The 57,671-nt window shown below is 34.0% G+C and carries 50 protein-coding genes and 2 pseudogenes (2 of these 52 cut by a window edge); 31 read left to right on the plus strand and 21 right to left on the minus strand.

All coding sequences use genetic code 11. The annotated features are described in order from the left end of the window. The 6 genes in view from nadB to NCC77_RS22535 are tightly spaced (at most 30 nt apart) and all read left to right on the plus strand, a layout consistent with a single transcriptional unit that may run on beyond the window. Positions 1-1,168 carry the 3' portion of an L-aspartate oxidase gene (gene nadB, locus NCC77_RS22510; protein ID WP_250837565.1) on the plus strand. The gene continues 347 nt to the left of window position 1, outside the view, so 1,168 of the gene's 1,515 nt are visible here — the last part of the coding sequence; the start codon falls outside the window, past its left edge; the stop codon is at positions 1,166-1,168. Positions 1,169-1,198: 30 nt separating this feature from the next. After that, positions 1,199-1,930 (plus strand): iron-sulfur cluster repair di-iron protein, encoded by a 732-nt coding sequence (gene ric / locus NCC77_RS22515; protein ID WP_250837566.1) that lies wholly within the window; start codon positions 1,199-1,201, stop codon positions 1,928-1,930. Positions 1,931-1,944: 14 nt separating this feature from the next. Next, positions 1,945-4,068 carry a ribonucleoside triphosphate reductase gene (locus tag NCC77_RS22520; RefSeq protein WP_250837567.1) on the plus strand — a complete coding sequence of 708 codons (2,124 nt, stop codon included), beginning with the start codon at positions 1,945-1,947 and terminating at the stop codon, positions 4,066-4,068. Then, positions 4,049-4,216 carry an anaerobic ribonucleoside-triphosphate reductase gene (gene nrdD / locus NCC77_RS22525; protein WP_172426906.1) on the plus strand — a complete coding sequence of 56 codons (168 nt, stop codon included), beginning with the start codon at positions 4,049-4,051 and terminating at the stop codon, positions 4,214-4,216. The genes NCC77_RS22520 and nrdD overlap by 20 nt, the downstream gene beginning before the upstream one ends. Continuing rightward, complete coding sequence (locus NCC77_RS22530; protein WP_250837568.1) at positions 4,170-4,886, plus strand: anaerobic ribonucleoside-triphosphate reductase activating protein; 717 nt, start codon at positions 4,170-4,172, stop codon at positions 4,884-4,886. The genes nrdD and NCC77_RS22530 overlap by 47 nt, the downstream gene beginning before the upstream one ends. A 20-nt stretch (positions 4,887-4,906) precedes the next feature. Continuing rightward, on the plus strand, positions 4,907-5,353 hold the full coding sequence (locus tag NCC77_RS22535) for a copper resistance protein CopD (protein ID WP_250837569.1): 447 nt from the start codon (positions 4,907-4,909) through the stop codon (positions 5,351-5,353). Between the two features lie 79 nt (positions 5,354-5,432). Here NCC77_RS22535 and aspT read toward each other — a convergent pair whose 3' ends face one another. The 10 genes from aspT to NCC77_RS22585 form a co-directional block, all read right to left on the minus strand. Continuing rightward, on the minus strand, positions 5,433-7,109 hold the full coding sequence (gene aspT, locus NCC77_RS22540) for an aspartate-alanine antiporter (RefSeq protein WP_250837570.1): 1,677 nt from the start codon (positions 7,107-7,109) through the stop codon (positions 5,433-5,435). Positions 7,110-7,438: 329 nt separating this feature from the next. Next, positions 7,439-9,001, minus strand: coding sequence for a vitamin K epoxide reductase family protein (locus tag NCC77_RS22545; RefSeq protein WP_250837571.1), 1,563 nt, complete (start codon positions 8,999-9,001; stop codon positions 7,439-7,441). Between the two features lie 34 nt (positions 9,002-9,035). Continuing rightward, positions 9,036-10,286 carry a TlpA disulfide reductase family protein gene (locus NCC77_RS22550; protein WP_250837572.1) on the minus strand — a complete coding sequence of 417 codons (1,251 nt, stop codon included), beginning with the start codon at positions 10,284-10,286 and terminating at the stop codon, positions 9,036-9,038. A 112-nt stretch (positions 10,287-10,398) separates the two neighbouring features. Next, positions 10,399-10,584, minus strand: coding sequence for a hypothetical protein (locus NCC77_RS22555; RefSeq protein WP_141248145.1), 186 nt, complete (start codon positions 10,582-10,584; stop codon positions 10,399-10,401). Between the two features lie 824 nt (positions 10,585-11,408). Beyond that, positions 11,409-12,845 carry a serine hydrolase gene (locus tag NCC77_RS22560; RefSeq protein WP_250837573.1) on the minus strand — a complete coding sequence of 479 codons (1,437 nt, stop codon included), beginning with the start codon at positions 12,843-12,845 and terminating at the stop codon, positions 11,409-11,411. Positions 12,846-12,971: 126 nt separating this feature from the next. Continuing rightward, positions 12,972-14,108, minus strand: coding sequence for a helix-turn-helix domain-containing protein (locus NCC77_RS22565; protein ID WP_250837574.1), 1,137 nt, complete (start codon positions 14,106-14,108; stop codon positions 12,972-12,974). Between the two features lie 91 nt (positions 14,109-14,199). Next, a complete protein-coding gene (locus NCC77_RS22570; protein ID WP_250837575.1) occupies positions 14,200-14,700 on the minus strand; it encodes a GNAT family N-acetyltransferase in 501 nt (166 codons plus the stop codon). A 127-nt stretch (positions 14,701-14,827) separates the two neighbouring features. Next, on the minus strand, positions 14,828-15,196 hold the full coding sequence (locus NCC77_RS22575; RefSeq protein ID WP_250837576.1) for a hypothetical protein: 369 nt from the start codon (positions 15,194-15,196) through the stop codon (positions 14,828-14,830). Positions 15,197-15,243: 47 nt separating this feature from the next. After that, entirely contained in the window at positions 15,244-15,939 is a 696-nt protein-coding gene (locus tag NCC77_RS22580; RefSeq protein WP_250837577.1) for a LytR/AlgR family response regulator transcription factor, read from the minus strand. Then, positions 15,936-16,958 (minus strand): sensor histidine kinase, encoded by a 1,023-nt coding sequence (locus tag NCC77_RS22585; RefSeq protein ID WP_250837578.1) that lies wholly within the window; start codon positions 16,956-16,958, stop codon positions 15,936-15,938. Before NCC77_RS22585 ends, NCC77_RS22580 begins: the two co-directional genes overlap by 4 nt. 141 nt (positions 16,959-17,099) lie before the next feature. Here NCC77_RS22585 and NCC77_RS22590 point away from each other — a divergent pair, with 141 nt between their 5' ends. Continuing rightward, entirely contained in the window at positions 17,100-19,487 is a 2,388-nt protein-coding gene (locus NCC77_RS22590; protein ID WP_250837579.1) for an outer membrane beta-barrel family protein, read from the plus strand. A gap of 21 nt (positions 19,488-19,508) precedes the next feature. Here NCC77_RS22590 and NCC77_RS22595 read toward each other — a convergent pair whose 3' ends face one another. Beyond that, positions 19,509-19,874, minus strand: a complete 366-nt coding sequence (locus NCC77_RS22595) for a hypothetical protein (RefSeq protein WP_250837580.1) — start codon at positions 19,872-19,874, stop codon at positions 19,509-19,511. A 166-nt stretch (positions 19,875-20,040) separates the two neighbouring features. Between NCC77_RS22595 and NCC77_RS22600 the strand changes: the two genes are divergently transcribed. Continuing rightward, positions 20,041-20,628, plus strand: a complete 588-nt coding sequence (locus tag NCC77_RS22600; RefSeq protein WP_250837581.1) for a TetR/AcrR family transcriptional regulator — start codon at positions 20,041-20,043, stop codon at positions 20,626-20,628. Between the two features lie 68 nt (positions 20,629-20,696). Beyond that, positions 20,697-21,506 (plus strand): SDR family NAD(P)-dependent oxidoreductase, encoded by an 810-nt coding sequence (locus NCC77_RS22605; RefSeq protein ID WP_250837582.1) that lies wholly within the window; start codon positions 20,697-20,699, stop codon positions 21,504-21,506. Between the two features lie 74 nt (positions 21,507-21,580). On the opposite strand, the gene NCC77_RS22610 is transcribed toward NCC77_RS22605, so the two are convergent. Further along, positions 21,581-22,312: a beta/alpha barrel domain-containing protein gene (locus NCC77_RS22610; RefSeq protein WP_250837583.1), complete on the minus strand. Its 732-nt coding sequence runs from the start codon at positions 22,310-22,312 to the stop codon at positions 21,581-21,583. 371 nt (positions 22,313-22,683) lie between these two features. On the opposite strand from NCC77_RS22610, the gene NCC77_RS22615 reads away from it, so the two are divergent. The 6 genes from NCC77_RS22615 (at position 22,684) to NCC77_RS22640 (ending at position 29,679) form a co-directional block, all read left to right on the plus strand. Continuing rightward, positions 22,684-23,583 (plus strand): carbohydrate kinase family protein, encoded by a 900-nt coding sequence (locus tag NCC77_RS22615; RefSeq protein WP_250837584.1) that lies wholly within the window; start codon positions 22,684-22,686, stop codon positions 23,581-23,583. A 161-nt stretch (positions 23,584-23,744) separates the two neighbouring features. Then, positions 23,745-25,922, plus strand: coding sequence for an HAD-IIB family hydrolase (locus NCC77_RS22620; protein ID WP_250837585.1), 2,178 nt, complete (start codon positions 23,745-23,747; stop codon positions 25,920-25,922). A 209-nt stretch (positions 25,923-26,131) separates the two neighbouring features. Beyond that, on the plus strand, positions 26,132-27,643 hold the full coding sequence (locus NCC77_RS22625) for a glycoside hydrolase family protein (protein ID WP_250837586.1): 1,512 nt from the start codon (positions 26,132-26,134) through the stop codon (positions 27,641-27,643). Between the two features lie 12 nt (positions 27,644-27,655). Further along, complete coding sequence (locus NCC77_RS22630; protein ID WP_250837587.1) at positions 27,656-28,171, plus strand: PPC domain-containing DNA-binding protein; 516 nt, start codon at positions 27,656-27,658, stop codon at positions 28,169-28,171. A gap of 151 nt (positions 28,172-28,322) precedes the next feature. Next, entirely contained in the window at positions 28,323-28,913 is a 591-nt protein-coding gene (locus NCC77_RS22635) for a Crp/Fnr family transcriptional regulator (RefSeq protein WP_250837588.1), read from the plus strand. Between the two features lie 76 nt (positions 28,914-28,989). Further along, positions 28,990-29,679, plus strand: a complete 690-nt coding sequence (locus tag NCC77_RS22640; RefSeq protein ID WP_250837589.1) for a CPBP family intramembrane glutamic endopeptidase — start codon at positions 28,990-28,992, stop codon at positions 29,677-29,679. A 284-nt stretch (positions 29,680-29,963) separates the two neighbouring features. Here NCC77_RS22640 and NCC77_RS22645 read toward each other — a convergent pair whose 3' ends face one another. Further along, the gene (locus tag NCC77_RS22645) at positions 29,964-30,320 is read right to left on the minus strand and encodes a hypothetical protein (RefSeq protein ID WP_250837590.1); all 357 of its coding nucleotides are present in this window, start codon (positions 30,318-30,320) and stop codon (positions 29,964-29,966) included. A 171-nt stretch (positions 30,321-30,491) separates the two neighbouring features. Here NCC77_RS22645 and NCC77_RS22650 point away from each other — a divergent pair, with 171 nt between their 5' ends. The 13 genes from NCC77_RS22650 (at position 30,492) to NCC77_RS22710 (ending at position 46,553) form a co-directional block, all read left to right on the plus strand. Continuing rightward, positions 30,492-31,619 (plus strand): NAD(P)/FAD-dependent oxidoreductase, encoded by a 1,128-nt coding sequence (locus NCC77_RS22650; protein ID WP_250837591.1) that lies wholly within the window; start codon positions 30,492-30,494, stop codon positions 31,617-31,619. Next, entirely contained in the window at positions 31,620-32,333 is a 714-nt protein-coding gene (locus tag NCC77_RS22655; protein ID WP_250837592.1) for a methyltransferase domain-containing protein, read from the plus strand. Beyond that, a complete protein-coding gene (locus NCC77_RS22660; RefSeq protein WP_250837593.1) occupies positions 32,330-33,382 on the plus strand; it encodes a type III polyketide synthase in 1,053 nt (350 codons plus the stop codon). The genes NCC77_RS22655 and NCC77_RS22660 overlap by 4 nt, the downstream gene beginning before the upstream one ends. Positions 33,383-33,393: 11 nt before the next feature. Next, positions 33,394-33,831: a 3-hydroxyacyl-ACP dehydratase FabZ family protein gene (locus NCC77_RS22665; RefSeq protein WP_250837594.1), complete on the plus strand. Its 438-nt coding sequence runs from the start codon at positions 33,394-33,396 to the stop codon at positions 33,829-33,831. Continuing rightward, on the plus strand, positions 33,828-35,096 hold the full coding sequence (locus NCC77_RS22670; protein ID WP_250837595.1) for a beta-ketoacyl-[acyl-carrier-protein] synthase family protein: 1,269 nt from the start codon (positions 33,828-33,830) through the stop codon (positions 35,094-35,096). The genes NCC77_RS22665 and NCC77_RS22670 overlap by 4 nt, the downstream gene beginning before the upstream one ends. Before the next feature lies 1 nt (position 35,097). Continuing rightward, on the plus strand, positions 35,098-35,352 hold the full coding sequence (locus tag NCC77_RS22675) for an acyl carrier protein (RefSeq protein ID WP_250837596.1): 255 nt from the start codon (positions 35,098-35,100) through the stop codon (positions 35,350-35,352). After that, the gene (locus NCC77_RS22680; RefSeq protein ID WP_250837597.1) at positions 35,349-35,849 is read left to right on the plus strand and encodes a 4'-phosphopantetheinyl transferase family protein; all 501 of its coding nucleotides are present in this window, start codon (positions 35,349-35,351) and stop codon (positions 35,847-35,849) included. The genes NCC77_RS22675 and NCC77_RS22680 overlap by 4 nt, the downstream gene beginning before the upstream one ends. A 115-nt stretch (positions 35,850-35,964) precedes the next feature. Beyond that, positions 35,965-36,750 carry a polysaccharide deacetylase family protein gene (locus NCC77_RS22685; protein WP_250837598.1) on the plus strand — a complete coding sequence of 262 codons (786 nt, stop codon included), beginning with the start codon at positions 35,965-35,967 and terminating at the stop codon, positions 36,748-36,750. Positions 36,751-36,774: 24 nt separating this feature from the next. Next, positions 36,775-37,902: an aspartyl protease family protein gene (locus NCC77_RS22690; RefSeq protein ID WP_250837599.1), complete on the plus strand. Its 1,128-nt coding sequence runs from the start codon at positions 36,775-36,777 to the stop codon at positions 37,900-37,902. Between the two features lie 210 nt (positions 37,903-38,112). After that, a complete protein-coding gene (locus NCC77_RS22695; protein ID WP_250837600.1) occupies positions 38,113-38,805 on the plus strand; it encodes a response regulator transcription factor in 693 nt (230 codons plus the stop codon). Beyond that, entirely contained in the window at positions 38,795-40,162 is a 1,368-nt protein-coding gene (locus NCC77_RS22700; protein ID WP_250837601.1) for a HAMP domain-containing sensor histidine kinase, read from the plus strand. Before NCC77_RS22695 ends, NCC77_RS22700 begins: the two co-directional genes overlap by 11 nt. A 300-nt stretch (positions 40,163-40,462) precedes the next feature. Further along, positions 40,463-43,678: a TonB-dependent receptor gene (locus NCC77_RS22705; protein ID WP_250837602.1), complete on the plus strand. Its 3,216-nt coding sequence runs from the start codon at positions 40,463-40,465 to the stop codon at positions 43,676-43,678. Positions 43,679-43,940: 262 nt separating this feature from the next. Continuing rightward, complete coding sequence (locus NCC77_RS22710; protein ID WP_250837603.1) at positions 43,941-46,553, plus strand: beta-glucosidase; 2,613 nt, start codon at positions 43,941-43,943, stop codon at positions 46,551-46,553. 70 nt (positions 46,554-46,623) lie between these two features. On the opposite strand, the gene NCC77_RS22715 is transcribed toward NCC77_RS22710, so the two are convergent. The 4 genes from NCC77_RS22715 to NCC77_RS22730 form a co-directional block, all read right to left on the minus strand. Next, positions 46,624-48,408, minus strand: a complete 1,785-nt coding sequence (locus NCC77_RS22715) for a mechanosensitive ion channel family protein (protein WP_250837604.1) — start codon at positions 48,406-48,408, stop codon at positions 46,624-46,626. A gap of 76 nt (positions 48,409-48,484) precedes the next feature. Then, complete coding sequence (locus tag NCC77_RS22720) at positions 48,485-48,859, minus strand: acetolactate synthase small subunit (RefSeq protein ID WP_250837605.1); 375 nt, start codon at positions 48,857-48,859, stop codon at positions 48,485-48,487. Positions 48,860-49,400: 541 nt separating this feature from the next. Further along, entirely contained in the window at positions 49,401-50,426 is a 1,026-nt protein-coding gene (locus tag NCC77_RS22725; RefSeq protein ID WP_250837606.1) for an NAD(P)-dependent alcohol dehydrogenase, read from the minus strand. 220 nt (positions 50,427-50,646) lie between these two features. Next, entirely contained in the window at positions 50,647-51,249 is a 603-nt protein-coding gene (locus NCC77_RS22730; protein ID WP_250837607.1) for a murein L,D-transpeptidase catalytic domain-containing protein, read from the minus strand. A 664-nt stretch (positions 51,250-51,913) separates the two neighbouring features. Between NCC77_RS22730 and NCC77_RS22735 the strand changes: the two genes are divergently transcribed. Beyond that, entirely contained in the window at positions 51,914-53,125 is a 1,212-nt protein-coding gene (locus tag NCC77_RS22735) for a M24 family metallopeptidase (RefSeq protein WP_250837608.1), read from the plus strand. Between the two features lie 132 nt (positions 53,126-53,257). Here NCC77_RS22735 and NCC77_RS22740 read toward each other — a convergent pair whose 3' ends face one another. The 4 genes and pseudogenes from NCC77_RS22740 to NCC77_RS22750 all read right to left on the minus strand — a co-directional run. Next, the gene (locus NCC77_RS22740) at positions 53,258-55,417 is read right to left on the minus strand and encodes a S9 family peptidase (RefSeq protein WP_250837609.1); all 2,160 of its coding nucleotides are present in this window, start codon (positions 55,415-55,417) and stop codon (positions 53,258-53,260) included. 1 nt (position 55,418) lies between these two features. After that, positions 55,419-56,717, minus strand: coding sequence for an aminopeptidase P family protein (locus tag NCC77_RS22745; RefSeq protein WP_250837610.1), 1,299 nt, complete (start codon positions 56,715-56,717; stop codon positions 55,419-55,421). A 3-nt stretch (positions 56,718-56,720) separates the two neighbouring features. Then, a complete protein-coding gene (locus tag NCC77_RS23005) occupies positions 56,721-56,843 on the minus strand; it encodes a hypothetical protein (RefSeq protein WP_284705102.1) in 123 nt (40 codons plus the stop codon). A 13-nt stretch (positions 56,844-56,856) separates the two neighbouring features. Continuing rightward, positions 56,857-57,024 (minus strand): annotated as a pseudogene (locus tag NCC77_RS22750) (proline racemase family protein); the annotation flags it as partial. Between NCC77_RS22750 and NCC77_RS22755 the strand changes: the two are divergent. Next, a pseudogene (locus NCC77_RS22755) lies at positions 57,010-57,195 on the plus strand (helix-turn-helix domain-containing protein); the annotation flags it as partial. The pseudogenes NCC77_RS22750 and NCC77_RS22755 overlap by 15 nt on opposite strands. Positions 57,196-57,412: 217 nt before the next feature. Further along, on the plus strand, positions 57,413-57,671 hold the 5' portion of the coding sequence (gene bioB, locus NCC77_RS22760; RefSeq protein ID WP_250837611.1) for a biotin synthase BioB. Its footprint extends 731 nt past the window's final position; only the first 259 of its 990 coding nucleotides appear in the window; the start codon lies at positions 57,413-57,415; its stop codon lies off the right edge, out of view.

The raw sequence follows: 57,671 nt of genomic DNA on the forward strand, positions 1-57,671 counted from the left end.
AGGAGGACATTCACAACACAGAATATTACATCATAAAGACAGCTCCGGACAGGAAATTGAGAGTAAACTACTCAAGATTATTAAGAAGATGCCCAATATTGAACTCTTAGAGAATCATATGGTCATTGATATCAATACCGAAACAAAGAAAGCTAAAACTACTTGTACCGGAGTCTTCTTTTATGAAAAAAAACACAATCGCATCAAATACATGAGAACGCGCACTATTGTTATGAGTACTGGGGGATGCGGACAGCTTTTTGAAAACACAACAAATCCGAAAATAGCAACGGGAGATGGACTCGCAATGGCAGCACGTGCGGGAGCAGAAATTGCAGATATGGAATACATGCAGTTTCATCCAACCGCTTTATTTACAGGAAAAGAAAATCCGTTGTTTTTGATTTCAGAAGCTGTTAGGGGCTTTGGCGCTCATATTGTAAATGAGGAAGGAAAAAGGTTTTTATTCAAATATGATATCCGAGGCGAATTGTCTACACGAGATATGGTCTCAACTGCCATTAGTAAAGAACTTCAAGCGAGCGGAAAAAAACATGTTTATTTAGACTGTAGACATTTAGATCCAAAAGCTTTTTCAAATCAATTTCCAGTGATCACAGCACATTGCAATGAGTTGGGAATTTATCCTGAAAAAGATTTAATTCCTGTTGTTCCTGCGGCGCATTATCAATGTGGCGGTATTCGAGTAGATAAAAATGGAGTAACGACAATAAAAAATCTTTATGCTATTGGAGAATGCGCTAGAACAGGTCTTCATGGTAAAAACCGTCTGGCATCCAACTCTCTTCTTGAAGGTCTAGTCTTTGCTCATCAGGCTTCAGAAAACGTAGACAGAACTATTGCCGAATTTCTTTTTTCATCCCAAATATTAATTCCGAAGTTTCCGAAGGCGCATCAAGTCGATGATTACCTTGCTTTTGAAATACTTAAAAAAGAATTGCAAAAACTGGTGACCGCATTTTATACAAGCGAAGAACGCGATGCCGAATTGGCTTTTGAAAAAATAAAAGAGCTTCATAATTATGCCGTTTCCCTTACAGAAGCACACGAAATTACGATTCCATTTATCGAATTTTCGAATATGATTGCGGTTTCTTTATTGATAATTAAGCAATGTAAAACTGCAACGGACCAAAAAATATGCTGAAACCAAAATTAATCTATACCCCCAACCATTATGAAACTAACAAGCAAAACAACCATTGGAGAAATCGTCGCAGATGATTTCAAAACAGCAGCCATTTTTACAAAATTCAATATTGACTTTTGTTGCAAAGGACATCGAACAATCGAAGAAGTTTGCAAAAAAAGAGATATTGAAGAAAGTGCTCTTATTGAGCACATTGAAAAAGCAAGAAACAGTTCTGCCAATCAGTCTTTTGATTACAAAAGTTGGTCAGCTGATATGATTGCAGATTATATAACCAAAACCCATCATAGATATGTAGAAGAAAAGTCCCCTATTATTTTGGAGTATTTAAATAAATTATGCGGTGTTCACGGTGCGATTCATCCTGAGCTTCATGAGATTCATACTATTTTTTCAAAGACGTACTTGGATCTCACAGCTCATATGAAACGAGAAGAGTTGGTTGTTTTTCCTTTTATAAAAAAAATGAAAATCGCACACAGTAAAGGTCAAGAACTGGAAACACCGCCTTTTTTATCTATCGAAAATCCAATTACAACATTAAAAGAGGATCATATAACCGAAGGACAGCGCTTTAAAAGAATTGCGGCATTAACCAATAATTATACACCACCTGTTGACTCATGCAATACTTATAAAGTTGCTTTTCTAATGCTGGAAGAATTTGACAAAGATTTAAAGAAGCACATTCATCTGGAAAACAACATCTTATTTCCAAAAGCAATTGAACTTGAAAAAACATTTGAAAAAGTGTCTTAAATTAAAAGAATACCATGGAAAAATATGTAATCAAACGCAATGGAGATTATAAGCCTTTTGAAGCTTATAAAATTCAGGATGCCATTCAGAAAGCCTTTCAAAGCGTCAATCAGCCTATAGACAAGAGAATTTTCAAAACCGTTCTTTCTGGTCTTGAGGTAAAGTTTTCGTGGCCTGTAGAAGAAATTCAGGACATGATAGAAAGAGCACTTTTTGAAAATGGATATTTCCAGACCATGCGTTCGTTTATCATTTATCGTCATACCAGAAAATTACAGCGAGAACATATTAATGGTTTAAACGATGACACCACTTATATAGACAGTACGCAAACTGTTGAAGAATACATTAATCAATCCGATTGGAGAATTAATGCCAATGCCAATATTTCGTATTCAAACGCTGGCTTAGTCAGCAATACTGCAGGAAAAGTTATTGCCAATTATTGGCTCGATAAAATATATAATAAAGAAGAAGGTTCTGCTCATAGGAATGGCGACATACACATCCATGATTTGGATTGTCTTACCGGATACTGCGCTGGTTGGAGCCTACGTGTGCTATTAAATGAAGGTTTTAATGGCGTGCGTGGCCGTGTCGAGAGCAGACCTCCTTCTCATTTTAGGGAAGCATTGGGACAAATGGCTAATTTCTTAGGAATTCTGCAAAGCGAATGGGCAGGCGCTCAGGCTTTCAGTTCTTTTGATACCTATTTGGCTCCTTATGTTTTTAAAGATCAGCTTTCTTATGAAGAGGTTTTAAAAGGAATTAGAAGTTTTGTTTACAATCTAAATGTACCTGCACGTTGGGGACAATCGCCTTTTACAAACATTACTTTGGATTGGAATGTTCCAGAAGATTTAAGAGAACAGATTCCGACAAGAAACGATCAGCATTTGTTTTTGAATGTAAAGGATACAAATCTAATAACTGAAGCTCAAAACAGAGGTGCTCAAAAATTGATAGACTTAAAATATGGCGATTTTCAAAAGGAAATGAATCTCATTAATAAAGCCTATTATACCATTATGACCGAAGGAGATGCAAACGGACAGCCGTTTACGTTTCCGATTCCAACCGTAAATATTACAGAAGATTTTGACTGGCAAGGAGAAAATGTCGATTTATTATTTGAAAATACCGCTAAAATAGGTTCTTCTTACTTCCAGAATTTTATTGGAAGCCAATATATTTTGGATGAAAATGGAAACCGAATTGAAAACCCAGAAGCTTACAAACCAAATGCCGTAAGAAGTATGTGTTGCCGATTACAGCTCGATTTAAGAGAATTATTGAAACGCGGAAATGGTCTTTTTGGTAGTGCAGAAATGACGGGAAGCATTGGTGTTGTAACTATAAATATGGCACGTTTAGGATATCTGCATAAAGGAAATATCATTACTTTATTTGAACATTTAGACGAACTGCTTCAAATAGCCAAATCGACTTTAGAGAAAAAAAGAATCTTTATTCAGCAAATGTACGACCGCGGACTTTATCCGTACACGCAACGCTATCTGAAACATTTTAGAAATCATTTTTCTACCATTGGCGTTAACGGAATGAATGAAATGGTGCTCAACTTTTCTGAAGGAAAACAAAATATAACGGATACCTCAGGAATACATTTCGCTACAGAAATTCTAGATCATATTAGATTGCGAATGAAGGAGTTTCAAGAAGAAACTGGAAATCTTTACAACCTAGAAGCAACACCGGCCGAAGGAACAACGTATCGTTTTGCGAAAGAAGATAAAAAGCGTTTTCCAGAGATTTTACAAGCGGGTCAAAACGAAAATATTTACTATACCAATAGTTCACAAATTCCAGTCGATCATACCGATGATCCTTTTGAAGCTTTATTACTTCAAGACGAATTGCAATGCAAATATACTGGAGGTACAGTTTTGCATCTTTATATGAGAGAAAAAATAAGCAGTCCCGAAGCCTGCAAAAACTTCGTAAAGAAAGTTTTAACCGGCTTTAAACTGCCATACATAACCGTAACACCAATTTTTAGCATCTGCCCTATTCATGGCTATCTAAACGGAGAACATGAATACTGCCCAAAATGCGACGAAATTTTACTCAATAAAAACAATCAAAAACACTTGGCTTATGAAAACGAAAACGCTTAAAATTCTAGAAGAAAAAAAATCCCAAAGAAGCAAATGTTTGGTTTATACACGTGTAATGGGATATCACAGACCTGTAGAAAGTTTTAATATTGGAAAAAAAGGTGAACACCAACAGCGTACCCATTTCGAAGAAAGCATTATCTATTAAAGGAATATTTAGCCTCACGCCTTTTACTTTATTAGATTATCCGCATAAAACAGCCTGCATAGTGTGGTTTGCGGGCTGTAACATGCGGTGTTTATACTGCTACAATCCAGACATTGTTTTAGGAAAAGGAAAGATTGATTTTAATGAAGTTCTTTCTTTCTTAAAAACTAGAAAAGGATTATTAGACGGTGTTGTATTGAGTGGCGGCGAATGCACTTTACACAAAAAAATAATTGATTTTATAAAAGAAATCAAAGCAATGGGATTTGAGGTTAAAATAGATACCAACGGTTCCAATCCAAAAATATTAAATAGCCTGATTCGTGATCAATTAATTGATTATGTCGCGTTAGATTATAAAAGTCTTCCTCATACCTTTAAAAAACTAACGCAATCAGGCTTATTTTCAGAATTTGAAAAAAGTTTAGAAATTTTGATTCAATCGAATATTCCGTTTGAAGTTCGCACCACTTTTCATTCTTCTTTAATTAAAGAAAATGATTTTGTGAAGATGATTGAATATTTAGAAACAAAGAATTTTGAAGGAAATTATTATATACAGCATTTTATGAATAATGTGCCAACACTTTCAAAACTAGACGATTCAAGCAAAGAAATACAACTTAAAAAATTCTCCACTCCAAAAATAAAAGTTATTTTTAGAGATTAATAACTCAAAATGAATACGTTATGGCTTTACATCATTTTGTACTTATAATTCATCTATTGGCGGCGACAATTTGGGTTGGCGGACATTTACTTTTGGCTATTTGTTATCTTCCAACAGCATTGAAGAAAAAAGATCCACAGATTATTTTAAATTTTGAAAAGAAATTTGAAGCACTCGGAATGTCTTCTCTTGCTTTATTAATTATTACAGGAATCTGGATGGCGTATGATTTTGGCGTAACAGCCGAAACTTGGTTTCATTTCTCGAGCGGATTTGAAAAAGTAGTTTCCATAAAACTGATTTTACTTTTCTGCACTTTTATCTGTGCCGTTTGCGCTCAATTTTTTGTTATTCCGAATCTTAATAAAAACAATATTTATAGAATTGCCATAATTATTCTTACGGTTACTTCAATAGGAGTTGCAATGCTGGTTTTAGGATCGACACTGCGTTATGGCGGAATTTAATTAACTCAACTAACTGATTTTTAATGCAAACGCAATCTCGATTTTCTAGGGATTGTGTTTTTTACTTTATAACATATTATTACGACATCATACCTACAAGTATAGGCCCGAATGCAGTCAATAGTATATTGGCTAATGCGTAGGGAATAGTATAACCTAAAACGGGAAATTTGCTCCCTGATGCATCTTGAACCGCTTTTAATCCAATTGTTGATGTACCCGCACCTGTTTGAGCGCCAAGTAATATTAACGGGTTTATTTTTAATATATATCTTCCAAAATATAGTCCGATGATATGAGGAATTAAGGCAACCGCTACACCCGCTAATAAAATACCAAAGCCAGTTTCTTTAAGACCTGAGATAAAACTTGGACCAGCAGCTAGACCAACAAGTCCTATAAACGCGGCAAGACCAACGTTGTCAAATATCCACAAGGCGGGTTCTGGAATTCTTCCAAAAACTGGTGTTCTCGAATGTAGCCAGCCAAAGACTAGTCCCATTACCAATGCGCCACCGCTTGTTGTTAAAGTTATTGAAACGCCAAATAAGGTTACCGACAGCAAACCTAAAAGTCCACCAAGGACAATACCCAAACCAACAAAAATAATATCGGTCTCAGGGCTTAAACGATCCAGATAACCTATTTCTTTCGCTGCTTCTTCTAGTTTTGCTGGCCTGCCTGAAAGATTCAAAACATCACCTCTATTTAAAACCGTCTTCGATTCAAGCGGTATCTCATGATTTTCTCTCGTTATTTTGTTTAGCATTAATCCATGATAAAAACTGCTTTTTCGAAGAAGCTTTACTGTCATTCCTTCGACAGCCTTATTCGTAATCGTAACATCTAAATGTGCTAGTGGGAAATTTAGCAATTCTTCGTCCAAGACTTCTGGTCCAACAGAAAAGAGACTGTCTAAAATGATTCCGTGCTGCCCCATTATAACCAAAATATCATCTTTATCAATTATAGTATCAGGTTTTGGGTCTAGCAATTGATGCTTATGGCGTATCCTCTGAATGACAATATTCTTGTTAGATATTAATCTTTTAAACTCGCTTATACTGATTCCGGTCCATTTCTCATTGGTTATTCTATAGGCACGGATAATCCATCTCTGATAGGCACTTTTCATTCCTGGACCATATTCAGTTTCTCCTGAAATGGTTTCAGCCAATTTATCACTTTCTTTCACTAAATCAATACCAAGCAATTTTGGAGCAATTCCTGTTAGAAAAAAAACAAAAGATGCTGCTCCTACCAAATAAGTTACAGAATAAGCTACCGGAATATTATTGATTAATCGGCTTTTTTCTGCATCAGCAAGATTTAAGTGGCTAATGGCATCTGAAGCAGTACCAATTACAGTGGATTCAGAAAATGCCCCTGCTAATAATCCGGCTGCTGTTCCAACATCATAACCTAAAAAAGTAGAGACCGAATATGCCACTAATAAACACGATAAACAAATTACCAAGGTAAGCAGTAATTGAGGAAATGCATTTTTTTTAAAACCTTGAAAAAATTGAGGCCCAACTTTATATCCTGTAGAAAACAAGAAAAAGTCAAAGAAAATAGTTTTTACAATATCTGGAATTTCAATATCCAACTGACCAATTAGCACTCCAGCGAATAAAGTTCCTAATACGACACCAATTTTAAATGTACCTATCTTAATACGTCCTATTAAGAATCCAAGAGCCAAGCATAAGAAAAGTGCCAGTTCAGGATGTGCTCTAAGTATAGCTGTAACCATATTGCCTTTTTTTCATATAAATTTAATCAAAAAAAGACAGCAACACACTATATTTCAATTATTTAAAAATAATTAATTATAACCATATTCTACTAAAAGAAAAATAAAAAATCTAAAACCAACTGGAAAACAGCTTGAATTAGAAACAATATAAAAAAAAACAGCCCGAAGGCTGCTTTAAATTTTGTAAGATAATGCTATAAATATCTAATTTTCCACAAATATTATAGGGAGTAAGCAACGTTTACACATCTGATACCGATGGCTTACACCAGACAAATTATTATTTGCTTTTGGATTTCATTACCAAGATCTCTAGTTATCTTCATTTAAAGATCATCCTCAATCAATTCATTTATGAAATATTCCAAATTTTGCCTATCATACACCTTAGGATAATGATATCCATTAATAAAAAGTGTAGGCGTTAATTGGAAATGGTTATTTTGGCACCAGACGAACTGTTTGGCAAATAATTCATCGATTTTCACAATATCAAAATCTATTTTATATTTCTGCAGCCATTCGCCAATATTTTTCTCTTCAAACCAATTAGTTAATGCTTCGCTATAAGCTTCTTGTCCCTTTTCCAGATAAATTGCCATCAGGCTTCTTAACAGCAGTTTTTTCTCATCCCTTTCTTTTCCAATATCAATCCCCATCAGCACATTGATTTTTACTTTTTCTCCATGAAGCTTCAAAATTTTAGCCAATAATGCATCGGCATCCTTACAGTAGCCGCAAAAAGGATTTGTTATTATGGTTATTTGGACTTTACTGTTTGCGTTTCCAAGTTGGATTGGACTTTGAAGCATATCTAATTTTGATCTGGATAACAATACAATCTTAAAAATTTTATAGTTGCGTATAAATCTCGTCGCTTTAAAATTCATGTCTTTCAGCTCATTATGCTTTGCCAACATCTGTTTGAGCAGTGACCAAATAAATGATATAGCCAGAAATAGGAATGCAAATATTAAAATTGATCTGAGCGAAATGCCTACACTGTTTTCAAGAAATATTTCGATATACAAGAGCTCTGCCAATAAAGTAAATATTATTGCCAAGCATATCGGGCACCACTTTTTTTCAACTATTTTTTGATAATAAAGCGATAGGACAATGATCGGTATAGTACAATAGAGCAATGCTTTTTGAATTATAAAAAAATCATTTGAATTTCCGGCAAGTATCAATACAAAGAGGCCTATAAACTGAGACGCAAAAAACACGATGCTTAAACTGCTGAAATTTAAAAATTTGAACAATTTCCATTTATCTGAGTTAAGTATAGCCTCACAGCTTGTATCGTTTGAAATATTGCAGAATTTTGCAATTAATGCGCTCTTTGTACCAAACAGATCTTTTAGTGCCGCAATTGAAAACAAAAAGCCGATTATCGGGAAAATGGCAAAAATCTTTGTCGTAAGACTTTCATCAGCATTGAAATATAGGATGCCAAGCAGAATTAAAGATAAAGACGGCAAAATGAATGGATAATTATTCTTAGATCCTGTTTCAATTTCATTAGTCTTTTCCGCCAATAAAACAGTCCCACCCCATCTTTGCTGCAAAAGCTCTCTATCATATTCGACTATTTTTTTTCCTTTATATGTGAAATAGGAAGTTTCATTCCTTTCAATAAAATAGGGCGTCTTTTTACCATTGTCATTTTTTAGAACGGCAATAAATCTATCGGGCAAAATTTCAATATCATCGAAATCAATATTTATAGCAAAATTTTCTATAGAGAAAAAATTTAAAGTATCCGATATAGCCAGTAAAGTAGGGTAATCGGGATGCGACTGCACCTGGAATGAAAATTCAGATTTATCAATTGGTAGTTCTTCTTTTTCTAAATACTGAAAAAGGTAAGTGAAATTTTCGGTCATATATTAAGCTCTTTATCTAAATGTTCTAGAAATTTTATTCTTTGTCAAAAGTTTTTTCAAGTATTTTTTTTAATTCCATTTTATTTTCATCTCCACTGCCTTTCCATCGTCCAATTATTTCGCCCCGTTTGTTAATTAGAATTTTGACAGGAATTGCTGTCACAAGGTAATTATCTTCAATTTTTGTCTGATTTTCAGCAACGGATATATGCTTCCATAAACCAATTTTTTCATCGGCGATTGCTTTCCTCCATGAATTTAAATTTTTATCTCTGGATATGCTGATAATTTCAAATCCTTTATCTTTATATTTCTCATAGGCATCTTTAAGAAAAGGCAGATCATCCCTGCAAGGCTCGCACCAGCTGGCCCAGAAATCTATCAGAACATATTTTTTATCCCGAAAGGTTGCCAGAGGGATCACCTCTCCATTATAATCTTTTAATATAAAATCAGGAGCAATGCTTCCCACTTTACTGTTTCTAAAGTCGGAGATTCTTTTAAAAAGCCTCACTCCCGATGTAGATTCTTTTACTTCTTTTGACAGTCCATCAGCAAGAGAAATAATAGTTTCATAATTTAAAAGCCCTTCTTTCTTAGCCAATCTGTAGTAAAGTAAAGAGGGAGCTATAAACGAAGACGGATTCTGCCTGATAAAATTAAAATCCATCTCCATTTCTGTGGTTTTATTTTGATCTGACAGTTTTTCCAAAATTTCCAATTGATGTTCCAGTTCCACTTTAATCTGCGGGTCTGAGGCGACAGTAATCCTGTCAAAATACGATCTTATAAGCAATGAGATAGAATCTCTTTTACTATATACACCGTTTTTTACTTTTTGAAGCTGGGAATATTCGTCTTGTGTTTTACTGCCCTTTACCTCTGCTGTTGAAAAATCATAAAAATCCAACTTTATTTCCATTACGGCTGGTTCAAGGAACAATTCTGTAGAATTGCTTCTGCTCATACTAAACTCTCGATTATTGCATAAAGTGGCTCTTGTGGGATAATCGATATTTCCTTTCAAAATAAATTTGTTATTATCTATTTTAGCCGAGTCATAAATTCTTTTGTCGCCAACTTCGTAAACCAGATAGATCTTATCAATACTTAATCCTTTACCTGCCCCCCTTAGTTCGAATGCAGTTCTATTGCCTAATTTCTGGGCAGATAGAGAAATGGAAACTAAAAAAAGAAGATGAGCCGTTTTGAACATTTTTTTTGTATTTTCTAAACAGCTAATTTCAGGACAGTTTAACAAGGATCTTTTTTTTAAATAATGCATTGGCTTATCTATTTAAAGAAGCAGGAATCACAATTCCTGCATTTCTATTTTTTAATATCAGTAAAGGAATTGCATGCAATTCCTTTACTTTGTTAACTAGGATTGGATAATCTTAGCAGTCGCACTTTCCGTTTCTGCAGTAGTCGCAGTATCCATCACAGCCTCCTGCATCGCCTCCGCATTCTTCACCACATTCTTTCGTTGCAGCTCCGCACTCGTCACAGCCTCCAGAAATCATTCTCATTTGATCTCTTTTAAGAGCATTTTCTTTCATGTCTTTAAAACTCATTTTTTTCATGATTTTCATGTTTGTTATAGTTAATAATTAATTGAAAATCTTTCGCAGATCATTACTCTAAAATCTACCACGTGCACTTGGTTTATTTTTTTAGTTATGTGCTATAGATTTACTCTTTTGTTCTTTGTTTCACATGATCGATATCTCCAATTTAGCTGTACTGTGACAATAATTAAAATTGATTTCTAATAGTGCGTATACCATCAGGCAGTCAAAAAAAATCCCACCTCCATTAATTAATTTCACTTCTTTTCGTGGTTTTTTGTTTTGTTTTTTAAATTATATAATAAATTTTTTACACATTAATTAAATAAAATACAAATACACTTGTTAATATATTTTATAATACAATCTTCTATAAAATTTTTGCAAATTGATTTAGATGTATTTTAAAATCATAATCACGGTATCATTAATAAAAATTTGTCAGATTTTATTTCGATGTAAATATATTAATTCTATCAAATTAATCAAATTTAAAATACAATTAATTCAATATTCTATCCAGCTGGAAGAACTAACAATATCTTAAAGAAATAAATCAATTTTGAACTTCAGTCCAACGACATTTTAGGATTTAAATTTCCTCAACAAATTAGAACGTAAAATAGCAGCGAAACCACAACCCTTACCAATAATTCTACTAATCTTATTTAATCCTTAGAAATAAATTGTCCCTAAATAATCTTCTCATTCCCCCGTCACCAGTTAAAATCAAAAATAAAAATAAGTCTGATAAAAAAGATAAAAATTATAACTAACTAAAAGTACAAGAGGGAATTCAATAATTCCCTCTTGTGATAAAAGCCAAGTTTATGCCATGACTAATTATTTACTTTTATTTTCTCGATTTTCTCTATCATTTTTTCTGCGTTTCCGTTTGTTCCGCCAAGTTTTATTGCTTTTGCATAGCTGTTTAATGCCAAATCGTACTGCTTATTAACATAATAGGCTTCACCTAAACTGTCAAACAGATTGGCATTTGCAGAAAACTCTTTTGTTGCCAATTTAAATATCTCTATTGCCCCATTAGTTTTTCCGGCTCTTAGTAGTTCATATCCTAATGCATTGAGTTCGCTCGGATTCCCAAAACTGTATTCCTTCTCAGAATTTTTTTTGATCAGATAGTATGCCTCGATGCCTTTCTCCGCATCATTAAGTGCTTCCTTTCTGATAGCCAAATGAATAGATTTTTTAGGAATTTCGTATTCCTTTCCTAACATTAGGTTGTGGATGCTGTGGCCCAGATCCCAAACCCTATTCAGATTATTGGACAATAGGATTATCGTTATCTTATTTTTAAAATCGTTTAAGAAAATAGATTCAAATTTATACGATACCCCATTGTGCCTCTGCAGCTCGTCCTTTTCAAAATATCTACCAAGCGATCCGCCTTCGTCGACTGCATATGGGTTTTCTAGCAGTGTATGAAAGGATTTCTCGGATATCAGACGGTTGCTATTCATTTCTTCAATCCATTTATAAAGATCATTTGTATCCGTCCAGAGCCATCCGCTAATAAATTCCAATTCTGGACATCTCGCATTATCCAAATCGTAACAAGACGTTCGATTTTTATAACCAGATTTCGGATCAAATACCGAGTTTGTCATTTTCAGCGGTCCAACTATATTTTTAAGAACAAATTCCTGGTATGGCATTCCGGATACCTTTTCAATAATTCGTCTCTGTAAAAACACATTGCTATTGTCATACCTGTAGGCAGTTCCGGGCTCAAACAGCAAACTGTCGCTGTTTCTCAATATTTTCCAAGCCTCTTCGTCATTTTTAGGCACTATGGGGTCAATTCTGGCAATGCCGCTAGCATAATTGATAAGATGCCTTATCGTAACTTTTTCTGACCATTTCGGCAGTCCCAAATCAAATTTGGATATCTTGTCATCAAGATTAAGAAGTCCGCGTTCAGCTAGAATCATTATTGAAACGGCATTAAATTCCTTTGCGATAGAGCCAATATTGAATATTGAATTGTCGCTTAGGGGAGTCTTCTTGGTTTCATCGGTAAAACCGAATGATTTCTGATAGATAATTTTATCATTTTTTATGATAAGCACGTTCCCATTAAATAGCCCTCTTTCATAGGACGTTGCCATTAGGGAATCAATTTGGCTGAAAACGGTTGACTGTCGTAGGATAGAATTTTGAGGTTTCTTCTTCGCTTCTTTAACTTCGCTTGATTTTTGGGCAGAAAGCACATTTGCAGATAAAATGGCTGCCAATAATAAAAACTTGATCTTCATTTTTAATAAATTTTTCGGAGATAGAATTTTGATTGATTGTCTAAAACTTTCTGCAAATATGCTTTAAAAAGCTTCAATACGCGACCGATTAAAAAAAGTCGAACCCTTTTCTTTGAAAAAAATGGATTAATTCGGGTCTTTTCTAAAATCAGTTGGAGTTTTTCCGGTATATTTTTTAAAAGAAGAGCTAAACGACGATTTGGAATTGAAACCTACCTTATAGAGAATTTCAAGAATGGTAAGCTCTTTCTGCAGAGGATCTTTTAGAATTTCTTTAGCTTTTTCAATCCTATACTCATTTACGAAATCGAAAAAGCGCTTATCCATATATAGGTTAATCAGCGCAGACAAATCTTTAACGGGCATTTTCAATTGTTCAGCCAAATCCTGGATCGTCAATGAAGAATCCAAGTAAGGTTCCTTTTCAATCATAAAATCTTTCAAGGATTCTATTTGCCTATTTTTTTCCTCATCTATTGCAGGAGGCGATTTCTGTTTCGAGACAGCATCTGCAATAGGTTTAAACTGAGAATTGATGCCCCTGAAAAACTCTGGATTATTTAACGCAGCAAACAGATACCAGCAAGTGCAGAATAAAAACGCAAACCCATCAAGGGTCACAACCCAAGCTCTTACTTCTCCCAAACCAAAGATAAAAGTAACCAGCCACCTTAAAAGCACTATAAAATGCAAAGCATAATATAGAATTGTTACTCTATAAAGCGCATTAAGCAAAGAGATATCCGGATTCGTATAATTCTCGAGATAGACGGTTTTAGCTTTTTTAACCGCCAAAAATGAAGCGATAAAATAAACTTGAAATAAAATTTCGAAAAGAAAATAAAAAAACTGCATGACAGGCGTCTGATTCATAGCGTTTATGAAACTCACTTTTGCAGCTCTATCTTCAAAATATATCCCCGTCATCATATACAGATTGAAAGCGGCAAACGGAATGGCATGCAGTAAATGCTTCGGTTTCAATCGAAATCCAGAAAAACAGATCGACAATACATAGAGATAAAAAGAGGCTGGAGCCAAATAGTTGATGCTCCATCGAAATGCTTCGAGATTGATGTAATTAACAGGGAAATCACGCATTAAAAATTTCAATGCATCTACAGCACATGCAAAAAGAAAAAAGGCAAGAAGACAATTTGCCAATTTATATTTTGTCTTAACGGTAAACAGAAATAAGGCAAGAAACAGCACCAAAAATATTCCTATAAGTGCCGCTATTTCCAAAAAGCTGTATCTGTCCATAGTTTTTTAACTTAGGCGCAATTTAAAATTTAAATGGGAAAGTCTAAAAAAGTAGGGATGATTTTATCCAAATTTTAAAAATAAAATGAAACTACAATCTCTCTATCTTAAAATAAGCAAGCTCCTCCTCGTTTCTTATCAGATTGTTTAATCGTTTAAACCCAACTTTTTGCAGCACATTTTGCGATCCAACATTCTCAAGATCTGTTATGGCTACAACTTCATTTGTCTTTGTATTTTCAAAACTATACTGAGTCATAGCCCTGCATACTTCTGTGGCAATACCTTTTCCCCAGTATGCTCTGCTAAGCACATACCCGATCTCTATCTGATCTGTATTGTGTACAAAAATGCGGGCAACACACATTCCTATAAAACTATTATCGAGAGGGTCGAATATTGCCCAACGGCTGAGATTTTTGTTTTTATAATTTTCTTGAAGTTCGTTAAACATTTCGGCACATCTTTCTGGTGAAGTATCAGGAAGATATTGCGTCACCTGCTTGTCTATAAAAAGATCAAAGAATGTCTGTTTTTCTTCAGGCAAAAATTCGCGGATAATTATTCTAGGGCTTTGATAAATAATATGCATTGGTAGTGTTAATATAAATGAGTTCTAAGCTGTTTTCTAAATTAGTAACAGAATTTTTCTTTTGTAAATATATCGAAATTTTTAAATCACAAATAACATTCGCTGATTAGAGGGATCAAAACAAAAATTAAAAATAGTCCGAATCTTTCATCCAGGTTATTTGATCATCTTCATGAAATATGGGACAAAGAATTATACTTTTATCTCCTTTCTCATTGATAATGTACCAATCTGTAGTAGTATCAACTATTAAATCAAGATATTTTTTTTCCTCTTCTGATTGAGCCAAAACCAAATCATCATCCTCAACTCCTTCTCCCAATAAAATGCTATCTTTTATAGAGAATTTTATATAGTCTGCTAAATGTTCATTTTCAGACGACTCTGCCAAATAATCAAATTTAAACGAAATATCTCCTGAACTCCTCATATCCCAGTTGGTTTCAACAATCGATCCGATATTAAGATCCCTCCAGTACAATTCGAATTTCTTCATTTCTTTTTTATTTTATTTTAATTCTCTATTTACAAAACATTATAAACTCACACCAACCACTCACTAACCAACTTTCTATACGTCTCTCCTATTGGCAATGCATTACCGCTTTTCATTAGAATTTGATTTCCATCAATAACCTTAATTTTATCCTTTGGAATAATATACGAACGATGAATTCGAATAAACTGATTAGGAAGTTTCTCCAAAATATCTTTCATATTCTCCAATGCCATGATCTTTTCGTCATTCGTATGAATTCGGATATAATCTCGTAATCCTTCAATATATAAAATATCGTTTAGAGCAATTTTATAGTGCTTTCGGTCCGCTTTTACAAATAGAAAATCATCACCCGCTTTTTCAGTAGTTTGAAAGGTTTCCTGCCAGCGAATGAACTTTTCTACACTTTGATAAAAACGATTAAAAGTAATGGGTTTTAATAAATAATCAATAACATGAAATTGAAAAGCTTCAAGCGCATATTGTGGATAAGCCGATGTAATGATAAAATTATATTTCTGATTGAACATCTGCATCAATTCAATTCCAGTTAATTGCGGCATCTGGATATCAATAAAAATCAAATCGACCGATTCTGTATTTAAAACTTCAATCGCTTTAAAGACATCGCTGTCGGCATATAGAACATTTAACCTTGAAATTTTAGAAGCGTAATCGGCAATTAATTTGACAGCAAACGGCTCGTCATCCAGAATAATGCAGTTTATTTTTTTAGTCATTTTAAATCTATTTCTAATTCAGCCGTAAAATGTTTTTCCTCTTTGGTGATTTTAATTTTGTTCTTTTCGGGATAATGAATCTCTAAACGCTTTTGCAAATTATCCAATCCGATTCCGCCCAAACTGTCTTTTTTCTGCATTCCGATTTTATTCTTCACTTTAAAAATCAATTTTTCAGATGAAACTTTTAGCTGAATTTCTATGGGTTCTGAGTCTGAAACTTCTCCGTGCTTTAACGCATTTTCTACCAAAGGTGACAAAATGTATGGCGGAATTTCTTCAAATTCATTTTTGATTTCGACATTCAAATCAACTCGAACATTTTCCTGATGTCTCAATTGTTCGAGTTCAATATACGCTTTTATATAATCAACTTCGTCTGATAATTTAATCTTTTCTTTCTGAGATTCGTACGTTGTAAAACGCATAATCTGGCTCAATTTATCAATCGCAGTCAAAGACTTATCTGATTGAAAATAAACCATGGAGTAAATGTTATTTAAAGTATTAAATACAAAGTGAGGATTAATCTGTGCTTTCAAGAATTTGATTTCGGTATTCTTATTTTCTTCCAGAATAAGCTTGTTATATTCTAAAAGACGGATGGAATAAATAACAAACCAAAGAAACGAACTCAAAATAATCGCCATACTGCTGTAATGCAAATTGTCGAGCATATAATTCAGAAAATTAACATCGGTATAATTTACTTTATCAAATAAAAGTTTGGTTACAATTTGCTCAAAAAAGAATCTCAGAAAAGTAAAAACGAGATACGAAACAAAAACTCCTGCAAAAAGCCTTTTCCATTTAAAAGCCTTAAAAACCGTTTTCATTACGATCAAATAATTAAAATAGAACGTAATAATAAAAACGATAAAGTAAGTACAAAGAAAAAGATCAGGTACAGAAAATTGTCTTCCAATCGGGTTTTTCACGAAAGTGAAATAGAAAATTAAAATCCAATAAATAAGATGAATTATACATTCTAGTTTTTTGGTAACGGTTCCTTTATACATTCGGTATATTTTTAAAACAAAGATATACATTCAATAAAAAGCTTTTTAACGGGTTTGCAGATTAATCGAAGGGGTTTGTCGATAAAAGTGGTTTTTGGGTTTTAATTCTAACAGTTTTGCCCTGTAATTAAAATCCAAACCATGAACAGAATTATTTTAGTATCAGTCTTATTTCTATTTCAAATTAACGTATTTGCCCAACAATATTTAGTAAAAGGAAAAATCATCAATCAGAACAAAACACCGCTTGAATTTGCAACGGCAACTTTATTAAAAGCAGATAAAATCTTGTACAAACAAACTTCAACTGATAGTTTAGGTAACTTTATTTTAAGTACTGAAAATGGAAATTATAGATTAATCATCGAACAATTTGGAACTGAATTTAGCAACAAAGAAATAATCGTAAATCAAGATCTTGATTTAGGAATAATTGAAGTGAAAGAATTGGTGCAATTAGATGGCGTGACTGTAAAATCAAGAAAAAAATTGGTAGAACAAAAAGTAGATCGTTTGGTTTTTAATGTCGAAAACTCTGTTGTTGCAACTGGTGGAACTGCTTTGGATGCTTTAAAATCTACCCCAACAGTGAGAGTTCAGAACGAAACAATTTCTATTGTTGGAAAAGGAGAAGTTTTGGTTATGATTGATGATCGTTTAAATAAAATGACTCAGGAAGATCTTGTTGCATTTCTAAGATCGATTCCCGCAGATAACATTAAAAGTATTGAAGTAATTACAACGCCTCCAGCAAAATATGAAGCGGAAGGAAATAGTGGTTTGATCAATATTAAATTGAAAACTGCTAAAGCGAATTCGTGGACCGCTAATCTCGGAACTACTTATACTCAAAGAAGTTATGCAAGCGGAAACATAAACGGATTATTTATATACAATTACAATAAACTTTCGCTTCAAGCTTCAATCAATAAAGGAACAGACCAATTTCGCACGACTTCAGATAACCGAATTTATTATCCTAATGAAGTTTGGAAGCAAGATATTGCAACCAAATCAAAAACAAATTTATTAAGCATTGGTTTTGGTGCCGATTATAAGATGACTGAAAATTGGACTTCTGGAGTAAAATATTTAGGAAGTTTTAATGACAGAAATTCAGCAAATAATCCGCTCACAACTCGTTACAATACTGCGGGAGAAATCAATTCTTATGTATTGTCTCATGTAAATGCACGGAACAAACCGCAGATGAATTCGGTAAACTGGAATAACGTTTTTAATTTAAATAATGAAGGGGAAAACATTACAGTAGATTTGGATTATTTTGACTACCAAAAAGACGATTCACGTGCATTTTCTGGAAATGAAATGGATAATCAGAAAGAAAATATTCCTGGAACTTATTTTGCAGCAATTAATTCTAATTTAAACCGATTGAAAAATTATTCTGCAAAAATAGATGTTTCTATTCCTTATTCTTGGGCGAATATTAGCTTTGGCGGAAAAGGATTTTATACGAATACTAAAAATAATTTAACGGTTTTTGACAACGAAACTGGAACTCCAATTCTGGACACCAATTATTCTAATATATTCACGTACAAAGAATACAACGAGGCAATCTATTTTTCTGCGAATAAAAAATTGAACGAAAAATGGGAAACGCAAATAGGTTTAAGAACCGAAGCAACACAAACAGAAGGCTATTCTGAAAACCTAGATCAAACTAACAAAAACAACTATATCAAATTGTTTCCAACCGCTTATGTAACTTACAATGCAAACGATAACAATTCGTATTCTTTCAATTACAGCCGAAGAATCCGCAGACCTGATTTTGATTATTTAAATCCGTTTGTGATTAGAACAAGTCCGTTTTATTATTCTGAAGGAAATCCGTTTTTGAAGCCTTCTATTATAGACAATTTACAATTCTCTTATATTCGCAATCAAAAATGGGTAAATAATGTTTATTTCTCTCAAGTTTCTGATTTTGGGCAAGAATTAGCAATTGTCGATCCCGAAACCAATATCACTAAAAGTACGCCAATCAATTACGCCGACACTTACCAAATCGGTCTTTCAACGTATTACAATTTCAATAAATATTCTTGGTGGAACAGCTTTATGGGATTCAATCTAAATTATCAAAATGTAAAATCGAGAACCAATTTAATTGCTTCTGTAGATGGTTACAATGGTTATATTTACACCAATAATGATTTCACAGTAAATCAATCTAAAACTCTTTTTCTGGGTTTAAATTATGGTTTGCAATTGCCAGGACGCTATCAGGTTTTTAATATTTCGACTTTGAATATTTTGGATGTTTCAGTGAAATTTCTAGCTTTAAAAAAGAATCTTTCGATTACTTTAACGGGAGAAGATTTATTGAATGCACAAAAGCCTTTAATTTCTTATTATTCAAACGGAATTAAAAATACAATGAAAAATTATGGAGATTCAAGAGCTTTTAGAATTGCTTTAAGCTACAAATTCGGAAACCAAAGTGTAAAATCTAAAGAGAGAAACTTTGGAAATGAAGATGAAAGGAATAGAGCGAATTAAGAAACAAAAAAAGCTTTACAATTACGATTGTAGAGCTTTCATATCTATCATCCAAGTTATTCCATCATCTTCATGAAACATCGGACAAAGAATTATTTTTTTCTCTCCTTTCTCATTAATAAGGTACCAATCTGTAGTATTAATTAAATCAAGAAATTCTCTTTCTCCTATTTCAGCCATTTTATCATTAACTTCCTCGTCTCCTTCTTCTATAAGAATACTAACTTGTATAGAATGTTTAATAAAATCTGCAAGATGTTTATTTTCAGTAAGCTCAGCTAAATAATCAAACTTATAGGTAATTATTCCAAAATCCCTCATATCAAAGTAGGTTTTAACAATAGATCCTATATTAAGATCTCTCCAGTACGATTCGAATTTTTTCATTTCTTAGCTTTAGATTGTAGAATTACCTCAAACAAATATAGAGAAATGACTTCCTAATTTATAATATGTTTAAAAACATTTCGGTATTCTAAATTAAAAAAATCAATTAAAAATTTGCATATATGACCAATCGGTCATATATTTGCATCGTTAAATACAACCTATCATGACAAAAGGTGAAGAAACCAGACAATTTATTATAGAAAAAGCCGCTCCTATTTTTAACACAAAAGGAATTGCAGCAACTTCTATGAGCGATATTATGGAGGCAACCAAACTGTCTAAAGGAAGCATGTACGTTCATTTTGAAAACAAAGATGTTTTAGCTTGTGCCGCCGTAGATCATAATATGAAAATACTAAGTTCTAAACTGGAAATGGCACTTAGAGATGGAAAAAGTGCCAAAGATCAGCTTTTTGCCTATATCGAGTTTTTTAGTAATCCGATCAATCCACCGGTAATTGGCGGATGTCCTTTGCTAAACTTTGGAACCGAAGCCGACGACACCAACCCGATTGTGAAAGAAAAAGTAAACACCGCTATCAAACGTGGACAGCAGCTTTTAACTTCGATTATAGAAAAAGGAATCGCTAATAAAGAATTTGATCCTGAATGGAATGCATCAGAATTTGCCATCGCGCTTTTTGCCATGCTTGAAGGAGGCCATTTAATGTCCCGTATGTCTGGCAATAACGATAATATGAAAACAATAGAAAAAACGCTTAAAAAAATTATATCTGAAAAATTGATATAATTTTTTTTATCCTAAAAGTGACCGATTGGTCATTTTTTTAAAATTAATTAATTATAAAAACAAATACCATGTCAAAAACAATTTTAATTACAGGAGCTTCAAAAGGATTTGGAAGAGCTTGGGCAGAAGCTTTTTTAGCTAAAGGATACAATGTAGCAGGAACTGCTAGAAACCTTGAAACCTTAAACGATTTAAAAGAAAAATACGGAAATGCGATTTTACCTTTAAAATTGGATGTAAATAACCGTCAAGAATCACTAGAAGTGGTTCAAAAAGTAAAACAACATTTCGGAACAATTGATGTTTTGATCAATAATGCAGGTTACGCACTTACAGGCGCAGTGGAAGAAGCAAGCGAAAGCGAAGCTAGAGAACAATTTGAAACGAATTTCTTTGGTACATTATGGCTAACTCAAGCCGTGCTTCCTATTATGAGAGAGCAAAAAAACGGTCATATTATTCAAGTTTCATCAATTTTAGGATTGGCAACATTACCAACTGCAATGGGACTTTACAGTGCTTCTAAATTTGCTGTAGAAGGTTTAAGTGAAACGTTAGCATCTGAAGTAAAACAATTCGGAATCAACGTAACTTTATTAGAACCAAACGGATATGAATCAAATATCTGGCATACTGGAATTACCAGCGAAAGTTTACCTTATTATGACGAAATCAAAAAAGCTCTGGCTGAGAGAGAAAACATATTCGGTAAAGTGCAGGCAACAGCTCCAGCAGTTGTGAATTTGGTCGAATCAGAAAATCCGCCATTACGATTGTTGCTAGGAAAAGTAGCGTTACCATTCGTAAAACAAAGCTATGAGCAAAGATTAGAAAACTGGGAAAAATGGAATGACGTTTCAGTTGAAGCTCATGGTTAATTAGTTTCCAATTTAAAATAAGAAAGGCAATCGTATGAGATTGCCTTTCTTATTTTATCTGCTTTATTATCAAATCAAAAATTGCCAAACGTATTTCGATATTTATCCATCACGGTTTTGAACAAATCCTTATTGGATGGTGGCGAAAGCACAATTGCTTTTGAGCCCGAATGAATAGATTCTTCAATATTGTTTAGACTTTTCCCTCCAGTTGCCATTACAGGAAAATCGGGAAATTTAGCCGTAATTTCTTTTACAATTTTAGCAGTATGTGATCCTCCAGAAACATGGAAAACATTTACTCCTGCATCGATTTTTCCTTTTAAAAAATCATAATCAGATGAAGCAACAGTTGCTACAATCGGTATTGCAATTTTTTCTCTTATTTTTTTGATGTCCTTATTTTCAAACGGAATATTTACAATAATTCCCGATGCACCTGCTTCTTCCGCATAAATTGCCATTTCTACCGACTTCTTCCCTTTAGTTGTTCCGCCTCCAACACCACAGACAACAGGTTTTCCAGAGAAATCTATCAGCGTTTTGATTATTTTAGGTGATGGTGGAAAAGGATAAACCGCCAAAATAGCATCGGCATCATTATTTTCAATAAGCGCCATATCTGTCGAAAAAAGGAAAGATTTTAAATTTTCGTTTTTTAGCAACAAACCTTGACAATTTTGGCCAATAATCTCTGGTGTAGTCAGTGCTTTACTTACGGTTTTATTTCTTCTGAATAATCGATCCCAGAGAGAGATTTTCTTCTTATTTCCCCAAAATGAATCTGAAATTAAATTGATTTCCATGGTCTTGATTTTTTGCATTATGACCAAATTTAGGATATTGAAATTTATTTTTTTTATAAAATAAATGCGAAAAATTACATTTTGTAATGAGTTGGGAAAAATTTGTAGTGAAATGAAATCTGCCTATTAGTTTAATGGGATTTCTAATCTAGGAAACCCCTGATTCTTTTCATCTTCAATTAAATTATAATTTTACAAAACAGGGCTATATCGTAAACAAATAAAAATCAAAGCCTTATGATTTGCAAAGTGAACAGATTGTTATGATTTTTAGATTTGGGTTGCAGAAACCGTTATTCTTTTTTATTTTTATGAAATCGCGTGAAACTCTAATCACTCGATTTAATATTTACAAATAAGAGAAAATTAAAATGAGCAACGACAAAAAACTAAAAGCTGTCGCTTTCGGAGAAGTACTTTGGGATATTTTTGGCAATGAAAAAAAAATTGGTGGAGCGCCATTAAATGTAGCGCTTCGCATGAAAGCCTTAGGCGTTGATTCTAATATGATTAGCTGTGTAGGAAATGATGCAGATGGGGAGGAAATTATAAACGAAGTCAGCAAACTAGGTCTAGAAACAAATACTATTTTGAGATCGGATGATTTCCCGACAGGATTGGTAAATGTAACTTTAGACGAAAGCAAATCGGCTACTTATGAGATTCTTTATCCTTCGGCTTGGGACAAAATTATCCTAAACGAAGAAACGAGAGAATTAGTCGTAAACTCAGATGTTTTAATTTATGGAAGTTTGGTCTGCAGAGATGAAGTTTCTAGAAAAGCATTAGAAGAATTACTCCACACACATACTTATAAGGTTTTTGATGTCAATCTTCGAAAACCACACTATGATTACGAAATTCTACAGCACTTAATGCAGGCAGCAAATTTCATCAAATTTAATGATGAAGAGCTAATGGAAATAAGTGCTGCATTAGATTCTCCTTACAATACTTTAGAAGAAAACATGAACTTCATTTGCTCTTTAACCAATGCTACAGCAATCTGTGTAACAAGAGGAAAAGATGGAGCTTTACTTTTATGGGATAAGCACCTTTACGAAAACGAAGGTTATACCGTAAAAGTTGAAGATACAGTTGGTGCAGGAGATTCCTTTTTAGGAGCTTTGGTCACGTCACTTTTAAATGGAAAAGAACCGCAAGCTGCCTTAAATTTTGCTTGTGCTACAGGCGCTTTAGTCGCCGGATCTGCAGGTGGAAATCCCGAAATTTCAATCTTTGACATTGAAAATCTGATCAATAAAAACTAAAAGAAAAAACTACAGCCTGATTCAAAAAATCAGGCTTTTTTTATACTTAAAACATTCGTATCCTTATAAAAACATGGGAAATATATAAATTTAAAATGTAATTATTTCTTCCTAATCGATAGAAGCGCTGTAACTTGCATTTTTAAAATAATTAATGAAGAATGATGAAAAAATTACGAATTTCTCTTATCAATATACACGGACTTTTGAAAGGTTCTGGTCTCGAAATCGGTCGAGATGCTGACAACGGAGGTCAGACCAAATACATATACGAACTAGCAGAATTTTTATCGCAACATGAAGATGTAGAACACGTTCATCTTTTTACGAGATTAATAGATGATCCCGCTCTTTCACCAGAATACGCCGTACCTATAGAAATTATTAATGATAAATTGGACATAAGGCGAATTCCGTTTCTGGGGAAAAAATATAAAGCAAAAGAACAGCTTTGGGAAGGTCTTGATACTTTTGTGAACGGAGCGATGCAACACATCAAACAACACAATATTTTCCCAGATTGGATTCACTCGCACTACGCAGACGCTGGATATGCCGCAGCCGAATTATCAGCCGTTTTAAACATTCCTTTTGCCCATACAGGACATTCTTTAGGATTCTACAAAAAGAAAAAACTAATTGAAAGCGGAGAAACGGAAGAAGAACTGGAAAAAAAGTACAAATTTAAAGCCAGAATCGCCGCCGAAGAAAGAACATTAGAACTCGCAGAGTTTATTGTCACTTCTACCGAACAGGAAATTGAAACCTACAAAGCATACAAAAACTTCGAATTAGGAAAATACCACGCCATTTCTCCTGGAATTGACACCCGAAAATTTGTTCCTTATTATTATCAGGAAAATGATTCGGACAAACATATGGAAGAAGCACAACGAAAATACTGGGTTGCCGAAAGCATTTCTAAATTTTTAACCAATCCGCATAAGCCTATAATTCTGGCACTTTCAAGACCTGACCGTCATAAAAACTTGAACACTTTAATTGAAGTTTACGGAAAAGACAAAGAACTCCAAAGCATAGCCAATCTGGTCATTTTTGCGGGTATAAGAAAAGACATTGCCAAAATGCCAGAATCTGAAAAGAACGTTTTAACAGATCTGCTTCTTTTGATGGATAAATACGATTTGTACGGAAAAATGGCCATTCCGAAGAAACATGATGTTGAAAATGAAGTATCGATTATCTATCGTTATGCCGCAGAAAAAAGAGGTGTTTTTGTGAATTTAGCTTTGCATGAAAACTTCGGCTTGACCGTAATAGAATCGGCTAGTTCTGGGCTTCCTGTTGTGGTAACCAAAAATGGTGGACCTTCAGAAATTATTCCGGTTTGTCAAAACGGAGAATTGGTAAATCCACAAGAAGAAAGCCAAATTAAAAAAGCGCTACGCAATATTCTGACCGATGAAAATAAATGGAAATATTATTCGAATAATGGAGCGATCAATATTCAGAAACATTACAGCTGGGTTAGCCACGTCAATCATTATGTAGATATAATTAATGAAAACCTGTCTGTTTCCTCGACTGGAATTAAAAAACAGCATTATCCAAATATCAATATCGACCGATTAAAAAGAAAAATCGATCACATACTGGTTTCAGATATTGACGGCACTTTAATAGAACCAAAACTTGCAAATCCAGGTTTAAAAGAATTAAAAGCTCATTTAACCAATCGCACCGATAAAATGGCTTTTGCAATGGCTTCTGGACGCAATTTGGAACTCGTAAAAAAAGTAATTGACGAAGAAGAATTCCCTCTACCCGATTTCATTATCTGTTCGGTGGGAACTGAAATCTATTATACAAACGGAAAGGATTATATTCTAGATAAAGGTTGGGCCAAGTTTCTCTCTGGAAGATGGAAAAGAGACGAAATTGTCAATAAACTGAAAGACATAAAATGGATTAAACTACAGGAAGAAGAAGCGCAAAACCCTTTTAAAATCTCTTATTACTATGATAAAGAACATTACGATCATGATGAGTTAATTCAAGTTTTAGGGACTGGATGGTACAAAGTCAATATTATTCCAAGTCACGGTCAGTTTTTAGATTTTATTCCGAAGAGAGCTTCTAAAGGAAATGCTATTAAATTTTTATGCCGAAAATGGTCGATTCCTTTAGGAAATGTAATTGCCGCGGGAGATTCTGGAAATGATGTTGATATGTTTAGAGGTCCAGTGAAAGGAATTATTGTCGGAAATCGAAGTTCTGAACTTGCCGATTACGAAACAACCAAAAATATTTATGTTGCTAAAAATTCAGCTTCAGAGGGAATTTTGGAAGGTTTAAAACATTATAAAGTTATAAAATAAGCTTTGTTGAGTTTAAAATTCTAAACACATAGAAACATAGATCTATAACGTGAATTAGAAAGAGTATTAAAAGAAACTAGTTTCTAACACATAGAGCTATGTGTTTTATTATTAGTAAAATGCCTTTCTAGACAAAGTAAAGCTATGATTCTATGTGTTTAAAAAAATAAAAAAAAGAAATATACTAACAGTTTAAAATAAATAATAAAATGTATTCAGGTTCAGGATTTAGCAACTGGGAAATTGGAGATGTTGATGTATTTATAGATGAAAAAGGAATCCATCATTTATTTCATTTAATCATTCCAAATCACGATTATATCGCTCATGCCATTTCAAAAGATGGTCTTTCGTGGAAACGAGTAAAAAATGCCTTATTTGTTGGCGATCCCGGAGAATGGGATGATGATATGTTATGGACGATGCATATCAGCAAAAAATCGGACGGCGAAGGTTATGAAATGTATTATACAGGTCTTAAACGCCAAGATAAGGGAATCGAACAAAAAGTAGGAAGAGCAATTTCTACCGATTTGCTTACTTGGAAAAAAGAAAATCTATACGGACTTCCGTTTAAAAGTGAAGCGCCACATTATGAGGGCAAGAATAATAATCCACGTCAATGGATAAGCTTTCGTGACCCATTTAAATACCAATACAAAGGAGAAGATTATTTGCTAATCTGCGCCCGAAGTGCCTCTGGACCAACATACCGAAGAGGCTGTATTGGTGTAGCAAAAAGAGAAAAAGAAGGATACGTGCTTCAAAAACCGCTTCACATTCCGTATGTGTATGATGATGTAGAATGCCCGTGTGTGTTTGAAATAAAAGGAACGCATTATCTTTTGGGATCTATTAGAGAAGATATCAAAATCCGTTATTGGTCTTCTCCAGAATTTAGAGCAGAATATTCTGCGTTTCACAACAATGTACTCATGCCACAAGGAAACTATGCCGCAAGAGTAGTTAAAGATGGAAAACATTTCTTGGTTTACAATTTCTATTTTGCAGATGGAAATGTCAATACGCATCGTGTGATTCCGCCACCAAAAGAATTGGATGTCGATAAGAGCGGAAGACTTCTTTTGAAAAGCTATTATTATTGGCAAAAACTGTATCAAAAAACCATACTTCAAAAAGATTTGCCTCTTCCCTTACCTATTTTAGGAAATCCCACAGCAGAATTTATCTTGGAAAATGAAAACAAATGGCGATTTGGATGCCGAAGCGGTTATGAAATTTATGGTTTCGAAAAACCATCAAACGATTTTGTTTGGGAAGGCACATTGTCTGTTGAAGGAATGGGAAAAACGGGCTTTGTAATTGAATGTGATAAAGAAGGAACGGGATATTATATTTCGATTGATTTTATGAATGGTTTCGTGCAGTTTAGAGCTTGGGGATTCAATGAAAAGGATGTGAAGAATAATTTTATCTTTGAAAACATCCAAACCAATCAGTTTGAAATTAGTGAAGAAAAACAGATTTCCTTTAAAATTATCCGCTACGGAAATTATTATGAACTTTCGATAAATGACATTGTAAAACTGACTTTATTGGATTTTAAATACAACGAAGGAAAGGTCGGAATTTATGTCTGTTCGGCTGTAATTTCGATAAGCGATTCTAAAATTCATGTCATTCCAGAACCAGAAAATGAGTACGCAGCTTCTGATCCTGAAAAATATGATAATGAATTACAACCCAATTCTCTAATCTAAATACTTATGAATATGCAATCCCTTAAAATCGGTATGACATTAATGCTTTTACTGACTCTCAATTTTGCTAATGCCCAACAGAAAGATGCTGAAAAATGCCGTTATACCAAAACGCCTCAAGGTTATCTGATGGTTCTTCGCGAAGGCGATAATGTTTTGGAACTAATTGAAAAATTAGCCAAAGAGCAAAATATTCCGTCAGCAAATTTTACCGGAATTGGTTTTGCACAAGATGCCACTTTTGGATTTTATGATTTCAACCAAAAGAAATTCCACCCCAAAACTTTCAATAAAGTAGAAATGGGAAGCATTACTGGATCTATTGCTTGGAGTGGCGACAAACCTTCGATACACATGCACGGCGTTGCAACCGATGATAAATTTGATGCTTACGGCGGCCATATTCTTGGACTGAAAGTTGGAACAGGATCAATGGAAATTTATATCACTGTAAATCCTGAAAAACTAGAAAGAAAAATAGAACAGCCATTGAATGCAAATGTTTTACAATTGCCTTGTTTGAAGTAAATTTTTACCGTCTTAAACTTTGTCAAAGTTTGGAACTTTGATAAAGTTGTCTTAACAGTCGTCACAAAAATATGCATAACAGGATAATAGAGCTATTTTTATTTTGAAAGATAAAACCTATATTGGCATTCCAAACTGATAATTAAAAAAAATGCCATTAAGTCCTTCTCCAGAAGATGTAAAACGAGTTTTCGAAAATTACTTTACTGCCGATATGAATATCTGGACGGGATTTTCGGAAAAAATTAGAGTCCGTGAATTTGACAAATCTGAAATTATAAAAGATTATCACGGTGTCGAAAAATACCTTAATATCATCATTAAAGGATCTGCAGGATTATTTGTTTGGGATGGCAAAAGAGATATTTGCATTAATCTTCTTTACGAAAATAGTTTTATTAGCGATTATATGTCTTTCCTAAATCAGCAGCCTTCTGTTATTAAGACCGAAGCTTTAGAAGATGTTACGCTTTGGTCTATTTCTCATCAAGATTTAAATGAATTGTACCAAAGATCGGAAACGGGTTTGCGAATCGGAAAAGCTATTTCTGAAATGCTTTACGTGCGTAAACAGCAAGAACAAATTAATCTATTGACGCTTTCTCCGCAAGAACGTTATTTAAAACTTATAGAAGGGCGTCCAGAAATTTTTCAAAGAACACCACTTAAAATCATCGCTTCCTATTTGGGATTAACGGCCGAAAGTTTAAGCCGAATTCGAAAAAGAGTTATGGAAAAATGATTTCTTACCCAAAGTCAATTTTATTCTCATTTTCACGCCCTAAGTTTGCTTCACTAAACCAAACAAATTTAAAACGATGAAAAATAAAATCAACTTTGGCGCTATTATAGTTTATTATATAATTGCTGTAATCTGCAGATATGCAGCGGTTAAAACCAATTTATTATCTGGAATAGAAAATCCGTATTTAGCCATCTTGCTGCGCGGTGTTGGTCCTGCTTTAGGAGCTTGGGCTGCAATAAAAATATTCTCGCTTCATAATCCGATGTCATTAAAAGGAACTTATAAAATTACTCTAGTTCCATTTGCCGTTTATTGGATTCTTCCAGCCGTTTTAATTGCAAGTGTTTATTACTTTACAATTGGCAAATTCCCAATTTTATTAATGTTTACGGTTTTGGCTTACGGACTTTTAGAAGAAATCGGTTGGCGTGGATTTTTACAAGAACAATTAAAATCGCTTCCTAAATTTACTTCGATATTGATTATTGCTATACTTTGGTTTGCATGGCATTTAAACTTCGAAATAACGCCAAGCAATATGATTTTCTTCGGAATCATTTTCTTCGGAAGTTGGGGAATCGGAAAAGTATATACTTCTACAGGATCATTATTGGCAGTTGCGGGCGTACATTCGCTAAACAATTTCTTCCGTAATGGCTTGCACGAAACAGAACTTACTTTAATCGTAATTTTATTAGTAATATGGGTTGGTTTTATTATTCTTTATAACAGAAAATATAAAACTGTAGTAAATCCTGCATAGACTTTAAACCCCAAACTTTGTCAAAGTTTAAAACTTTGACTTCAACAAACCTTTATCTTCAATAAAATAACCACAATCATTGTCATTTCGACGAAGGAGAAATCTCCACAAGTAGCTCCGCAACGAAAATCCAATCTTTGTCGAGCTTCTCGCGGAGATTTCTCCTTCGTCGAAATGACAAAAATGTGAAAACCAACTTTATAATTTATCTTTCCTCGAAGTTCTTTACACCCACTTTGACAAAGTTGACTCCCAATTTAATACGTGTTAAAAATTATTCTCCCTTAATTTAACCGTTCTGTAGTTTCCATTCTCAAACAATGTTCACTTCCTAAATACAAAGGATCTCCATGTTTCTCAGACCAAAATCCGTCTAAAACATCTTTTGTAATGCATCTATAAACCGCAACTCCTTTATAGGTTTTATGGTCATCTCCTTTATAACTGAAATTAATTACCAGAATATTATCTTTAAAGAAACCCGTTCCTTTTTGTTTGTGCGAGTTGATAATCCAATCTGCTTTTATGCGATTGTTTTGATCTAAAGTCAACGTCAAAACACCTTGGTATGTGATCTCATTGCTTTCGTCCTGATTGCTTCCAGAAATGGAATAAGTGCCTACTAAATCTTGTATTGTCATTTATTTAATGCGCTATTTTTTGGCAAAAGTAAAAATTATCTTTTAAATCAATTTTCTCCCATTTTTTGTAATAATAACTCATTGTAAGCTTTTAAAATAAAAGTTGAAATTTTGTTAATTTCTTATGGAATTAAGTAAGAACATTTAAGTTTTTATGATTAAATTGGTTGTATGAGAACAAATCCTGACGTACTTATTATTGGAGGCGGTCTTGCTGGTCTGGCAAGCGCTTTACACTTATCCAAAAAAGGATTGAAGGTCATTCTTATCGAAAAAAACACCTATCCAAAACATAAAGTCTGCGGAGAATATATCTCAAATGAAATCTTGCCTTACTTATTTTGGTTGGATTTAGATGTTAGGGAACTTCACCCAACCAGTATTTCTAATTTTGAATTTACAGCCCAAAACGGAACAACGGCAAAAACTAAACTTCCACTGGGCGGTTTCGGAATCAGCCGTTATGCATTGGATAATTTCTTGTTTGAAAAAGCAACCGAAAATGGCTGTACCATTATAACCGATCACGTCTCCCATATTTCTTTTGAAAATGACATTTTTACTGTAACTACTTCTGAAGAAATTCTTTCATCAAAAATAGTTTTAGGCGCTTACGGCAAAAGATCGAATATTGATCAGGTTTTGTCTCGAGATTTTATTGCTAAAAAATCACCTTGGCTAGCCGTAAAAGGACATTACAAAGGAAATTTTGATGAAAGTCTTGTGGCTTTGTACAATTTTCAAGGCGGTTATTGCGGCGTTTCAAAAGTTGAAAACGACGTTATCAATATTTGCTATTTAGCCGATTTTGATACTTTTAAAAAATACAAAAACATCGAAGAGTACCAAAAAGCGGTGCTTTATAAAAATAAAAAATTGAAAGGGATTTTTGAAAACAGCACTTCCCTATTCGAAAAGCCTTTAACGATCAGTCAGATTTCATTCGATAAAAAAGAACCTGTAGAAAATCACATTTTAATGATTGGAGATACTGCAGGATTAATTCATCCCATGTGCGGCAACGGCATGGCAATGGCAATTCATAGCGCTAAAATAGCTTCTGAGCTTGTGCTTGATTTTTATTATGGAAAAATAGAATCGAGAAGCGAATTTGAAAAAGAATACATTAAAGAATGGAAAAAACATTTTAGCAGAAGATTATTCTTTGGTAGAATTTTAGCCAAAGCGCTGACCCATAAAAATCTGACTCATATAATGACAACAGTTGCAGCATCCATTCCTGCTTTACTATCGTTCGTTATAAAACAAACGCATGGACGACCAATAACAATTGAATAAATGGGTGTAAACACAAAATATAGAACAGAAGAGACAGAAATTATGGACGATTTTTCGCTTCAAAGCGAAGAGCTTATTGGCGCGTTAGATCAAATTGCTTCTATTAATCAATTGCTTGGCGGAAATAAACTCACGCTTCATGGCATAAAAGAACTTTTAAAAAAAACGGATACTTCTCAAACCATTACCATTGCCGATATTGGATGCGGAAATGGAGACATGCTGAGAATGCTCGCCAAATATGGAAAAAAGCGAAATCTCAAGTTCAAATTAATTGGAATCGATGCCAATGCTTTTACAATTGATTATGCGAAGAACCTTTCCAAAGATTTTCCAAATATTGAATATAGTTGCATGGATATTTTTACCGAAGATTTCAATCAGTTAAGATATGATATTGTTTTGTGCACATTAACGCTGCATCATTTTACAACCAATCAAATTGCAGAACTAATCCATATTTTAAACCAAAATGCTTCAATTGGAATTGTCGTAAATGATCTTCATAGAAGCAAAATTGCATATCGATTGTTTGAGCTCACAAGCGTTGTTTTCAATCTCAATACGATGTCGCGAAACGATGGTTTGATTTCTATTTTAAAGGGATTCAAAAAAAACGAATTGGAGGATTTCTCCAAAAAACTAAATCTAAAAAACTATTCCATAAACTGGAAATGGGCCTTTCGCTACCAGTGGATAATTACTAAAATATGAGTGTAAAGATAATCACAGCTGTTAAACAGCTTCCGCAATATTCTCGAACGACCGAAGAAATACTTCCGCTTATAGACGTATGGCTTGAAGGTCAGGATGAACGTTTTATTAAAAAAGTAAAAAAGATATTTGAAGGCGCTTCTGTAGACAAACGTTATTCTATCATGGAACCTTCAGAAGTTTTTACCGCGACTTCATTTGAAGAAAAAAATGATATTTATAGCCGTGAAATGATTGTTCTCGGACATCAAGTTCTCGAAAAAGCATTAGAAAAAACAGGCTGGGATCCTCAGAGTTTAGATTATATTATTACGGTAAGCTGTACTGGAATTATGATTCCTTCGCTTGACGCTTATCTGATTAATAAAATGAAATTAAGACAAGATATTGTTCGTCTTCCTGTAACCGAAATGGGCTGTGCAGCAGGAATTTCTGGAATTATTTATGCGAAGAATTTTCTAAAATCGAATCCCGGAAAACGTGCTGCAGTAATAGCGGTAGAATCGCCAACGGCAACTTTTCAGCTCGATGATTTCTCCATGCCGAATATTGTAAGCGCTGCTATTTTTGGAGATGGCGCGGCTTGCTGTTTATTGTCTTCAAAAGAAGAAGATGCTGGTCCTGAAATTCTCGACGAACAGATGTATCATTTTTATGATGCCGAACATATGATGGGCTTTAAATTAACCAACGGCGGACTGCAAATGGTGCTCGATATTGAAGTTCCAGATACCATTGCTTCTCATTTTGGTGACATCATTCATCCTTTTTTAAAACAGAATAATCTTGAAATTAAAGATATTGACCACATGATTTTTCATCCTGGCGGAAAAAAAATCGTAACAACGGTTGAATCACTTTTTTTCGGATTGGAAAAAAATATTGATGACACTAAAGAGATTCTAAAACAATACGGCAATATGTCGAGCGCTACGGTTTTGTATGTTTTAGAGAACATTATGAATCGAAATCCGAAAAAAGGAGAAAAAGGTTTAATGCTGAGTTTTGGCCCAGGATTTTCGGCACAAAGAGTTTTATTGCAATGGTAATTTAAAAGCTTATGAAATTAACTGATATTATAAAACAGCTTCCATACAGCGAACCTTTTTTGTTTGTAGATGAATTGCTTCACGCAGATGAAAATGGCGTAACTGGAACTTATACGTTCAAAGAAAATCTTGACTTTTATAAAGGCCATTTCAAAAACAATCCGGTTACACCAGGCGTTATTTTAACTGAAACAATGGCTCAGATCGGAATGGTTTGCTTGGGAATTTTTCTATTGGGAAATGAATTGGGAGAAAACACCGTGATTGCCTTCACATCTGCCGATATGGAGTTTTTGAAACCCGTTTATCCAAATGAAAAAGTGACGGTAACTTCGGAGAAATTGTTCTTTCGTTTTGGAAAATTAAAATGCAATGCGGTAATGAAAAACGAAGCTGGACAAGAAGTTTGTAGAGGCGTTCTGGCAGGAATGATAACAAAGAGGTTATGAAAAAACGAGTCGTTATAACAGGTCTTGGAGTTGCAGCGCCAAATGGTGTTGGAATTCCTGCGTTTACTCATGCGCTGCAGAATGGCATTTCGGGTATTCGTCATGATTCTCAGCTGGAAGAATTGCAATTTTCTTGTCAGATTGTGGGTCAGCCGCAAATATCTGAAGAGTTGAAAGCACAATATTTTACAGAACTCGAACTTCGCGGATTTAACAGCACAGGAATTTTATACGGCGTTATTGCGGGTATGGAAGCTTGGAACAACGCAGGATTGCCCATTAATGAAAAACCAGATTGGGATAGCGGTGCCATCTTTGGAGCTGGAACTTCTGGAATTGATAAATTTCGTGAAAGCATTTATAAAATTGATGAACTGCAAGTTCGAAGATTAGGAAGCACCGTTGTTGCACAAACGATGAACAGCGGTGTAAGCGCTTATCTTGGAGGTAAAATCGGATTAGGAAATCAGGTAACGACCAATTCATCTGCGTGTACTACGGGAACTGAATCCATATTAATGGCTTACGACCGCATACAATCTGGACAAGCAAAACGAATATTAGCGGGAAGCACTTCTGACAGCGGTCCCTATATTTGGGGAGGATTTGACGCGCTTCGTGTCTGTTCTTCTAAGTATAATGACAATCCCGAAGAAGGTTCAAGACCTATGAGCGCTTCTGCTGCCGGATTTGTTCCTGGAAGCGGTGCAGGAGCTTTTGTAATTGAAGATTTGGAAAGCGCTTTAGAACGCAACGCTACCATTTATGCCGAAATTCTGGGCGGAAATGTTAATTCTGGAGGGCAGCGCGACGGCGGAAGCATGACAGCGCCAAACAGTATAGCTGTGCAAAGATGTATTAAAACTGCTATTGCAAATGCCAGAATCCATCCCAATGAAATTGATGCTATAAACGGACATTTAACAGCAACAACAAAAGACAGTCTGGAGATTGAAAACTGGAAAAAAGCCTTGGAACGAAGCGGTTTTGACTTTCCGTATATTAATTCGCTGAAAAGCTTAACTGGACATTGTTTGAGTGCTTCTGGAAGTATTGAAAGTGTTGCTGCAGTTTTACAGCTTCATGAAGGTTTTGTGTTTGGAAATAAAAACTGCTCTGATCTTCACCCCGAAATCGCTACATTGATTGATCCTTCAAAAGCACTTTTAGAAACTATTAAAAATAACCCAAAAATAATTGCAAAAGCCAGTTTTGGTTTTGGCGATGTTAACGCATGCGTAATATTTAAAAAATTCGAAAATTAAAATGGACAGACAAGAACTTACCGAAAGATTAAAAGTAATTATAAAGCCTTTTGCAACCAATACAGAAGCTTATGACAATTTAACTGAAGAAACAGACTTCATTAAAGATCTCAATATAAACTCGGCTAATTTGGTGGATATCGTGCTTGATATTGAAGAAGAATTCGACATCGTAATTGACAATGCCGATATGGAACGAATGCTGGATGTTAAAACTGCTTTGGAAATCATCGAAACCAAACTCGCTGCAAAATGATTGGCAATGACATTATAGATCTCGCGCAGTCACGCAAAGAAAGCAATTGGCAACGAAAAGGCTTTATAGAAAAGCTTTTTACAGCCAATGAGCAACAGCTTATAAAAAATTATATTGAACCAGAAGTCATGGTTTGGCTTTTATGGAGCATGAAAGAAGCTGCGTATAAAATCTATAATCGTCAGACCAAAATTCGTGAGTTTAGTCCCAAAAAGCTTGTTTGTTCTATAGAATCATTAGACATAAATAATTCATGCGGGAAAGTATTTTGCGATAAAAATATTTATTACACCAAAACTATTTTATCACTAGAAAGCATTCATACGGTTGCTGTTACCAATTTTAAAGATCTAAATAATGTGATTGAAGTTGAAAATAAAGAAATTGTAAAAGACGAAAACGGTATTCCGTATTTGAAAATTTCTTCCAATGCGCTTCAAGATATTTCAATTAGTCATCATGGGCGTTTTGAAAAGAGGATTATGATACAAAATTAATTTATCAAACACCTAGTGGTTTCATTCCAAAAAAATCAGGTTTTAGTTGCTCAGAATATTCTTTATATTTGATTCTTTATACGTTCAATTCATATTCACCAGAAAGCAAAAATCTATGAAAATACTTTTTACAAAAACGGTATTGCTTTTACTTTTCTTAACCTTATTTTCTTGCGAAAATAAAAAACCAAAACCAGTCGCAAAACCGGCCTATAAAGCGGGTGTAATTTTATCTTTTGATGATGCTTATGTAGACGAATGGTCAGAGGCTGATCAAGTTTTGCGAAAATATTCTTGGAAAGCAACTTTTAACGTCTGCAGAATAGATTCGATTGGAGCACCTGAAATTAAAAAACTGCTCGAAATGCAAAAATACGGTCATGAAATTGCCGGACATGGCTATCATCATTACAATGCTGTTAAGTTCACGCAAAAATATAGCGTCAAAGAATATCTAAAACAGGAAATCGATCCGATGATTATTTCTATGAAAAAAAAATCCTTCAACGTTACTTCCTTTGCTTATCCTTATGGCGAAAGATCAGATTCCCTGGACAAAGCACTATCTCCTCTTTTTAAAATTATTAGAGGAAGAGCATTTGGAGGTGAAATTCCAGAAAAGCAAGACAGCTATTTTAATAATTCTAAAATCGTATTTGCGTTTGATATTGATAATAGCCACATTCATTTCAGCATTCCGTATGTATTGGAGTTATTAGATTATGCCAAAAAGAACAATAAAATTCTACTTTTATGCGGTCATAAACCCGTGAAAGAAATCACTGAAAATTATCAGGTGAAAATCGAAACTTTAGAATTTATCTGCAAATACATGAAACTGAATGATCTTAAATTCTATAAACTTTCAGATTTAGACAATTTGCTTCCGCCACAGCTTTAGTCCAAAAAATAGAAATTATAAACAATGAAGATTTATCTTATTTCAATGATGGCTGCCGTAACGGTTTGTCAAGCCCAAGTAAAAAATCCTGTAATTAAAGCTTCTTCTAAAATCTGTTATATAAAAGAAGAAAATGAAGAAAAAACAAAATGGTATTTAGATTCAAAAGCAAAACCTGACTTATACGTCACCAATAAAACTCCGAAAGAGAAAACGGTTGTTTTTTATACTAACGAAGATTCTATCGTCATAAAATTAAAACCTGGTAAAAAGTTTGATTTTGCAGTCCTTTTAAATAATACCGACAGCTGTTACACGCGCATTGAATGTCCGCCTTTACAAAACTTTTCAAAACTCAAACCTGAAATACACGATACAATTCCTTTTGTGCTTTCAGAGTACAACAACATCATTTTCAAGGTTAAATTAAACGACAAAGAAACACTCGATTTAAAATTTGATTCGGGAACTAGTGATTTTCTTTTAACCAATGATATGATTAGTCAGCTAAAATTAAGCAGTTTAAAAGGACATAATTTTCAACTTGGAAATCAAATCTGGAAAGATCAGCAGATTTATCCTGTAGAATTATCTGGACAAGGAACTGTGGGACGCTTTGGCTGGAATCTATTTGATGGTAAAATTGTAGAAATCGATTACGATAAAAAGCTTTTTATAATTCATTCTAAGTTGTCCAAACGAAACAAAGCGTACACAAAATTGGATATGGAATTTACACATACTTTGTTTTGCGTTCAAGGACAACTTCAAATAAAAAATACAGCTTATAAAGGTCGTTTTCTTTTTGATAATGGTTATCAGCGTACCGTAATGCTTGATCAAGAAATGGTACAAGAACAGCAATATCCAACAGAAAGTTTGCCAGTTCTTAAAAAAGTAATTTTAAAAAATGGTCAAGGCGAAGAAGTTCCAGTTCTGACAGTGAAAAACGAAAAACTTTACTTAGGCAATTTATGTCTAAATGATGTTCCCGTACAATTACTAACAGCAAACAATCCGGCACGATTTAAAACCCATATTCTTGGTAGCGAAGTTTTAAAAAGATTTAATACCATTTTGGATTTTCAGGAAAACAAAGTTTACTTGAAACCAAATTCACTATGGAACGAATCTTATACGGAAGGGTCATAAAAAGAATACTAATTATTGTAAAACTAAAAGAATCTAATTTAAACAAACGCATTAAATTAGATTCTTTTTTTATTTCATAATTAAACACTTGTAAATTTTAAATAATTAAATCTTATACTTGCAAAACATTTTTCAGAGAATGCATTAACTTTTAATTACTTTTATCAGGATAAAAATTCATTTTATTTCTTTCAGCAATAGCTACCAGTAATGAATAAAGTATTATTAGTCGAAGACGACCCAAGAGTTGCCTCTTTTATTACAAGAGGACTTGAAGAACAAATGTATCAGGTTAAAAATGTCAGTAAAGGTTTTGATGCCATTAGTGAAGCAACGGAAAACAATTATGACATTATCATTCTGGATATAATGCTTTCTGATATTTCTGGTTTTGAAGTCTGCGAAGTTTTAAGAAATCGAAAAATAATTATTCCTATTCTTATTCTAAGTGCGCTCGACACTCCACAAGAAAAAGTGAAAGGATTAAAAGCTGGAGCCGATGATTATTTAGCAAAACCTTTTCTGTTTGAAGAACTTTTGGCACGAATTAATGCACAACTTCGCCGTACAGAATTTAGCTCTGGAGTTTTAGATTTTCAATCGTATGCTGGAATCAAAATCAATATGAAAGAACAAAGCGCCAGTAGAGACGGCAAAGAACTCAATCTTTCTTCTCGAGAATTAAAACTTTTGATCTTTTTCATGAAAAATCGAGAAACTGCTTTGTCTCGAATTGCCATTGCTGAAGCCGTTTGGCAAATGGATCTTGATATGAGTACTAATACGGTTGATGTTTACATTAATTATTTAAGAAATAAAGTGGACAAGAATTTTTCTTTTCCGCTTATACATACCATAAAAGGTACTGGCTATATGCTTAAAGATAAATCTCATGAATCTTAAAAGTAAGCTTGCCAGAAACTCTACTCTGCTGTTTGCCTTTATTTTAGGGCTTGTTCTTATTGGGTCTTTTTTGCTATTTAAAAGCCACAGAAAAGATTTGTATTATGAAAAGCTCGAAGACAATGCTTTGATTACTGCTTTTTTCTATTTTGAAAAAGATGAAATTAGAAAAATGGACAGTGTTAGTTATGAAGAAATAGAAACGCAATTCAATAAAATTGCCAATCAGTCTATTAGAATTTACAATGCCAAAACAAAGAAATTGTATTTGCACGATGATGTTCCGGTTGTTTTAAGCGATCGAAAGTTAAATGCCATTTCTAAAGACCGAATTCTACATTTTACAATAGACCAAAGGCAATTTAGCGGTTTATATTACAAAGACAATCAAGGAGATTTTATTATTGTGGTTTCTGGAATTGACGATGTTGGAAACCAGCAGTTGGAAGTGCTTGGTATTGTATTTTTTACGCTCTATCTCGCAGGAATAGCGCTTAATTATCTTTTGGGAAGATTTTTGGCGAGACAAACCTTTCGGCCTTTTGCAGATGTTATTTCAAAAGTAAATACCATTACAACCGAAAATCTCCACTCGAGACTTGAAATGCCTGCTGCAAACGGAAAAGATGAAATAAAAGAACTGATTACCACCTTTAATTATCTTTTAGAAAGACTTGAAAATGGTGTTGCCATACAGAGAAACTTTCTTAAAAATGCGTCGCACGAACTAAAAACGCCTCTTACTTTTATTATTGGTGATATCGATGTTTCGTTACAGCAGCCTAGAACCGCTGAGCAATATGAAGAAGTTTTAAAATCACTTCGAAAAGATACTTTTCATTTGAAATCTACTTTAGACGGATTACTAATTTTGTCTGGTTTGGAACTTTCAGAACCCGATCAAATGGAAACTATTAGAATTGATGAAATTCTATGGAATATTCTAGAAAAGAAAAACATTGAATATCCCGAAGTAAAAGTTGTGCTTAATTTGGATTCCATTGCTAATAATGAAGATTTATTGTCTGTTAATGCCGACAAACATATGCTGTTTATTGCTTTGTATAATATTATAGACAATGCGATTAAATTCTCTTTTCCTTCTCAGGTTAATGTTGTTGCGCAGGAACAACAAGGAAAACTTCTCTTAAAAATAATAGATCAAGGTTCTGGAATTGCCGAAAAAGATATTGAATCTATTTTCGATTTATTTTTTAGAAGTGATCGAACGAGACATATTCAAGGACAAGGATTAGGGCTTTTTATTACGATGCAGATTCTTAAGCGTCATAACATCGCTTTAGCTGTCGATTCTAAACTTGAAAAAGGCACTGTTTTCTCTCTCCTATTTCCTTAGTTTTTTAAACAAAAATTAAAGCTTTTTCATGGTTAGAAAAACTGATTTTTGCCATTTGGTAACATTTACATAATACTCTAATCTATCTCTAATCTTGTTTAAATCTATCTCTAATGCCTTATTTTATGGCACATGAGACAAACTCCTTGATTTTAAAGCGCTAACCGTTTTTTCATCAAATAACGTCTTCATTATCTTAAATTAACAAAGAATTGTTTTTTGATTTTTCGTTAACATAAGCCTTAAATCGAATCAAAGGAAAGAGATTTTATTTGTCGTGGATAAAAACTAATAAATAACATGACAAAACTAAAACTCTTTTTTTCGGCTTTAATGCTCCTTACCGCAGGAAGTATTTTTGCCCAGATTACAACTTCATCGTTGTCTGCAAAAGTCAATGATGGAACCGCTGCAGTTATAGGCGCAGAAGTTACTTTAACACATTTACCTACAAATGCAGTTTACAAAGCGACAACAGACAAACAAGGTCGCTTTAGCTTCGAAAACTTAAGTGCTGGCGGTCCTTACGAATTAGAAATAAAAAGTAATGACACTAAAGATTACTCCAATGCAAATATTTATCTAGCTCTTGGAGAAAATGATTTGCCAGCAATTGTAGTTGGAAAAGCGGATAATAATGTATTGGAAGAAGTAGTAATTACAAGTTCTAAACCTTCTTCTAAAAATAATGGTACAAATATTAATGAAAAACAAGTTAACGGACTTCCATTAATTAATAGAGGAATTCAAGATGTTACTAAACTTGTTCCTCAAAGTTCTAACAATTCTTTTGCAGGTACCAACTTTAGATACAACAACGTTACAATTGACGGTTCTATTAATAATGATGCTATCGGATTTAGTCCGTCTTTAGGAGGACAATCTGGAACTTCTGGAATGCCAGGAAGCAGTACACGTTCCAATTCTATCAGTTTAGATGCCATTCAAGACATTCAAGTTTATATTGCTCCTTATGATATTAAATTAGGAAACTTTTTAGGAGGAAGTGTAAATGCTGTGACAAGAAGCGGAACCAATAAAGTGAGCGGATCTATTTACAGCTACGGCAGAAGCGCAGCGATAACAGGACCAAATAATGCTGGTGATGGTTCAAAAATGCCGAGTTCTTTTGGAGATTATCAAGTAGGTTTTAGATTGGGATTGCCAATTGTTAAAGACAAATTGTTCTTCTTTACCAATATGGAATACGCAGAAAGAACAGATCCTGTTTTTTATAATGCAGGACAAACTGACGCTAACGGAAAATTGACTTCATTAGTTGATAACGCAACCGCAGAACAGATTTCTCAATTCGTAAAATCAAACTACGGATTTGATCCTGGAACTTATGGTTCTTATAATAATTTTTCTAAGAGCCAGAAATTCTTCAATAAGATTGACTGGAAAATCAATGAAAAAAACTCACTTTCTTTAAGAAACAATACCGTAATTTCTCAAGCTACAAACTTAGAGCGAGATGCTGCAAACTTTAGATTTGCAAACATGGATTTTACTCAAAAAAACCAAGCGATTAGTACTGTTTTAGAATTAAAGACTCACTTTAATAGTCAATGGTCAAACTCCTTTATTGCAAGTTACTCGGCTATAAAAGATTATCGTGATCCAAAATCTAATAATATCATGTTTCCTCAAACAGAAATTGGATACAACGGAGGAACTATTTTCTTAGGAAACGATCGTGAAGCAACTGTTTTCAATATGAAACAAAATACTGCTGAGATTACAGATAACCTTACTTATAAAACAGGAAATCATACTTTACTATTTGGTACTCACAATGAGTTTTACGACATTAACTATGGTTTCGTAAATGCACTTAACGGAAGAGTTTCATACAAATCTCTAACAGATTTCTATAATAAGCTTCCTACTCGTGTTCGTGGAACTTATCCGTTTGATGGTTCTACAAGAGATGAAATTTTTAATAATCCGTATGCTAAATTTAAAATAAACCTTTACAGCGCTTACGTTCAAGATGAAATTAGAATTGGAGATAAATTAAAAGTTGTTCCAGGTATTCGTATCGATTATACCGATTTACCAAACAAACCAAAATTAAGCCAGCAAGTACAAAACTCTCCTGAAGATCCAAACTACGGAACAACCTATACTTACACTCCGTTAAATCAAATTAAAAATAACTTCTTTAGTACAGCTTTAGTTTCACCAAGAGTTGGATTTACTTATAATGTCGATGAAGACAAAACATTTGTTATTAGAGGTGGTTCTGGAGTATTTACAGGAAGAATTCCGTTTGCTTGGTTAGGATATGCCTACTACAATGATGGTGTTGGATACGGAAGTTATGACAAAAACAATTTAACTGCTGCTCAAGTTGCTGCTGCTGGAGATCCTTTGGCAACAGGCGGACTTAACGGTTACCACGATGCTACGCCGAAAGTACAAGCCGATTTAGTGGACAATAAATTTAAAATGCCTGCGGTTTTAAGAAACTCTTTGGCTTTTGACAAAACAGTTGACGGTTACAAATTTACGCTTGAAGGTATGTACACAAAAGTAATTCGTGACCTAGAATTCCAACAAGTAAATAAAACAGATAATCCTACTTATTTCTCTTACGACACTAAACACGAAATGCCAATTTATGCTGCAAACATAAACTCAGCTTTTTCTAATGCGTATTTGTTATCAAACACAAATAAAGGATACCGTTACAGTATTACTGAAATGATTTCTAAAACTTACGATTTTGGCTTCAACTTTATGGTAGCTTATACTTACGGAGATTCTAGAGACATAACAAACGGAATTCGTAACTCTATGGAAAGTAACTTCCAGATGAACCAATCATTAACTCCAAATAACCCTCAATTGGCAACTTCTAACTTTAATATTAAGCACAGAATTGTTTCTAATGTTGGCTACGGTGTAAAAGTTGCTCCAAACAATACATTATCTGCTAACGTGTATTTCAATGCACAATCTGGAAATCCGTTTTCTTGGGGATTTGTTAACTCAACAATTGCTGGAACAGGACAAGCGGCAGGTTTAGCTTATATCTTTAAAGATGCAACAGAAGCAGCAAAATATATTGGAGTGAATGCTGCAGGAGTTCCTTCGGCAACTGCAGCACAACAAGTAGCAGATTACGAAGCTTTTATTAATGGAAATGATTATCTAAAAAGCCGTAGAGGAACATTCACTCAAAGAAATGGAGATACTACACCTTGGAACATTCAAGCCGATTTAAAATTAATGGATGAAATTCAGGTTACTAAAGTTGGTACATTCCAAATCTCATTCAGTATGGCCAATATCGGAAACCTTATCAACAAAGATTGGGGAAGAAGCTATTTTGTTCCTAACACTTATAATTCAACAGCAAGTCTTGGTTTGACCAAATCAGGAAACTTAGGAGGAGTTGCAACAGGCGATCCAACTTACACGTTCCAAAAACCAACTTCTTCACCATATACTGTAGATCAATTAGCTTCAAGATTCCAAGGGCAGCTTGGCTTGAGATACTCGTTCTAAAAATTGTGTTTTTTTTATTTTTGATTATCTCCCCGTTTCTACTTTAGGAAACTGGGAGATTTTCCTTTTTATAATCGGATCTAATTTTCAAAAAAATAGCATTATCCAACATTTTTGAAAAAGTCTGTGAAACTTATTTTGACTTTTCTGCTTCCTTCTAAAATAGAATTAAGTATATTTATTTAAGACTAACTAAACCAAACTGTTATTGCTGTTTTTTAATTTAACAGTATATAAAAATAAATCAAACCAACCCAAACCTATGAAAAGAAAATCCATAGTTATTGCGTTACATTTTTTTGCTTTAGCCACCTTTGCGCAAGAAAATTTTCCGTACAAAAACCCTAATTTACCAACCGAACAGCGTGTTAATGACTTGGTATCGAGAATGTCATTAGAAGAGAAAATCAATCAATTAATGGATTCTGCTCCCGCAATTGATCGCTTGGGAGTTCCTGAATACAATTGGTGGAACGAATCGCTACACGGAGTTGCGCGTGCAGGATATGCTACTGTTTTTCCGCAATCCATTTCAATTGCTTCTTCTTGGGATCGCCAACTGGTATTGGATGTTGCCAATGTAATTTCTGATGAAGCTCGTGCCAAACATCATGAATATTTAAGGAGAGGACAGCACGGCATCTATCAAGGATTGACATTTTGGTCACCCAATATCAATATTTTTCGTGATCCTCGCTGGGGTCGCGGACATGAAACGTATGGCGAAGATCCGTTTCTTACGGGGCAATTAGGACTCAATTATGTAAAAGGACTTCAAGGCACCAATGACAAATACTTAAAAGTTGTTGCAACCGCCAAACATTATGCAGTTCATTCTGGTCCAGAACCGTCCCGCCATTATTTTGATGCTAATACCAGCGATGTTGATTTATATGAAACCTATCTTCCTGCTTTTAGAACTTTAGTCAAAGAAGGACATGTTTACTCGGTCATGGGTGCTTACAATCGTTTTAGAGGGGAATCAGCAAGTGCGAGTCCGTTTCTTTTTAATATTCTTCGAAATGTATGGGGATTTAATGGCTATATTGTATCTGACTGTGGCGCAGTGACTGATATCTGGCAATATCATAAAATAACCAAAGATGCCGCAAGTGCTTCTGCATTAGCCGTTAAAAATGGTTTGGATTTGGAATGCGGAAGTAGTTTTCAATCTCTAAAAGAAGCTGTAGATCGAAAATTAATTACTGAAGCCGATATTGAAACCGCTGTAAAACGTTTATTTACGGCAAGATTTAAACTAGGAATGTTTGATCCAGACGACATGGTTCCTTATGCACAAATTCCTTATTCTGATAACAATAATCCGGCACACGATTATCTTGCTCGAACAGCTTCGCAGAAAAGTATTGTTCTTTTGAAAAACCAAAATAATACACTGCCACTTTCTAAAAATATTAAAACCGTTGCTGTAATTGGTCCAAACGCTAATGATGTTCAATCCTTGTTGGGGAATTACAACGGTTTTCCAAGCAATCCCATTACTGTTTTAAAGGGAATTCAAAATAAATTGGAACCCAATGCAAAAGTTTTATATGCAAGAGGAACCGATTTAGCCAAAGGAGTTCCTGCTATGAAAATTATCCCATCCATTTATTTTCAAAATGAAAACGGAACACAAGGCTTAATTGGAGAATATTATGATAATCGGGAATGGAATGGAAAACCTCTTTTTACTCGCGTAGATGACAATGTAGATTTTCATTGGGATATTAATACGCCAGATTCCCGTTTGAAAATGGGCAATTATAGCGTAAAATGGACCGGTTATCTTACAGTATCTAAATCGGGAACTTATAACATTTCGGAATGGTCGAAACCATATATGACGGTTCAAATTGAAGGCGGAGAAACATCAGGCGGTAAAAACACGCATCATCCACGTTTTCGTACTCAGAAGATTGATTTAGCAGCAGGAAAGAAATATAAAATAGAAATTAAATACCAAAATTATTATGGTGATGCTATTGCGCAACTATTATGGGCAGAACCGCAAGAAAATTTAGTTCAAGAAGCGGTACAAACTGCGAATCAAGCCGATGTTGTAATTCTAGTTTTGGGATTAAATGAACGCTTAGAAGGCGAAGAAATGAAAGTAGAAGCTGACGGTTTCAATGGCGGTGATCGAACAAGTCTGAATCTTCCCGCCAATCAGGAAGAACTTATGAAAGCCGTTAAAGCTACAGGAAAACCTGTAATATTGGTTTTAATCAACGGAAGTGCGCTTTCTATTAATTGGGCAAATGATAATCTGCCAGCAATTTTAACAGCAGGATATCCGGGACAGCAAGGTGGAAATGCTATAGCAGATGTTTTGTTTGGAGATTATAATCCAGCAGGAAGACTCCCTGTTACGTATTATAAATCTGTAGATCAGCTTCCTGCATTTGATAATTATGACATGGAAGGCCGAACCTACCGTTATTTTCATAAAACACCTTTGTATCCTTTCGGATTTGGTTTGAGCTACACCCATTTCAAATATTCTAATCTACAGCTTCCAAAAAATTTAAACTCTGAAACCGATTTTAAAGTTTCTGTTGATATAACCAATACAGGAGATCGTGACGGAGATGAAGTAGCCGAATTGTATATCAAAGATGAAAAAGCTTCTACTCCTCGCCCAATCTTTCAACTAGAAGGTTTTGAGCGACTTCATCTTAAAAAAGGCGAAACAAAGACGGTTACTTTTACTATTACGCCAAGACAGCTTTCTATGATCGACAAGAAAAAACAACTCGTTGTAGAACCAGGCTGGTTTACTATTTTTGTTGGCGGAAAACAGCCTGACGGTTCTACTGACATTCAAACTGGAAGAATCAAATTTACAGGCAAGACTATTGTATTAAAAAAATAATCTTAGTCTAAATGATAGCATACTGCGCAAAAAAAACGAGCTTCAAAAGAATTGAAGCTCGTTTTTTTTATCAAAATATGGTTTCGTTTGCATTAGGATCAAAACTTCCTTTATCTGGATATTTAATGCTATCCTTTAATTCCTCTACTCGTTTTGGATCAAACTTAGGCAATTGCAATTCGTTATTTTCTTTCCACTTTTTAACGGTTTCAGAGATTTCATCTGCTTTTTCTTTAGAAAATGGAGTATCACGCGCCATATATAATGTTTGTGACGGATAAGCTAAAGAAGTACCGCTTTTTTCTATAATATCCATCATTCGCAATAAAAGATCTTCCTGAACCTCTTGTGATGTCTCCACATTTATAGCTTCAATATAAGCCGTAATTTCAACTTTTAAAGCATCGACTGTAATTCCGGTAAAACGAACTATTGGTGGCGTATTTAAAACCGCTGGATGTGCGTAAAGCAAAGATCTTAATTCAACAAGCAGATAGCGCATCTGGTCTGGAGTCGTTTCCATTCTAAAACCAAAAATCGGATTAAATATAAAACGGTCGCGATGTGCATAATTTTCGATTTTACTAGCCGACAGTTGCCCATTTGGGATTGTTACAATAGTACGAGCTGCAGTACGAAGTGTAGTAGAACGCATTCCGATTGCTTCTACAGTTCCTTTTATATCGTCAACTCGGCAATAATCACCAACTCGCAATGGCTGATCGGCAATAAGGCTAACACTACCTACAAAATTTTCTATTGTTTTTTGCGCTCCTAAAGCTAATGCGATCCCCCCAATACCCAGTGCAGCAAGTCCGGCTGTAACATCGACTCCAATAATTCCTAAGATTGCAATAATTCCGATTACCACAATTGCAGCTTTCATGGTACGGCTTAAAAACAATACCGCAGATACCGCAGAAGCTCTACCGCTACTGTTCATTCTGCTTCTGGTATACATACTCACAAAGTCGGTCATTCTCCAAAGTAGTATTAGAAAAGCTAAAATCCCGATTGTAATTATGATAATGCTAAACCGCTGGCGGACTATTATCGAAATTCCCATTCGTTGTGTTGATGCGATGAATAAAATCACCGTAAGATACATTTGAACTGGAAGCGTAAAGGCATCTATAATCGCAGTTCCTTTTTCACTATCTGCTTTTTTCCATATCTTTTGAATCAGAAAAATGAGTACGAAAATAAGAAGTCTCGACAATAAATAAGTAACCACTGCCATTACCACCACTACTCCCCAGTGACCAATTGGAACATTTCCTAATTTTCTATCTTTCAAAAACTTGGGTAAAACTCTATCTAAAAAAGTTTTTTCTCCGCTAATATCTGCTGCAAGAATTGCTTCTATGGTCTCAGCAGAAAAAAGCCATAAAGCGGGCTCACTATCATCTGCCTGATTTTCTAAGTAAAGCGGTATATTTATTTTATCTGTAGATATGTTTCCAACCAAATCTATGCCCGTTGTCAAATTATCGTCTAGACGTCCTAATTCTTTATTGCTTAGAATTGATGATGGCGAGAAATTACCTCCCTGATCCAGCAGCTGCTGAAAAGTTTTGGCTATTTGTATTCTTTCGGCTGTTTTACGATAAGAACGTTTACTTAACACAAGATACTGGCTCGCACGAAGATAATTCTGATCGCCGATTGCTTTTATGAATCCGTTGACCGTTCCTTGAGGGGTTCTTCTTCCTAAAGAATCGTCAGGAGTTTTTACAGGTTCTTCAGTCGTAGTTTTTGTTCCGCCTAAAAGCTGTGCTTCTAGTTTACAAGGAGTTATTGTTAAGACTGAAATCAACAGTAAAAAATGAAATAAACGTTTAGTACCTAAAATCATATTTTTTAGCTTTAGTAACTTAGACTATTAAAAATAAGAAATATAGCAGAAAAACAACTTGTTTAAGTTGCTTTTTTTAAATTTCCACATAAAAACCTTCACTAGATTTCATAAGTGCTATTCTAGAACTCATTACAAATTCAATTAATCCAAATCCTTTTAATTTTTCAGTCAATTGCTTCATTTCTTCATCTCTTCCAACAGTTTGAAGTATAACATACTCTCTTTCAATTTCAGAAACTTTGAGATCGTTTTCACGAAGCAAACTTTCCATATTCGCATTCGTCATCAATACTTCTGTTGCCATTTTAAACAATACCATCTGTTTAGAAACAATTTCATCATTTGAAGAATAATAACATTTAAAAACTTCTATAATCTTCTCTATCTGTGCCGCTAAATTTATAACTGTATCTAAACTTCCATTTACTACAATGGTGTGTCTGTACATATGCTCTATTTCGCAAATAGATATATTAAGACTCAAAATCTGTATTTGTTTTCTTAAAAATAGGCTAGATAATTTAGTGATTAATCGTATCTGATCTTCAGAGTAGATCGTTAGAGTAAATTCGTTTTTCATTTTAAATTTTTATTTGTACTTCTTTTTTTGAATGGGTTACTGAGAAATAAAAAAGCCTTTCACATTTGACTGAGAAAGGCTTTATGAATAGACAATAGAATCCTAACTCGTCATGGAATACGAATAATGATAATTGAAATAATAATGCTATTCTGAATTGAATTTTTCATAATTGCTGTAAACAAAAAAACCTCCCGTTGCGGGGAGGTTTTCTAAATTGTATCTTTTACTTATTTATATAACATCCCTGCACCACTATCTAATGATAATCGCGATAATTGCAGTAATGTTAATTGAGTTTTTCATTTGTTTGATTTGATGAGCAAATATATCGATATTTTTTAATCTGCAAACATTATTATCACAAACAAAAAATCCGTCTCTATTGTGACAGATTTTTGTTTTTAATTTAAGGTATTAAAACGGCTCTGCCTTTTATTTTTCCTTGTCGCATTCTTTCGTATACTTCGTTGGCATCGTCTAGTTTATGCTTTTCGATTTCTATATGAATTTTCTTTTGCCTTGCCAATCCTACAACTTCCATCAATTCTGTTCTTGATCCCCAATATGGATTAGTCATACTCACACCAAATGGCAATCCGTTCATGCTGTATTGATAATGTCCGCCTCCAAGCCCCACAATTGTAAGATCTCCATCAAGGCTCACTATTTTTGTTCCTAAATCTATTGTAGAAGTTGCTCCAACAAAATCAAGTACTACTTTTGCTTTCTTGATTCCTGTAATTTTCTGAATCTGTTCTGCGGCATCAGCATCTTTAGAATTAATTGTAAAAGCTGCACCCAATTCTTTTGCGAAAGCCAATTTATCTTCGGTAACATCGCAAGCAATAATTTCGGCTCCGCTTATTTCTCTTAATATCTGTAACGCAACGTGGCCCAGTCCCCCAACTCCGATTACCACAACAAATTCGTCGGCCATTAATTTAGGAAGTGAACGTTTTATAGCAGAATAAGGTGTAAGTGCCGCATCTGTCAATGGAGCAGCAATAACAGGATCTAAGTCAAATATTGGTACTAAAAGCCTAGAAGATGGCACTAGCATATATTCGGACATTCCGCCATCTAATCCTAATCCACCGCCATATGCTTGCTCAGATTGATGATCACAATAATTTTCTTTCGATTGCTGACAGGGTTTGCAATGACCGCAACCCCACGGACCATAAACTAAAACGGCATCTCCTTTTTTATATCCTTCTACATTTTCGCCAATTTCTTCGATCCATCCAGCATTTTCGTGTCCTAGAGTAAAAACTGTTCCCACAACAGTTCCCTCGTCTATAATATGCAGGTCTGAGTGACAAACACCAGCACCGCCAATTTTTAATAAAACTTCATCACCTTTAGGAACCGGTTTTTCAAGATCATTAACAACACGGACATCTTTGTGTCCAAAAAAACGTACTGCTTTCATAAAATAAACTTTTGATTACTATTCTACTAATTTACGACTTGTATTTCCTATCTACTTTATTAAACGAGTTAAGTTTATCCTAATTTATTGCTAATAATGGGGGTTTGAGAGAAAATGTCCCTGTTTTGGAACAAGGGAAGAATTGATTAAATTTTAGATTAATGGCATAAAAAAAGAGAGCCAACGCTCTCTTTTTCATTTATATTTTAATGTCTTTTATTTAGTAATAAACAGACAATAAGATTTTAGAATTTGTACTTTCTATATATTTTGAAAGTCTAGTTAAGAATTCTTGACTAACCATTGGGCAGCCGTGGCTATTGATGATATAGTATTCTTTTTCATCAGATGGAACTTCTTTGTAAGAATGCAATACAATAGCACGTTTCATTGCATTATTATTGGTTTCGTCTAATCCAGCAAGTCTGAAAGCTTTACCAAATATACCTTTATATGGTTTTTCTACTGAATATCTTCCTAGTGAAGTGCAGTTAGATTCTGGAGAATTACTAAATTGTAAAATATCTCCTTTTATTCCAGTTTCAGAACCTTTTCCATGGGCTACTAAGCCTTGATCCAAAATTTGATTGTTTTCTAGATCGTAAACAAAGAAACGATTTCTTCCTGATTTGATTTTCATATCAACAAGGAAAGCAATTTTATTGCTATACTTGTGATTTGACGCTGTAAAAGACTTAATCTCATTTACATGCTCATTGAGCCTTGCAAATTCGACTTCGTTTAAAATTTCATCTTCGTCCCACATACTTAATGAGGTAAACGAGCTTAAGGAAAATAGCAGTGCCAATAAAAATACTCTCATATCCGGCAAATGTTAAGTTAATAGTTATGACTTGGGGTCAATTGTTAATTTTCAGTTGCAAAATTATACACAAATCTTATACAATTCCCATATCATAAGTTAAAGATATTATAAATATCTGAAAACAACAAAATTATATGTTAATTTTCGATTAAAATACCTGATTTAATGTTGAAACGCCACATCTAGTGTTAATATTATTTCTTTTCTGACTTTTATTTTTTTCTTTATTAATAATAGTCCAATAAAATAATTACTTCCAAGTAAAAAACTCCCTTGACAAAAATTATCAGAACCCTAAAAGCAATAAATAAATTAAACTTATTTGCCCGCTTTATAATAGCTTTAGGAAATAATTCATTCAGCCTTTGCTGCAGATTTGATGATGTTTCTTAAAGTTCTTATGCAGTTGCTGCAAAATAATTCAAACAAAAAAAGAGCAACGCAGTAATAAAGGTTTTTGGATTCATTTTAATCTTGTTATTCTGAGTTTTTAAAAGTAAGTGTACGATGTATAAACTGATACTATATTACCTCGAAAATATAATATTTTATCTAGTTTGCATCAACATAGGACAAAATCGAAATAATACTTTTAATTTTATTGAAAAATTGAACTTTGCTAGAGTTTAACCCATTTAAATAATAACTAAAAAATAAAAAAATGACAATTGGAGTTGGCGGATCAACTATAGATATCGAATTAGGGAAAATACAAAATATGACACTTGATGTCGTACCTATTGCTTTATCGGAGTACCAACAGCGTGTAAAAAAAGCAGCTGTTTTAATGAAAGAGCATAATTGTAAAGCATTATATGTGAATGCTGGAACTAATCTGTATTATTTTACAGGAACAAAATGGAATGCTTCTGAACGTATGGTTGGCGCAATAATTTTTGAAGATGAAACTATTGAATATATTGTTCCGAAATTTGAAGAAGGCACTTTCAAGACTTTTATGAAAGTTGAAGGCAATCTAAATTTCTGGGAAGAACATGAAAGTCCGTACGAATTATTTGGAAATATCCTAAAAAGTAAAAACATCATTGAGGGCACTATTGCGCTAGACGAATCGGCTTCTTTTTTTCTTATTGATGGTGTTTCAAAAGCAAACTCAAACTTTAATTTTGTAAATGCACAACCTATAACGGCAGGTTGCAGAATGCATAAATCGGCTAATGAAATTGCTATTATTCAAAAAGCAAAAAACATTACAATGACGGTTCAAAAAGCAGCAGCGAGTATTTTATATCCCGGAATTGAAGTAAGCACTGTTGTCGATTTTATACACAAAGCGCACATTAAGGCTGGTATTGCCTCTGGCTCTTATTTCTGCATTGTTCTATTTGGAGAAGATTCGCAATATCCGCATGGTGTTACGGCTCCTCAGAATTTAGTGGACAATGATGTTGTGTTGATTGATACTGGATGCCGATTAGAAGGTTATTTGTCTGACATTACTAGAACCTATGTTTACGGAACTCCAAATGAGGAACACAGAAAAATCTGGAACCTTGAAAAATCGACTCAAAAAGCAGCCTTTGATGCCGCACAAATTGGAGCTACATGTGGTTCTGTTGATGATGCCGCGCGAAAAGTCTTAGCGCAAGCGGGATTAAGCGGTGATTATGAAATTCCGGGCCTACCACATCGTGTAGGACACGGCACAGGATTGGATATTCATGAATATCCTTATTTGGTAAGAGGCAATCAAACCGTTTTAAAAGAAGGAATGGTAGTGAGTAACGAACCTATGATTTGTATGCCTGGACAATTTGGTATTCGTCATGAAGATCATTTTTATATGACTGCTGATGGCCCTAAATGGTTTACTGAACCAATGCAGAGTATTGATAATCCTTTTGGATTATAGGTTTAAAATATTATCATATTTTAACTAAAAAAAATCAAATTTTAAGTTTCCAAATTCCAATATTTTCTACCTCACAAAAAAGGAGAATTTCATTCATTTGAAATTCTCCTTTTTCTATAAATGAACTATTTTCTATTTTGCTCCTGGCGGACAATTTTTTTCTATGTATCGAATAAAAGTATCCGTTAAATGTTTCACTGTTCCTTCTCCTTCAGAAATATCATGAGAACGATTTGGATAAATCATTAAATCGAACATTTTATCGTATTTCACTAATTCATTTATCAAAACCTCAGCATTTTTATAATGCACATTATCATCGCCTGTTCCATGAATATACAATAAATTTCCTTTTAGATTTTTTGCATGAGTAACCGGCGAAGCTTTACTGTAATTCGCTTCATTACCTTCTGGTAATCCCATGTAACGTTCTGTGTAGATGTTATCATAAAAATGTTGGTCTGTCACAGCTGCAATCGCGATTCCGGTTTTGTATATATCTGGATATTGAAACATTAAATTTAAAGTTACAGCACCACCGCCACTCCATCCGTGAATGGCTACACGATCAGAATCAATAAAATTCCATTTTAAAACTTCTTTGGCTGCCATTGCCTGATCACGAGTATTGATAATTCCGATGTTTTTATAAATAGATTTTCTCCATTCTGTTCCCTTCATTACAGGAGTTCCTCTATTATCCATCGCAATTCCGATGTATCCTTTTGGAATCAATTTCGCAATAAAATAATTAAAATAAGGCTCATCGTTTGCTACTGCAGCCATAGGCTCTCCATACACATAAAAGAACACAGGGTATTTTTTTGAAGGATCAAAATCTAATGGTTTTGCCATAATTCCGTCAATATCAATACCGTCGCTAGTTTTTACTTTAAATTTTTCTAACGAATAATTAAGTTTACGATTCGCAAAAACATCTGCTTCTTTCGGCAATATTTTTTTATGTCCTGAAAGCGCTACTAATCTTGTATTGTAATCTCTCTTTATGTTAGAGTTGGTATGTTTGGCATATGATGCATCTGTTGAAAAAACGTAGGCATTTGTACCTTCAAAAGCATCTGGAGTTACTCTTTTTGTTTTCTTTGAACTTAAATTTGTTTCATATAAATAGCGCTGTGTAGCATCTGTAGGACTTGCAATAAAATATATTGTTTTTGTCTTTTCATTGTACGCTTTAAAATAAGCATCAAAATTAGTTTTGGTTACCAATTCTTTTGATTTTCCGTCAAGGCTTATTTTATAAATATGCATCCATCCGTCTGCATCAGAACTCCATAAAAAAGCTTTTCCATTATCAACAAACTGGCAAGGAAAAGTATCGTATTCTCCCGCAGAAATATCAAAAACATCGATCCAAGAAGTAGATTCTTCTTTGTAAATAACTCTAGCAGATCCCGATTTTGCATTGCAATCATACATGGTAACTTGGTTCTGATTTCGGTTTAACTGAATCACCATAACAGATTCGTTGCTAAGCCATTTCATACGAACTAAATAATTATTATCAGGTTCTCCTGGAATGTTTAACCAATTGGTTTGTACCGAATCAATATTTACAATTCCAATTTTTACCGAAGACGGTTTTTCTCCTGCCTTTGGATATTCAACTGGAACAATAACTGGATAAAGCGAATCGGTATTATTGATCATGAAATGAAATTTGGTCGAAGTGGCATCTACTCTCCAAAAAGCAATACTTTTTCCGTCTGGGCTCCATCTGAATCCGTCACGGGCAGCCAATTCTTCTTCATAAACCCAATCAAAAGTTCCGTTGATGATTTTATCTGTACCGTCTGTGGTTAAAGGAGTAATTTTTCCTGTATTTAGATTTTCCACATAAATATTATGTTTGGAAACATAGGCAACATTTTCATTATCGCTCGAAAATTTAGCAAACATTAAGGAAGATGCATCAAGGCTTTTACCTAATTGTTTTCCTTTTCCTGTAGTCAAATCAAAAAACCAATAATCGCCTTTGGTATTTTCTCTCCATACTTTTTTTGAATTGGTATAGACCAAAACTCTTGTTTTTGAGTCATTCCAAACCAACTTCTCGATCTCTCCCGTAAATCCTGCCGCAGCCAATTGCGATTTAGACAAAATTGTAATTTGCTTATCTAGCTTATCAACATCATAAACCACCACGCTATTGTCTTTGTTTACCCAAAACGAATGAGAATTTGGCAGCCAATTTAGATCGTTAATATCAATATCCTGCTGTGCAAAAACAGATGTGCATACAAACAGAAAAAACAACAAATACTTTTTCATCTTACTTTTTATTTTTAATTAAATTTTCAATTTCTGCAATTTCGATCGGCATGGCTTCACTCAAATTAATGTTTCCGTTTTCTGTTATCAGATAATCATTTTCTAAACGACAACCTATTCCTTCCTCTCTAATGTAAATTCCAGGCTCGCAAGTCAGCACCATTCCTTTTTCAAAAGGTCTAGAATACAATCCCACATCATGAACATCCAAACCTAAGTGATGCGCCGTTCCATGCATAAAGTATTTCTTGTAAGCAGGTTTCTCTGGATCTTGATTTTTAATTTCGTCTTCTGTAATCAAACCTAATTTCACCAATTCAGTTTCAATTAATTTTGCCATTTGAAGTTCGTAATCTTTAGACAAAACTCCTGGTTTCAATAATTTTGAACCTTCTTTTAAGCAATGTAAAACCGATTCGTAAACCTCTTTTTGTCTCGCACTAAAAGTTCCGTTAACCGGAATGCATCTTGTTGTATCTGAATTATAATTGGCATAACAGCTTCCAAAATCAAGTAGTACCATGTCGTTTTCTTTACAAACATCATCATTGGAATTATAATGAAGTGAGCACGCATTTGTGCCAGATGCTATAATTGATTTGAATGCTTGTCTCGTTCCGCCATTTTTAACGGTAGCGTACAGCAATTCAGCTTCCAATTCGTATTCTTTTATATTGGGGCGAATTGTATTTAAAACTCTATTAAAACCTTCAACACTTAGTGCCGTTGCTTTTTTAATTAAATCAACTTCCTCGTTTGATTTAATTGGACGCAATTCACGCGTTATTTTTGCCACACGTTCGTATTGATGCAATGGATATTTTTCTTTGCACCATTTAATCATTCTGTCTTGTCTGGTTTCCATTTCAGCAGTGACCCTTTTGATATGCTCGTTGTGCCCTAAATAAAAAGTATCGGCCTCAAAAGCAAAAAGCTGTAAAGTCTTTTCAAACTCATGAATCCATTTGATATTCTGTATTCCAGAAATAGCCGTAGCTTGTTCTTTGGTTAAAAAATTACCATCCCAAATTAGCGTATGTTCATTTGCTTCTTTTACAAAAAGTATGGCTTTGTTTTCTTCTTTAAAAGCATCTGGATAAAGCACTAGAATGGTTTCGTCCTGATCAATTCCAGATAGATAAAACAAATCATTGTTTTGTGAAAAGCCCATAACATCATCTGCGTTATTTGGCATTACGTCGTTTGAAGTTAAAATAGCCAAACTATTCGGCTTCATTTTTTCGGTAAATCTTTTTCGGTTTTCTATAAACAAAGAAACCGGAATTGCATTGTATCTCATAATTTATATTTGGAATCGGTCAATTGCTACAGAAGCAGGTTTACCAGAAATAATCTCTGTCACGATTTTTCCTGTCGCCGGTGTCAGACTTAATCCCATCATGGCATGTCCTGTTGCTAAGGTCAAATTTACGATTTTTTTATCTCTGGCAATAATTGGCATACCAGTTGGCGTACACTTTTGCCCAGCCTTGTATCCTTGGAACAATTGCGGGAATATCTCCTATAGGATTTTCTTCCACCACTTTTCCAATAAACTTACTTCCTATATAACTTTCGTGAATAAATTCTTCTCTTTTTTTCAATTTCTTATCGAAGTTCGTATTGAAAGAGCAACAAAATTATTATCGAACAATGAAGAACTTTCCGTTTTAGAAATTGCAGAATTATGCGGTTTTAATAATATTTCCAATTTTAATCGAAAGTTTAAAGAGCTAAAACAGATTTCTCCTTTGCAATACAGAAAGCTTAATCTGTAAAATTTGTTCTCATTTTTCCTACAGCTGTTTTTATACCTTTTTTAATAATGTATCCATGATATATTTAGCATTTTTGTAATGAATTAAGCATCCCGATTCTAAACGTGTCTAACTTATTATTATAAACCGGACTACACAAAATATAAAAAGTGGTACATTTTGATGCTACAGCAAAACAATACTTTTGGCTAAAAATCATAAAGCATCAAAATAAAAAATGAACGGACAAATAAGAAACGACTGGAGCAGAGAAGAAATTCAAGCTATATACGATAAGCCTTTATTAGAATTAGTTTATGAGGCTGCAACTGTACACCGCAATTGGCATAAACCTTCAGAAATACAGGTTTGCACCTTGCTCTCTGTAAAAACAGGCGGCTGTCCTGAAGATTGTTCTTACTGCGGACAAGCAGCACGTTACCATACCGATATTAAAGTTCAAGCTTTATTGCCAACCGAAAAAGTATTGGAGCACG

The organism is Flavobacterium tyrosinilyticum (assembly GCF_023656565.1).
GTDB classification, from domain to species: Bacteria; Bacteroidota; Bacteroidia; order Flavobacteriales; family Flavobacteriaceae; genus Flavobacterium; species Flavobacterium tyrosinilyticum.

Coding starts and splice junctions, on each gene's coding strand:
- ric (WP_250837566.1), top strand. CDS start 1,199: ATGAAACTAACAAGCAAAACAACCATTGGAGAAATCGTCGCAGATGAT.
- NCC77_RS22520 (WP_250837567.1), top strand. CDS start 1,945: ATGGAAAAATATGTAATCAAACGCAATGGAGATTATAAGCCTTTTGAA.
- nrdD (WP_172426906.1), top strand. CDS start 4,049: ATGAAAACGAAAACGCTTAAAATTCTAGAAGAAAAAAAATCCCAAAGA.
- NCC77_RS22535 (WP_250837569.1), top strand. CDS start 4,907: ATGGCTTTACATCATTTTGTACTTATAATTCATCTATTGGCGGCGACA.
- aspT (WP_250837570.1), bottom strand. CDS start 7,109: ATGGTTACAGCTATACTTAGAGCACATCCTGAACTGGCACTTTTCTTA.
- NCC77_RS22545 (WP_250837571.1), bottom strand. CDS start 9,001: ATGACCGAAAATTTCACTTACCTTTTTCAGTATTTAGAAAAAGAAGAA.
- NCC77_RS22550 (WP_250837572.1), bottom strand. CDS start 10,286: ATGCATTATTTAAAAAAAAGATCCTTGTTAAACTGTCCTGAAATTAGC.
- NCC77_RS22555 (WP_141248145.1), bottom strand. CDS start 10,584: ATGAAAAAAATGAGTTTTAAAGACATGAAAGAAAATGCTCTTAAAAGA.
- NCC77_RS22560 (WP_250837573.1), bottom strand. CDS start 12,845: ATGAAGATCAAGTTTTTATTATTGGCAGCCATTTTATCTGCAAATGTG.
- NCC77_RS22565 (WP_250837574.1), bottom strand. CDS start 14,108: ATGGACAGATACAGCTTTTTGGAAATAGCGGCACTTATAGGAATATTT.
- NCC77_RS22570 (WP_250837575.1), bottom strand. CDS start 14,700: ATGCATATTATTTATCAAAGCCCTAGAATAATTATCCGCGAATTTTTG.
- NCC77_RS22575 (WP_250837576.1), bottom strand. CDS start 15,196: ATGAAGAAATTCGAATTGTACTGGAGGGATCTTAATATCGGATCGATT.
- NCC77_RS22580 (WP_250837577.1), bottom strand. CDS start 15,939: ATGACTAAAAAAATAAACTGCATTATTCTGGATGACGAGCCGTTTGCT.
- NCC77_RS22585 (WP_250837578.1), bottom strand. CDS start 16,958: ATGTATAAAGGAACCGTTACCAAAAAACTAGAATGTATAATTCATCTT.
- NCC77_RS22590 (WP_250837579.1), top strand. CDS start 17,100: ATGAACAGAATTATTTTAGTATCAGTCTTATTTCTATTTCAAATTAAC.
- NCC77_RS22595 (WP_250837580.1), bottom strand. CDS start 19,874: ATGAAAAAATTCGAATCGTACTGGAGAGATCTTAATATAGGATCTATT.
- NCC77_RS22600 (WP_250837581.1), top strand. CDS start 20,041: ATGACAAAAGGTGAAGAAACCAGACAATTTATTATAGAAAAAGCCGCT.
- NCC77_RS22605 (WP_250837582.1), top strand. CDS start 20,697: ATGTCAAAAACAATTTTAATTACAGGAGCTTCAAAAGGATTTGGAAGA.
- NCC77_RS22610 (WP_250837583.1), bottom strand. CDS start 22,312: ATGGAAATCAATTTAATTTCAGATTCATTTTGGGGAAATAAGAAGAAA.
- NCC77_RS22615 (WP_250837584.1), top strand. CDS start 22,684: ATGAGCAACGACAAAAAACTAAAAGCTGTCGCTTTCGGAGAAGTACTT.
- NCC77_RS22620 (WP_250837585.1), top strand. CDS start 23,745: ATGATGAAAAAATTACGAATTTCTCTTATCAATATACACGGACTTTTG.
- NCC77_RS22625 (WP_250837586.1), top strand. CDS start 26,132: ATGTATTCAGGTTCAGGATTTAGCAACTGGGAAATTGGAGATGTTGAT.
- NCC77_RS22630 (WP_250837587.1), top strand. CDS start 27,656: ATGCAATCCCTTAAAATCGGTATGACATTAATGCTTTTACTGACTCTC.
- NCC77_RS22635 (WP_250837588.1), top strand. CDS start 28,323: ATGCCATTAAGTCCTTCTCCAGAAGATGTAAAACGAGTTTTCGAAAAT.
- NCC77_RS22640 (WP_250837589.1), top strand. CDS start 28,990: ATGAAAAATAAAATCAACTTTGGCGCTATTATAGTTTATTATATAATT.
- NCC77_RS22645 (WP_250837590.1), bottom strand. CDS start 30,320: ATGACAATACAAGATTTAGTAGGCACTTATTCCATTTCTGGAAGCAAT.
- NCC77_RS22650 (WP_250837591.1), top strand. CDS start 30,492: ATGAGAACAAATCCTGACGTACTTATTATTGGAGGCGGTCTTGCTGGT.
- NCC77_RS22655 (WP_250837592.1), top strand. CDS start 31,620: ATGGGTGTAAACACAAAATATAGAACAGAAGAGACAGAAATTATGGAC.
- NCC77_RS22660 (WP_250837593.1), top strand. CDS start 32,330: ATGAGTGTAAAGATAATCACAGCTGTTAAACAGCTTCCGCAATATTCT.
- NCC77_RS22665 (WP_250837594.1), top strand. CDS start 33,394: ATGAAATTAACTGATATTATAAAACAGCTTCCATACAGCGAACCTTTT.
- NCC77_RS22670 (WP_250837595.1), top strand. CDS start 33,828: ATGAAAAAACGAGTCGTTATAACAGGTCTTGGAGTTGCAGCGCCAAAT.
- NCC77_RS22675 (WP_250837596.1), top strand. CDS start 35,098: ATGGACAGACAAGAACTTACCGAAAGATTAAAAGTAATTATAAAGCCT.
- NCC77_RS22680 (WP_250837597.1), top strand. CDS start 35,349: ATGATTGGCAATGACATTATAGATCTCGCGCAGTCACGCAAAGAAAGC.
- NCC77_RS22685 (WP_250837598.1), top strand. CDS start 35,965: ATGAAAATACTTTTTACAAAAACGGTATTGCTTTTACTTTTCTTAACC.
- NCC77_RS22690 (WP_250837599.1), top strand. CDS start 36,775: ATGAAGATTTATCTTATTTCAATGATGGCTGCCGTAACGGTTTGTCAA.
- NCC77_RS22695 (WP_250837600.1), top strand. CDS start 38,113: ATGAATAAAGTATTATTAGTCGAAGACGACCCAAGAGTTGCCTCTTTT.
- NCC77_RS22700 (WP_250837601.1), top strand. CDS start 38,795: ATGAATCTTAAAAGTAAGCTTGCCAGAAACTCTACTCTGCTGTTTGCC.
- NCC77_RS22705 (WP_250837602.1), top strand. CDS start 40,463: ATGACAAAACTAAAACTCTTTTTTTCGGCTTTAATGCTCCTTACCGCA.
- NCC77_RS22710 (WP_250837603.1), top strand. CDS start 43,941: ATGAAAAGAAAATCCATAGTTATTGCGTTACATTTTTTTGCTTTAGCC.
- NCC77_RS22715 (WP_250837604.1), bottom strand. CDS start 48,408: ATGATTTTAGGTACTAAACGTTTATTTCATTTTTTACTGTTGATTTCA.
- NCC77_RS22720 (WP_250837605.1), bottom strand. CDS start 48,859: ATGTACAGACACACCATTGTAGTAAATGGAAGTTTAGATACAGTTATA.
- NCC77_RS22725 (WP_250837606.1), bottom strand. CDS start 50,426: ATGAAAGCAGTACGTTTTTTTGGACACAAAGATGTCCGTGTTGTTAAT.
- NCC77_RS22730 (WP_250837607.1), bottom strand. CDS start 51,249: ATGAGAGTATTTTTATTGGCACTGCTATTTTCCTTAAGCTCGTTTACC.
- NCC77_RS22735 (WP_250837608.1), top strand. CDS start 51,914: ATGACAATTGGAGTTGGCGGATCAACTATAGATATCGAATTAGGGAAA.
- NCC77_RS22740 (WP_250837609.1), bottom strand. CDS start 55,417: ATGAAAAAGTATTTGTTGTTTTTTCTGTTTGTATGCACATCTGTTTTT.
- NCC77_RS22745 (WP_250837610.1), bottom strand. CDS start 56,717: ATGAGATACAATGCAATTCCGGTTTCTTTGTTTATAGAAAACCGAAAA.